We start from the raw sequence: 55111 nt of genomic DNA, 5'->3' as shown, positions 1-55111 counted from the left end.
GCACAAGGCCTTGTGGTACCTTAAGACCGAAGGGCACATGGCCCGCTTCGCCGTCGGCCATACCGCCGAGATCGCGGCACGGCACTACGCCGATATTCCGGCACTCAGACCGCTGCACGAGCAGGCCGTGGCGGATGCCCTCGAAGAAGCGCTGACCGGTCCAAGGATACTTCCTCCCTCGGACGAGGAGCGGCTGCGCAGGGAGTTGGCGAGCCCCGCTCCGGATGTTGAAGGCGTCTCGCGCGCACTTCTCGACGGCGAACAGGACGTCTGGCTTGCCAACTGCGGTAACTTCTATTCCAGTCCCTTTGCATCTGCCGGTACCGCGTGCCCCACGCCGTTCTGGGGTTGCCTCGATTGTCGCAACGCGGTCATCACCGCGCGCAAGCTGCCCGCCATCCTCGCGTTCCTCACCTTCGTCGATGATCAGCGAGCCGGTTTGAGCGCGGCCGAGTGGGCAGCCAAGTTCGGCCATGCCCGTGACCGCATTGTTCAGCAGATCCTGCCCGCCTTCGGCGACGACGTCGTGGCAAAGGCCCGGGCGCAGGTCGCGGTCGAACCTCCCACGGTCTATCTGCCACCCGAGGCCCGCGCATGACCCCTCTCCAGCTGCTCGCCGACAGCTGCAATGAACGTGACGCCCTCCCGGTGCTCATCTCCGCACCGCTCCGCCCTGGGGTCGATCGCGCGCATATCTCGCGATACGGCGATCCGGTCTGGGATCTGGCTCCCGGCGTGTTTCGCGACAACGCCCGGCGCTGCCATATCACGGTACATTTCGATGGTATCGACGACCCATCCATCGCCGATGCCCTGCGCCAGATTCTTCATGCGCGTCTCAATGTCGATCTACCCGGGCACCGTTCACGGCTTGAGCCGGCGGGGGTGCGCGGTGAGGCCAACCGGACCTTGCGCTTTTTCGACTTCGTGAAGGCTCAGCTGGGTCGTTTCGATCTCGGCCGGGTCGATCAGTCGTTGGCTGATCGCTACGCCCGCTCTTTGCGCCTTGCCGGACTGCGTCCGGTTGCGGCGGCAGCGCTGCTGCGGATAATCTTCGACCTGCATGAGTTGCGGCACCATCTGCCGACTGCGCGCCTGTCCTTTGAACCGTGGCCGGGGCGCAGCCCTTTCTCGGTTGCGGGAGCAAAGTACGTCGCCGGAGAGAACCGGACGCCGCGCATTCCGGAAGCGATCATCACCCCGCTGCTCGCCTGGTCGCTGCGCTACGTGACCTGCTATGCAGATGACATCCTCGCCGCGCGGGCGGAACTCGACCGCCTCGAAGCAACGCGCAACTGTCTGATCACCGCTGAGGAAGGGCTTGATCCCGCTGCTCGCCGTTTTCGGCAACGCCAACGCCTCATCGCCTATGTGGCAGCTTTGCAGCGACAAGGTCGCGGGATTCCGATCTGGACCACCCCACACAACGGCACAACGCGGACAGATCCGCACACCGGGGAAGTCACGCCGCCCATCAACTACCACCTGATCCACCTCCATGCCGGCATCGACGCGCAGGCCGAACCGGCCATGCACCTTGGCCTGACCACCGGCGCGCCGGACCTCATCGCCGCCGCCGTAGCAGAACTCGGCACCGAGATTGGCGGGATGGATACGGCCATTTCGGCCGATCCCGATACCGGCCTGCTCTGGCGTACCCGCTTCGATGCCAAGGTCCTGGCTCTCGAAGAGGTCATGCTGCAGTCGGCAGCCTACGTCGTCTGCGCCTACCTCTCAGGCATGCGGGACAGCGAGATCCAGGCGATGAAGCAGGGATGCCTGTCCATCACCAGATCAGAAGACGGTGCGATCTTGCGGCATGGCATCAAGTCCACCGCTTACAAGGGCAAGCGCGGCGGCGGCGAGGAGACCGAGTGGGTCACGATCGCGCCGGTCGCCGAAGCCATCGCTGTCCTCGAACGCCTGTCCGCGCGGGCGGGGCAAGCGCGCGGGACAACGACTTTGTGGCCGGTCCTCGCGCTTCGGGCCAACACCAAGACGCACATTTCTGCCGAGATCGTCCGGCAACTCAACCGGTTTCGCGATCATCTCAACGACCGGTTCGGAACGGCTGAGGCACCGATCATTCCTGCCGGACCCAATGGCGCGCCCTGGCGGCTGACCACACGCCAGTTTCGCCGGACCATTGCCTGGCACATCGCCAACCGGCCCTTTGGGACGATTGCCGGCATGATCCAGTACAAGCACGCCAGCGTTGCGGCGTTTGAAGGCTATGCCGGCAGCAGCCGGTCCGGATTTCGCGGAGAGATCGAAGCCCAGCGCGCGCTTGGCCAGATCGACGATATCCTCGTCTACTTCGACGAGCGGCAAGGTGGTGCGCGCCTTGGCGGACCTGCCGCGAACAGGATCGGAGCCGCACTCGATACTGTTGGCCACGAGTTGGCGCCGCTACCTGCCATGATTGCCGACCGGCCCCGCCTGCGCACGATGCTCGGCAGTCTCGCGCGGACATTGCATGTCGGCCCGCTGGCCGATTGCTTCTTTGATCCGGCAACTGCCCTGTGCCTCAACCGCATTTCGGAACCGGGTGCCACCGGACCAATGATCGCCATGTGCGAGCCGGTCCGCTGCCCCAATGCCTGTATTGTCGAACGGCATCGCCCGGCCTGGCAGTGCGGAGCTGACGAGGCGCGGCTGTTGCTGCGCGAGAAGCGGCTTCCAGAACCGCAACGGGTGACGCTTCAGGCCGAGGTGGCAAGGATCGAGAGGATCCTGTCGCAGATCGGTCCCGAAGCGAAGTAAGGCTGATAATCCCCCGCAAGCGTCCAGGGGAAGCCGTCCTGGTCTTGCGGCGTCGACATTCCAGCTGGCGGCCGCAGCCAGCGTGAAGGCTACAGATTGGCGGACATGGTGGCCAGAAGTCGCTTGAACACGGCAACTTCATCGCCCGATATGCCGGCGAGCAACCGTTCATAGACCACATCGGCTTCCGCTCTGAGCGCGGGCAGGATGCCGATCGCCTTAGGACGCAGGTGCAAGGTCCACACCCGCCGATTGCCTTCCACAGCCCGGCGCTCGACGTAATCCGCCTTTTCGAGTTGGTCGATGACGTGACCGACGCTGGCGCGTTCCAGTTCGAGGCATTTGGCCAGCTCGGTCTGGGTCAGACCGGGCGTGCGGAAGATATAGGCGAGAGCGCGCCATTGGGTTCGGGTCAGCCCGAACTTCGCGGTCGAGGAATCGAACACGCGGCGCAGCTTGCGCGGAACCTCCTCAACCAGGAACACCAGCCCATCGGCCTCGGTGAGGTAGCTCTGCTGGTCGGACGTGTTCGCCATGCCACAGCTCATAGCTTCCGATTGACCAAAAGGACAGCCTTTACTGTAAGGCATCATACAGTAAGATAAAAGCATGTCGAATCCGCCCGTCACGCTCTCCGGCCATTCCGGCCATGCTATCGCCGCCCTGATCGAAGGCCCTGAGCAGGGTATGCCGGTGCTGCTCGCCCACGGCGGCGGGCAGACCAAGCGGGCGTGGAAGCGGGTGACGGCGATGCTGGCCGACTGCGGCTTTCGCGCTATCGCGCTCGATTTGCGCGGTCATGGCGACAGCGCTTGGGCCGATGACGGAGCCTATGACATTGTCGATTTCGCGGGCGACCTGATCGCGATTGCCGGGTCGCTCGACCGCAAGCCCGCACTGATCGGGGCGTCGTTAGGCGGACTTGCCGGGATCATGGCCGAAGGCGAGGTCGCTCCCGGCAGCTTCGCCTCGCTGACCTTGGTGGACATCACACCGCAAATGGAGGCGGGCGGTGTTACGCGCGTAGTCGGGTTCATGGCTGCCCATGCCCGCGAAGGCTTTGCCTCGCCCGAGGAAGCGGCGCGCGTGATCTCCGAGTATCTCCCCCATCGTCCAAGCCGCAAGGCGTCGTCCGGCCTCGCCCACTATCTGCGGCAGAAGGGCGACGGGCGCTATTACTGGCATTGGGACCCGGCATTCATCGACGGCATCATGCGGCGCCATGCCGAGCGCGGCGACAGCAGCGACTTTGGGCGCACAGAATTGGGCGAAGCCGCATCGCGGCTTGCGCTTCCGGTCCACCTGATCAGGGGCGGATCGAGCGATCTGGTGTCACCGGAAGCCGTGGCGCATTTCCGCGCGCTCGTGCCGCATGCCGCTTACAGTGACATCGCCGATGCGACGCATATGGTGGTCGGCGACCAGAACGATGCCTTTGGCGACGCGATCCTCGATTTCCTTGTCCGCACGCACGGAAAGGCGGTCGCGGCATGAACGATCCGGCAGCAAGCATGGACCTCGACCAGCTCCGTTCGATGTTGCTCATTGCGCCGTTCCACCAATGGCTGGGGCTGGATATCGCCGAACTGACAGACGACGCGCTGATCCTTGAAATGCCGTGGCGCGACGAGATCGTCTCCAACCCGATGATCGGATCGGCGCATGGCGGCATCCTCTCGGCGCTGATCGACCTGACCGGGCTTTACACGATCAACGCGCTCGGCGGATCGGCGCGCGCCACCGCCGATATGCGGGTCGATTTCCATCGCCCTGCGACCTCAGGTCCGCTGCGCGCGATTGGGCGGGTGGTCAAGCTGGGCAAGCAGATCAGTGTCGCGGAGACCCGCATCGAGGATGCCGAAGGGCGATTGCTGGCCAGCGGGCGGGGTGCCTATGTCGGCTAGGTTCCGAATCTACGGCGGCGCAGCGTTGGTGCTGGCTCTGGCCGCGTGCGTCCCGGTTTCCCATCCCGGAGCACGGCCCGCGTTGCGCACTGCCGAGACGACCGAGGCGGGGCAGACCCTCGCCGCGCGCGGCAACACGGCCTGGCCGCCGGACCAATGGTGGCGCTTGGCGGGCGATCCGCAACTGACCGCGCTGATCGAGGAAGGCCTCGCCAATTCACCGCAGGTCGCGGTGGCGGTGGCGCGGGTCAGGCGCGCGGAAGCCGAGGCGCAGCGGGTCGGGGCCGCACGGCTCCCCTCGATTGGGGCCGAGGCCGAAGGCGGCCTGCGCCGCCAGAGCGGCAACAACGGCATTCCCGCGCAGTTTCTGCCCGATGGCTGGAAGGATTACGGGCAAACTTCGCTGAGCTTCGGCTTCGACCTCGACCTGTGGGGGCGCAACCGGGCGGCCCTTGCGGCAGCGACTTCGGATGCCCGAGCGGCGGCGGTCGATGCGGCGCAGGCCCGCCTGGTGCTGTCGGTTGCGATAACCGCCGCTTATGCCGAACTCGGTCGCCATTATCGCGAGCGCGACAACGCCGCAGCCATGCTCGCCAACCGCCAGGCGATGCGCGACATTGTCGCCCAGCGCCAGCGCAACGGGCTCGACAACCTCGCCAGTCTGCGCCGCGCCGATGCCGAGGTCGCCGGAGCAGAGCAGGATCTAGCCGCAGTTGACGAGAACATCGGCATCCGGCGCAATCAGCTGGCCGCGCTCCTGGGTGCTGGCCCCGATCGGGGGCAGTCGATCACCCGTCCGCCACTGGCGCCTTCAACGCCCGGCGGGGTTCCCGCTGGTGTCACCACCGACCTGCTCGGCCGGCGTCCCGATATCGTCGCCGCGCGCGAGCGGGTCGAAGCGGCGGCAAGCCGGGTCAAGGTCGCGCGGGCCGGGTTCTTTCCCTCGATCAACCTCAGGGCGCTGATTGGCCTGCAGGCCCTGGGTCTCGGCAATCTTGTCGATTCCGGCTCGCTGTTTGGAAGCGTCGGCCCGGCAATCAGTCTGCCGATCTTTCAGGGCGGCGCGCTCAAGGCGCAATATGGCAGCGCCGAGGCAGCCTATGACGAGGCCGTCGCAAACTACAACCAGACTGTGGTCACCGCCTACCAGCAAGTTGCCGACGCGGTGACCCAACGCGACGCGGCGGACAAGCGGCTTCGCGCGGCCCGCACCGCACTGGCCGCCAACGAAGATGCACTCGGTCTGGTGCGCACACGCTACGAGGCCGGGCTTGCCAGCTATCTCGACGTGCTCGCGAGCGAACGCGGCGTGCAGGACCTTCGCCTCGCCGTTATCGGCCTTGAGACATATCAGCGCGGCGCGACGCTGGCGTTGATCCGCGCGCTGGGCGGCGGGTTCGACGCGGCCACTACCCAACCATCAGGACAGACCGACCAATGAGCGATACCGCGACACAAGCTGCCGAAGTCGATCCGGAACTGTCCGCCTTTCGCAAGACCCGCCGGACGATGTGGCTCAAGCGCCTGGCCATCGCGCTGGCAATCGCGGCGCTTGCCTGGGGTGCGTGGTATGTGCTGGTCGCTCGCAACTATGTCAGCACCGACAACGCCTATGTGAACGCGCGTATGGCGCAGGTCACCCCGCTGATTGCAGGATCGGCCATCGAGGTGCTCGTCGAAGATACGCAGCAGGTGAAGGCCGGGGACGTCCTGGTCAGGCTCGATCACGCCAACGCCAGGATCGCCGTCGCGCAGGCCGAGGCCGATCTTGCCGCTGCTCGCCGCAAATTCGGCCAGACCGTTGCGACCAACAGCGCGCTATCGGCCCAGATCGATACCTCAAGCGCCGGTCTCGTCCAGGCCCAGGCGCGGCTTCGCACCGCGCAGGCGGAATTCGAAAAGGCAAGGATCGATTTGCAGCGCCGGGAGGCAGTCATTGCCAGCGGCGCGATCTCGGGCGAGGAACTGACACAGGCGCGCAAAGCCTATTCCGCGGCAAGTTCTGCGCTCGAAGCAGCACGTGGCGGCATCTCGGAAGTCGCTTCAGCCCGCCGGGTTGCGCAAGGGCAACTCGCGGCCAACGATGCCCTGGTGCGCGGCTCCAGCGTGGACACCGATCCAGCGGTTCAGGCGGCCAGGGCCCGGCTTGACGCGGCCTTGCTCGATCTCCAGCGTACCGAGATCCGAGCACCGGTCTCCGGGGTGGTGAGCCGCCTGCAAATCCAGGTCGGCCAGCGCCTGAGCCCCGGCCAGACGATCATGACCATCGTTCCGATCGACAAGCTCTACGTCGATGCTAACTTCAAAGAAGTTCAACTGGGGCGCGTTCGCCCCGGCATGGCTGTGACCCTCAAGTCCGATCTCTACGGCGGCGATGTCGTCTATCACGGCAAGGTCACCGGCCTCGCCGGCGGGACCGGCTCGTCGATGGCGATCATTCCCGCGCAGAACGCGACCGGGAACTGGATCAAGACCGTTCAGCGCCTGCCGGTGCGGATCGAACTCGATCCTGCCGAACTGCGTCAGCACCCTTTGCGCGTCGGGCTGTCGGTGGAAGTCGAGATCGATGTCTCGGGCCAGTGACCTGCAATGAGCGAACCCTCACCCCCAAGCGCGGGGATCTCCCCGTCGCGGCAAATGGTCGCAGGCCTGGTGCTGGCTTTGGCCAATTTCATGGTCATCCTCGACCTGACCATCGCCAACGTCTCGATTCCGCACGTCGCGGGCAATCTCGGTATCACGCTCGAACAAGGCGCCTGGATCATCACCTCCTATGCGGTCGCCGAGGCGATCTGCGTCCCCTTGACCGGATGGATCGCCGGTCGCTTCGGGTCGGTGCGCACCTTCCTGTTCAGCATGGTCGGGTTTGGCATCTGCTCCTTTCTCTGCGGCATTTCGGTGACCTTGGGCATGCTCGTGGCAAGCCGGATCGGTCAGGGAATCTTCGGCGCTTTCTTGATGCCGATGTCGCAAACCCTGCTGCTCAGCGTGTTCCCGCCCGAGAAGCGCAATATGGCGATGGGACTATGGGCTGTTACACTGCTGATGGGACCTGCTCTTGGCCCGATGATCGGCGGCTATCTCACCGAAAATTATTCCTGGCATTGGATATTCCTGATCAACATCCCTGTTGCAATTTTGTGCATCGTCGTAGGATTTTCTCTGCTCAGGCCGATCGAGACCGAGCGGCAGATACTACCCATCGACTTTGTCGGCCTCGCCTTGCTGATACTCTGGGTCGGCTGCCTGCAACTGGTGCTCGACCTTGGTCGCAACCACGACTGGTTTGCCGACCCGATGATCGTGGCGCTGTCGATTGCATCATGTGTCGGCTTCGTTGTGTTCGTGATCTGGGAGTTGGGCGAGGATCACCCGATCGTCGATCTTCGAGTCCTCAGGCACCGGGGGTTCAGCGTTGCCCTAACGGTGCTGTCGCTCGCCTTCGCAGGATACTTTGCGGGATTTGTCATTGTTCCCCAATGGCAGCAGGCCTGGCTCGGATTTCCGGCGACCGCCGCCGGTCTGTCCTCATCGTTTTCGGCCATGGGCGGACTGATCACCGCGCCGCTTGTGGCCTATCTGATGAGCCGTCACGACCCGCGCCTCCTCGTTTCAGGCGGCGTTGCCTGGATCGCAGCGATGGCCCTTCTGCGCACGACCTGGACGACGGATTCGGACTTCTGGACCCTCAGTCTGCCGCAGTTCGTTCAGGGACTCGGCGTCACCTTCATGATGCTCCCGCTCATGACCTTGACGCTCAACACGGTTGATGAGAACGAGGTGGCATCGGCTGCCGGCCTTCAAAGCTTCATGCGCACGATTGCGACCGCCGTGGCGACCTCGATCACACTTTCCTACTGGGGTGATACCCAGCGCCTCGCGCGTAGCGACGCGGTCGCAGTCCTGCAGCCGGAAGCGGCGCAGGCAAGCCTTGCGGGACTCGGCTTCCCGCCTGACCAGGTGCGGCAGGTGCTCAGCAATATGGTTGACCTGGAAGCGACAACCATGGCGCTCATCCACACTTTTTGGGCGACCACCGCAATCCTTATCTTTGCCGCGTGTCTTATCTGGCTTGCCCCGCGGCCCGCGAAGACTGGCGGGATGCCGATCGGGCATTGACGCGCCGCCATTCATGAGCGCTGGTTCATCCAAGCAGCATTCGCCCCGCCTCAGGCGGGGCGGGAGAGGTAGAGGAGGCGTGTAGCGGGTGACGGGCTGAAGGAGCGGAAGAGAGTTTCCCTCCGCCCGCCATGGAGACCCGCCATGTCCCGATCCCACCCTGCGACGCCGCGAGCCGACGTCTATTCGCGCATCACCACCGAGATTGTCTCTGCCATCGAAGCCGGTGCCGGCGACTGGCGCATGCCTTGGCACCATGATGGCGCTGCCACGACGAGGCCGCAGAACGTCACCTCCCGCCGTCGCTATCGCGGTGTCAATGTGCTGGCGCTCTGGATTGCCGCTGAAGCCAGCAGCTATTCCAGTGGTCTTTGGGGGACCTATCGCCAGTGGGCAGCTCTTGGCGGACAGGTCCGCAAGGGTGAGCGCGGAACCACCGTCGTGTTCTGGAAGCAGGCCGCATCGCGCGCCGATGACGATCATGACGACGGCGAAGCCGGCCCCGGCCGCATGTTCGCCCGGGCCTTCACCGTGTTCAACCTCGCACAGGTCGAGGGCTATGAGCCCGCTCCTGTCGCGGTATTGCCCGAGAGCGAGCGGTTCGAACATGCCGAGGCATTCGTCGCGGCTCTGAAGATTCCGATCACCGAAGGCGCCTACGATGCGCACTACCGGATCGATCTTGATCACATCTTCATGCCGATCTTTGCCTCGTTTCGGGATCCATCGGCGCAGATGGGCACCCTTCTGCACGAAGCCGGCCACGCTACGGGCGCAAAGCACAGGCTCGACCGCAATTTTGCCGAGAGGTTCAAGCGCGACAGTCTGGCGATCGAGGAGATCTGCGCCGAACTGACAGCTTCGTTCGTGCTCGCCGACCTCGGGATCGCCCACCATCCGCGCGCCGATCATGCCGCATACGTGGCATCGTGGTTGCGCGTGCTGAAGGACGACCCTCGCGCCATCTTCACCGCCGCCAGCAAGGCACAGGCCGCAGCCGACTGGATGCACGCCCAGCAACCCCAGCCCGAGGAGCTGGCGGCATGACGCGCGTCCGGAAAATTGGCGTCGGAAGTCAGATTGGGGCTGGACTGTCAGGATATGTAGCCTCGCTCTGCCAGGCCACTCTCTGCGCCGAATACGGCCTCCCCAACGAACTCCACGACAGCCACGCCTCCTACATCCACCACTGGATGAAGATCCTGCGCGGCGACAAGACCGCCATCCTTCACGCGGCGGCCAAGGCCGAGCAGGCGGTCAAGTGGCTGCGCCAGTTCGACCCGGCGCTCGGTTCGACCTTGCCGGATGAGCTCAAGGAGGCAGCCTGACGGCGGCCGGGAAGCCGAAGCACTGCGATAGCTCGCAGGGCGAGCGGGAAGGGGAGGGGGTGGGAGCCCGATGCGCCAGGGGGCGCAAAGGGAGACTTCACCGATGAACTACGATCTCGACTTCCGCTACCGCCGTGCCCTGCAGCCCGACGCGCTCGCGACCATTGCCACCGCCACCCAGGCCGTGGTCGATGCGATGCAAGACGCGCGCAATGCCGGGATCGACCCGGCCCGCGATCCTGCGACCATCCTGCTCGCGCGTCATGTTGGCCGCATCGCGCTCGGCCACGCGCCGGATGAGACCTTCGCAGAAGACCTGCCGCTGCGCCGGCAGTGCCTCGCCAAGATCGACGAGCTGAAGTCGAAGCCCGCGCTTGTCGCGCTCGCTCGCCGCGGCATCGGCTACGATCCCGAAGCCAAACGCGCCTTCCACCGCGAAGCACGCTCGGCGCTGCGGGTGGCGGCGCGCCACCTTGGGCTGGAGCCCGACCAATACGATCTGCGCAGCAACTTTGCGGGGCCTGCGGTTTCGGGCGAGATTACGCTCCATGGCGATGAGATCTACGTCCAGGTCTCGATCCCCTGCATCCGTCCGGGCCGCGAGGTCATGTTCCGCCGGTGCAAGGGCCGACAGCTCTATCTGGGCGAGCGCAACCACTTTTGCGACATCGCCGTCCTGGCCGCGCCCCAGAGCTTCCGCGTGCTCGTCGTTCGCGAGACCGGCCTTTCCATCAATCCGCGCCAACAGGCGCTCGTCTAGGAGAACCGCCATGGGTTGGCTGTTCATGTCCCGCGGCGGCATGGCCCCGTTCGACACGCCGAAGGCCTATCTCGACAACCAGTGCACCTATCCGCCCGACCCTGAGAAGGGCCGGGCGACGGGCCTGCGTGTCCTCAAATCGACTGTGCGTTCGGGCGCCTACTACGCCGCCTGCCAGAGCTACGATGTCGAAGGCCCGCGCGAGACCTTCGCGCTCATCTGCCTTGTCAAATGGAACCCGGGTGCGCGCAGCGGCGAAGAGTTCGGTTACAAGGACATGAGCGAAACGATGGGGCCGTACAATTACGATTGTCCCGCCTCGATCCTCGACCTGCTCGGGCCACCCGGCAATGAATACGCCGCGCAGTGGCGCGAGCACTGCCGCCAGCGCCTTGCCCTGACCACGCGCCGCAAGCCGGCACCGGGCGACATGCTGGTGCTGGCCGAGCCGCTAACCTTCACCGACGGGCAGAGCGAGCGCAGCTTCCGCGTGGTCCAGTCGGGCCGCAAGACCATCCTGCGCCGAGTAAGCGACGGGGTAGGGGTGAAGATCAGCAAGCTGATGAGCCGGGCCTGGACGATCGTGCCGCCGCCTGCAGCTCCGTCAACCTCGTGACCCGGCACCCAAGCGAGTAGCGCCATGACTGACCCCGCACCGCCTCAGCGCTCGTCAAAACGGGCGCGCCTGTGCAGCATCGAGAACGCCAACCGGATCGCCACCCGGGTCGCCGAACACGTCCAGGGCGACACCGCCGTGGTCAAGACCGGCAATCCGCTGCAGCCCTTCCGCGTGGTCCTGGCGAGCAAGGCGGCGCCGGGGCGAACCGTCTCGCGGGTCGTCACCTGCAACGACGACGAGCCCGATGATCAGTAAGGCCCGGGACCGCGCTCGACGAACCACGATTGCCCGAGCTCGAAATCGGCGCTGGCCGATACGACCGGTCCGTCGGGCGCTTCGCTGACATAGGGCGAAACGAGGTCCTTTCGTCGCACCCGCAGTCGGCTGAGCCAGGCCGCGGTGCGACCGCGCGCCTTGAGGATCGTCAGCAACCAATCCATCGCCTCGGCCATCTCGACCACGCCGCGCCCGGCCAGGCAGTAATAGATCGCCCGCTGGAAATCGTCGCACTGGGTGCTGAGGATGCCGGCGAGCTTCGCCCGTCCGCCGGGGGCGTTCTCATGGACGAGGGACACTGCCTCTCGCAGTTCCCGGACCGACAGGTAGGCGTCATCCACGCCAACCCCGATGCACAGCGCCGCGATCGCCCGGCGCACCGGCGGCAGATTCTCGTCGCACGACGCATCGCGCAGGCCGATGTCGAGATCGAAATGGTCGAGGTGGCTGGGAGCGGGCATGGCGAGATCCTTTCCGAAAGAACGTAGCGTGAACGCTCAAACCCCGTCAACCGGACAGCGGAGGGGGAGGGGGCACTCGGCGGGGGATCAGTCTTGAAAGGAAGAACCCATGACCCAGCTTGCTCAATCTACGCCAGGCACCGTCGACCATACTGCCGAGATCGCCCGGCTCAACGACGCGGCCCGCGCTGGTTCGCTGGCAACCTCACGCACCGTTTTCACGCGGGCGCTGGCCGACATCCTTGCTGGCGACGCCGAAGACCCCGGTGCCCGTCAAGCCAGTCTGATGCTGGGTCAGGCCGCGCTGCGCAGGCTCATCAACGAGACCCCGATCGAGCCGGGGAACGATCCTCACGGCGAGCGTGACTTCGGTGCGGTCGAGTTCCAGGGACACAGGATCTTCTGGAAGGTCGACATCTACGCCAACGACGGGACGTTCTCCTGGGGGTCGGAGACGCCGTGGGACGCGCAGCAAAGCTTCCGCGTCGTCACGATCATGTTGGCGAGCGACTGGTGAGACGATGAGCCGGTATTCGTTGAAGCCGCTGCCTCATCGTTCCGACGTCTTCGAGGTTGCGGTTGGCTGGGACCCGGGGCTGGATACGTTCTTTGTGATGGTGTTCGGCGTTGTCGAGGCAGACCATGATCCGGAGGTGCTGCATTGGCTTGGTGGCCAGCCCAGGCAAATTGCTACGGTCGAAGAACTCGAGGCTGAAATTTCGCCGTACGCGAAGCTTCCCATGGAGCTGGGGCGGCACCTCAGGAACGATCAGCGCGACGGTGATGCGGGCCCTTCGCAGCGATTGAGCCGGTTTATTTCTAAGCTGCTGATCGCTGCTGCAAGATAGTACTTGGGCATTGCGAGGTTTGATAAGCTGGCTTCGTTACCGTTGAACCCATATACCATGCCCCATGGGGGCTGGCCGGTGAGCGACGACGTAATTGCGACCTATGATGAGCAAGCTGCCGAGCTTGCGCATCGGTACGATCAGCAGGCGCTCCTGGCGGCCTACCGGCCCATCGAAGATGTTCTTGAGCCCAACACACCAGACGCACTCGCACTGGATATCGGTGCGGGCTCAGGCCGCGATGCGGCGTGGCTGGTTTCTAAGGGTTACGAAGTGGTGGCGGTCGAGCCTTCCACCGGGATGCGGTGTGAAGGCGTCCGGCGGCATTCGGATGAGAAGATCCGCTGGCTCGACGATCGGCTTCCGGCCTTATCTCGCGTTCACCAGCTTGGGCTAGCCTTCGACCTGATCTTGCTGTCCGCAGTATGGCAACACATCGCGCCCAACGACCGGCAGAGGGCCTTCCGGAAGATGACGGCCCTGCTTAAGCCGGGTGGACTGATGGTCATGACTCTGCGTCAGGGCCCCGCGCCCCAAGACCGGCCCATGCATCCCGTTACACTGACCGAAGTGGAAGCGTTTGCCCGCGGCTTTGGGCTTGAGGTGTTCAAGGTCGCCGATCAGGAAGATGAGCTATCGCGCGCCGATGTGCGCTGGACGACTGTTCTGCTGCGTATGCCAGACGAGGGTTCTGGCGCACTGCCGTTGATCAGGGGGATCATCCTCGCTGACGACAAGTCATCCACCTACAAACTGGCTCTTCTGCGTTCACTCTCCCGGATCGCCGAGCATGCACCGGCGGCAACCAGGATCGCTGACGGCGAACTCGATGCGATCGATGTTCCGTTAGGCCTCGTCGCGCTGTTCTGGCTGCGGATGTACCTGCCTCTGGTCCGCGCCGGTCTGCCTCAAGCACCCCGTAACTCCGGCCCCGAGGGACTAGGCTTTGCCCGTGACGGGTTCAAAGCCCTGCTTGATCTGCAATTTTACCCGTCGGATCTGCGTGTAGGCTCATCTTTCACGGCAGAACGAGCGAAGGCTGCGCATTCAGCGATCACTGACGCGGCTCGGACAATCGTCACGATGCCCGCCAATTTCATCCGCTATCCAGGGTCAGACCAACAGGTTTTTCGGGCGTTCAAGGCAACGGCTCCTCGCGCACCTTCTGCAATCGCCTTTGACGTCCAGACCCTCTGGGCTTGGGGCGCAATACGTGTCCCAGGCCAAATCTGGAGGACCATGTCACGGCTCGGGTCTTGGATTGAACCAGTCCTTACCGCCGAATGGTCCCGTTTGATGAAGGGCTACGCTGAGCGCATGGGCATGGTTCTGCAAGTTGGCCAGGCGGAAGCTGCCCTCGCATGGGAGGAGCCCCTGCGAGACACGACGGCTGGGCGAGCAGCCGCGCGGCGCATTCTTGATAGTGGGGGTGCCATCCAATGCTGTTGGTCCGGGAAGGCACTTGGCGAGACCCAGCTCGACATCGACCATTGCCTTCCATGGGCAGCTTGGCCGTGCGGGGATTTATGGAACCTTCTGCCTGCGGATCGCCGGGTTAATCAGCACCAGAAGCGGGACCGATTGCCTTCCGCCGAGAGACTAACGTCTGCCTATCCCGGTATCGCAGCGTGGTGGCAGTCGGCATGGCTTGAGGATGATGCATTTAGGATCCGTTTCAGACGAGAGGTCGTGGCAGCCCTACCTGTTCGAGACGCATCCAACTTGCCCGAGGTATTTGACGGCTTGGCATGGAGGAGACTTCGCCTGAGGCAAGATCAGCAAGTCCCTGAATGGGGTACGTAGTGCGCGTATACATGATGACTCGGGGATCAGTTGGGTTGGCTCAGACGGACAGATCTCTGCGAGCCTGCTGCTGACGTCGGAGCCGCAACACACGACCGTGCGGCCCCGACATCGTTCCGGCGTCAGTGCAGGCTACGCCGTCCCGGCATTGTTCTGGCGACGGCTGCCGACAATCGGGCCTCCTCCCGATCCCGGTATCGAGCAGTCATCTTCACCGCCGTATCGATCCGGCCGGTCAGCCTTCGTAGCGGCGCGCAGTCTGGATAGGCCTCGGTGAGCATAGCCCGCAGCTTGGAGAGCATGGCGATAACGCCGTCGCTGCTATCTGCTTCCACGACCATCGGATCCCCCTTGTCAAATGCGCCGTAGTAGGCGTCGAGGAACTCGCGCCGGGACATGTCCTCCTCGCGGGCTTCCATGGCCAGCCAACTCTCGAGCGTGCAGCGCAGCGTCTCGAAGCGGGCGTTGACCGCATAGGGCTTCGACGCCGAGTAGAGCACCGCCTTGATCATCCGCCCCGCTTCGACATGCGTATCGAGGCCAAAAGCGCCGACGGGCTTGCGCAACGCATTCCAGCGCGCGCTCGAGGGGACCGTCGTTTTCGAAGACACCTGGTATACGGTACCTTTGGCACGCGAACGCCGCTTATCCTGCGGCGTGATCGCCATCGGGCTCAGGAAGGTTTCGTGGCCTGGCACCGAGATACCAGGCCAGGCGTCGGCGGTGACTGGCGGGGCCAGACCATCGATCCTCGCCATCAGCGCGGCGAAGTCGAGATCGCCATCGGCCTTTGCTGCGACGAAGAGCGCGCAAGCAAACGGGCTGTAGATGCCGGGCCACGACGACGCCTGCAGATGCCACCCGTTGCGCGCCGCCCAGGCTGCGCGCTCGGGGCTGACGACTGCGGGGCTGTAGGGCTCGTCGAGCAGGATGACATGGCCGGTGCGCGGATCGTGCCACTCGGTACCGTGATCCTTGCCGGGCAGCTCGTCCTCCCGGTCCGACATGGCCTCCCGCGCGCGCCGCCACGAACACGGCTGCAGGCCCGTCGCCTCCATGAAGCGCAGACTGCGAACGAGCTTGCACAGTTCGCCGCGGGCGTAGTCCTGCGACTCGGCTAGGAAGTCGTGGACGAGGTGGTCGGGCGTGACGAGCCGCATCCCGGCGGTGACGCGGCCGTCACGAAGGCCGTCCCTGTCGCAGATTTCGGATAGCGGTCGCGAGAGCCGGATCTCGATGGTCTCGCGACCTGCGCGATAGGGCTTCCGGTCGCACCAGTAGTAGGTCAGGAACAGGCTATGACCGTCGCCGGTGACGTTGTCGTTGCTCCCGAGCATACGGCGCGCATGATCGAAGCTCTGATAGCCCGCTTTGCGCGCGGCGAAGTCGAGTGCCTCGCGATGCGATATGCCAGCGGTCTTCTTGTGCTGCGTAGCCAGTCGCTTGATGCCTACGATCGTGGTCGGACGAATTGCTTCCTTCAACATGGTCGTTCTCCTGGCCTGCTGGGAAGTGTCACCCGCCGAACACCTCGCAAGCCCGGACAACGTGGTTGAACGAACAGCGAAAGGACAAGGTAGTGCTGTCAAACAGCTTGGGGGTGGCGGGTGCCGAGCTCCTACCGAGAGCTGCAGTGAAGCTACGGCCAACCGCATCCAAGTGCAAGACCCCTACTCCACCTGGTTGCCGCCGCTCTTCGACGCAGCGTCAGGCTGGCAGCAGGATATAGCCGCTGGCGGCCGCAACCACCAAGGCGATCACCAAGCGCGCCGCCCATTTGCCGATCTCCTCGACGAACGCGCCGGTGAAGCGGTCGATCAGGCGGGGCTCGCTCGCCATCAATCGTACTCGGCGAAATAGTCGGCGAGCATCTGCCGCTCATCGACCTTGGCGTCTGCCCACAGTGTCGGGATCGTCCCCGCGGCTGGATTCGAGCGGCGCGAGCGCACCGCCAAAAGCGCGATCCAGATCGGCTCACCGCCGTGGCTCGGTTCGGCCTCGTAGGTGCCGGTGAGAATTGTTGCGGCATGCGTGCGCTCGATCCGCTCGGCACAATCAAGGACATCGCGCCACAGCGGCCGGACGCGGAAGTTGCGCTCGGGCTTACGCCCAATTAGCCCGAGGCGTTCGGTCTGGACGAAGGACGCGAGATCGAGCCATTCGCGCAGTTCGGCGAGGTCGGCGGCGGCGTCAGGCCCGAGATCGGATTGAAAAAGCAGGCTATGTGTGGCGAGCATCGCCTTGAGTTGCGGCTCGCTTCGGAATGGCGCCACGGCCACCGGAACGCGGCCCTCGGTCCAGGCGAACATCTCGACGGAATTGGCGGCGGCCTCTTCGGCTGTCGGGCGCACGCGCGAGCGAAGGAATTCATCCTCGGGCTGGCGCAGCGCGACGGCGATTTTGCGGAGCTGCGCTGGGCGCACCCGGACGCCGCGCTCGACGCGCTGCACCGTCGCGAGCGAGACACGGGCTTCACTTGCCAGCGTCTGCTGCTTCCAGCGGAAAAACAGCCGCTGCAATTTCACGAAATTGGCGATGGCGGCACCGTCGAGGACAAAAGTCGCTGAGGGATCGATCGTGGTCATGGCCGTCAGTATGGTGCAGTTTGCCGGTAAATTAGAGAGCGATATGCACGTCAGTTTGGTCACCCAGCCCCCGTCCGAAAAGCCATGCGGGAGCCGCCCCGCGCCGGCGAACGGATCGATAAGGACGTCACGGTGGCAGTGAAGCGTCACGTCATCGATACCAACTAGCTCGGCCATGATGACTTGGCCGCGTTTCTTTGCCGCTCGACCGAAAATCACGCGGTGATCGCGGAGATGACATTGGTCGAGGTGCACAAGAAAGCGGCGGCGTTCCAGGCGCGCCAGCTTCTCAAAATCCTATGTCGGCACCCGCGCCAGGTCATCATCCTACGCAGCACGTTCGATCTCTATCGAGATCGGGGTGACAGCAAGGGGCTGGTCAACCGCCTCATCGAGCCGAAACAGACCGGATCATTCGGTGACTATTGCCGCAGCGTGATTGACGTTCCCGATGACGAGCACGCCGATGCACACTTCTCGCTGATGGAGGAGCAATCGCGCGCGCAGGTCGCCGACCTGCGCGCGTCGGTCGGCAACATCCTCAATCTATTCGAGCACTGCGCGAGGATCTTCGAGCGCGGCGAGCTCGACAGATTGCGCAAGCGGATTCCCTATTCGGAAGCGTTGCAGCGCAAGCTCATCCACCTCAGCATGGACATCCACAAAGTGTTGCTGCGGTCGCTCAACATCGAGGAGCGCTTCTATCCCAAGACGATGCCATGCGCGCTCAACACCTTTGTGTTCCGCTACGCGCTTTGCGTCGTGATCTTCCTGACACGCTGGATCCGTCACGGCGAGGCCAAAGAGATTCGGCAAGAGCGGCTCGTCAACCACGTGATGGATTTGAAGACGGCGGCGGTCGCGACCTTCTTCGACGGGCTCAAGACGCATGACGAAATGCCCAAGGACGTCCATCTCGAGGCGAAATATGTGCTATCGGCGATCGGCGCCTATACTAATTGCGGCAAAGGCGGATGGCGATGAAGTACGGCGCGTCGATCGCTAATGCGGCCCTCACGCGCTGACGGGCTAAGGCGAGCCCGCCTATTCTGAACTGGGATGGACCGAGGCCCGAGCATTGGGGGCATTTGCGCGCCGACATTGCGCGCTTGGCGGCATCGGCAAACTAAACGCTCAACCATCTCCATCAAGATCATCTAGGTCGGTGAAGCTGGCGACGAGATCGGCATGTCGGATTCGCTCCAGTGTGTCGTCGAAGCCCTCGTTGGAATTGCCCGGCTGAATATGCTGGCGGATGGCGTCATAATGTTTGCGGGCGGCAACGCGCGAGACTGAGCGTGTCAAATGGATGCGCACCGCCAGACTGTCAGGGCTGTCGCAGCCTTCGCGGACGATACCGCTCAGTGTCGCCAAAACCGAAGGGACGGGCGTCTCGTCTTCCGCGGCGCGCAGCCGCGCCGCGAGCAGGCGTCCGGGAAGGCCTGCCAGGAACGCGAGATCGGGCACGAGCCGCGACGCAAAATGGCGGGCATTTTTGCACTGCTTGAGATTGCTCGTGCGCCCGAGAAAGACCTTCTCGAGTTCGCACAGTGGCACCCCAGACATCCATATCGGCCATAGCTTACGCAGCCACGACAACGCATGCTTTCCGCGCGCTTCATCATCGGTCAGCTTTTTATAAGGCGTGCCGAACATCTCCTCCAGGCTTTCCGGTCGAACCAGGGTGAGCAAGTGGCTCGGATGCGCGTCAAGCCAGTCGAGCAGCACCGTCACGACCTCAAGAGCTGTACCTGAAAAGGCACCAGCATCGAGCCGTTCAACGATCTGCTGCAGCAAAGCGACGGAGAGTCCGGTAGCGCCCGCGACCTGCTCGATCCAGCGATCGGGTTCGGGGAGATCAAGGGCAGCTCGCGCGGCGAGCGCCGAGGCGACCCTCGTGCTCAACCAATCGGCGTCGGCGGCGACAAGCGCACGATAGGCGCTGAAGCTCCTGTTGAGCAACGCCGCGGCTGGATCGGGTTCGGTGCCCGCGACGGCCAACGGCAGCTTGCTCAGGAGATAGGCCGAAGCGCCGGTTTGAGTGATGCCGTCGTGAATGCGGTCGAGGACTACTTTTAGCGGGTCCTTGATGACGAGGCATTGGTCGGCCTGCTCGAAGATCGCCTGCAGGTCCATCCAATGGCCGTTGATCTGGTTGTTCTGATTGTCGAAATCGATGACCTTGCTCGGCACAAGCAGGACGAAGCCTTGTGCGCCTTCGCCGGCGCGTCCTGCTCGCCCTGCGGCGTTCAGCAGTTCGTGCGCCTCGAGCTTCTGCATCTTATCGGCCTGAGGGTCGAAACGGCTATCGCCGGAGATAATGACGACTTCGCTGGGCAGGTTCATACCTTGGGCAAGCGTCGAGGTTGCGAATAGCGTTTTGATCCCGTCCGGACGGCGAAACAGGCTTTCGTGCAGTTCGCGTTCCTCGCGCAACAGCAGCGCATGATGGCTGGCGGTCCCCATCCGCAGTGTCCCGTCCGCAGCGAGTTTCATATAGCAATAGCCGGCGCCGCCCATTTCCTCCTCGGCGAGGATCCGCCATTTCTGCTCGTCCTCGTTGAGCGCGATCTGGCTGGCGGCGACGCGCGCGGGGTAGCCTTTGACGCAGCTTTCGCAAAAGACAGTGGTTTGTACGAACACCAATGTCTTCATGCCGGCGCTGGCCGCGGCGGCAGCGATTGCGCCGCTGGTTTCGTTGCCATTGGGGGTTAGATACCAATTTCCTCCCCAAGCCCGGCCGCTCGACAGCAGCCTGCTATCAGCGTGCAATTGGAGCAGCGCATAGTCGCTGCGGTCGGTGGTCGACCACGTCTGAAGCAGGCTGAACAGGCCAAAGGGCTGTGCGAGCAGCGCGTTCTTCACCCCGACCGGCGGCTTGTCGTGATCCGGATAGTCGATGCGCGCTTGGGCAAGGACAGCTTTGAGTGCAGTGATTTGCTCAGCGGGGTAGACGACGCAGCCACGCACCTGCCGTGTCGGTTTCCAGCTCAGGTCAAGCGTGAGGCATTGGCGCCCGGTCAGGAAGGCAACCCATCCGGCGATCTCCTGCGTGTTCTTCATCATGGCCGAGAGGAGCAGCAGATCAGCCGCAGGCGCGACACGGGTCAGGTTGAGGATGGTGAGCATGGCATCGAGGCCGCGTCGGCTGCGGTCGTCCTCACGCGGGTGAAGCAGATGACATTCGTCGAAGACGATAAGGCCCAGATCGGCGAAGGCGTCTGGATCGACCGACAATAACATCAGGCAACGCTCGGGCGTCATGACCGTGACTTCGCCGAGCATGACGACATCGCCGATACCGATATCCTCGTCGACATCGGCGAGAATGCTGTAGTCTTGGAAAGTGCCCTTGAGCGCACGCTGCGTCTGTCCGACAAGGGCATGGGTGGGTGCCAGAAAGATGACGCGTTCGCCGCGAAGCAGCGCGGTTGCGATCTTGAGCTCGGCGAGCGTCGATTTGCCGCCGCCGGTCGGAAAGCTTATCGCAGACGATACGCCTTGCTCGAGATAGCCCTTTTCGATCGCTTCCCGGTGATTGCGCCAGAGATAAGGGCGCTGCCGGGCCATGCGGCGGAGCGTTTGCCACCAGCCGTTTTCGTCAACCCCGCTCGGCGTCGGAATGCGGCTGAGCGCCGTGCCGAGAAGGTCGCCCTCGAGCCCGAGCAGCAGATTGGCGAGGTGCAATGGACCGGGATAGAGGCTTAGCAGCGTCTCCCCTGCCACGCCGGCACCATCGATAGGTTCGCTCGCCAAGCCTCGCACTTGCGCGAAAAGCTGGCTCGCAGGAACAACACCGCCGGCCTCGGGCGCGAGGTCGACGCGCAGACGTAACTGCCGGGCGAGGTTGGTTACCCCGCGCAGAAGCAGCAATCGGAGCGCATCGAGCGCCCGCAAGCCAAGATCATCGCCGTCGATATCGATCTCCGGCTCATCGTCGGCGACGATCTCGCCGAGCCGCCCTTGCGCCAGGCTGCGGATCGCGAGCAGCAGCGCTCGCTCGATCGGCACGGCATCGGCTGCAGGCACGATCCGCTTGGCGGCCTCGGAGGCATCTGCATGGGCTTCCGCCAGGAGAAACAGCAAGGTTGCGCAGACGTCGGAACTTACCGCTGCCATGTCCACATGACTGGTCGCTTGCGCGTTGCGGAGCGCCAGCGAGATAGCCTGATGTGCGGAAGCTGCGACGAAGGCGGCTGAGGCGCGGTTTTCGCGGTCGGGCAGCAAGGCGGCATAGGTTTCGTGCGCCGCGGCGATGCGGCGCAGCTCGGTCACGGTTGCGACCAGCGCTTCGTCTTCGGCGTCCGCCGGCGCGCCGCGCAGCCGAATGCGCGCTGAGACGATATCGGCAAAGGCTTCGGTCAGCCGCTTGGGAAGATTGTCGAGGTCGAGCCCTTCGAGCGGCGGCGCCGCGCGGATCAACGCTGCGGTGGTCGGATCAAACATCGGCGATCGCCTTGATTTTGATGATCACGCGGGCTGAGAAGCCGGCCATCCAGTTGCGCAGCGCCGGCAGATAGATGGTGTCGGCGCGACGGCGCGCGGCTGCACCCGGCGCGCTGTCATCAAATCCCTTGAACAGCTTGGCACGCGCCGAAGCATCATTGTGCGTGTCGCCGATCGTAATGCTGACGCGGTAGCGCCGGGCATCGTGCCAGAGCGTGTTGGCGATGGCGGAATCGAGATCGAATTCGGGGTCGACGGCGGAGCGCGCGTCGAGCATGCCGCTCACCTCCTGGCTGAGCTCGTTCAGCCGCTCGCCTTTTTCCAAGGCGACGATGCCTGGCCAGACATCGTCGCGGATCGTGTCACGTGCGTTGTCGGTGGCCTTGTCCTCAAAAACAACGACCGCAGTGATCGCGGTACCGGTTTCGTTGAGTTCCAGTTGCAAGCCGTCAAACCCTTTATCGGCCTTGCGGATGTGCGGCATGCGCGTGAGCGAGGCCGACGGCTGCTGATGGGCTGCGATCCATGAGATCGCCTGGAAGAGCCAACCGTCACGGTGCCAGGGATCGCTCCCCTCCGCGAGCGTCAGCTGCTTGATGGCAGCGTTTGCCTGCTCGGCATTGGCGGCCGGTCCAGGTACGCCCACGCCGCTCAAGATCTTTGCGACATGACGATATTGGCCCAGGACGATGCGGGCGACGCGATCTGCGAGCACATCCTCATCGTCAACAGTCCATGCCCAGCCGTGGCAGAGTTCGCCGTGATCAATCGGGACAAGCGTCAGGGTCATGAGCGAGGTCGCAACAATCGAAAAACCTTCAGGATTTCAGGCGAGCCCGTAGTAGCGCGTACGCGATACTCTAGAAATGCAGTATCGAAACGGAAGGCACATTTTTCTATCGCCTTAAATCGAGCAAGAAAGAGCCTGCTTCGTTGCAGCTACGCCGTTACCGATCGGTCCTCCTGATCGATCAACGGTATCGCGGAAGCAAGAAAGAAGCGACAATCGATGCGGGTAGGGGCGAAAATTTGACTCACTGGTTCGCTGCCCAGAGCGACCGCTTTTCAGATATGCACTCTTCAATGATGACGTTCGGGAGTGTCTCCAATCCTCGTCATTGGCTGTTCGTCGAACTCGTGCTTTGAAATCACTGCTTCGGTGGTCTGAGTACCCTGCGGGCAAAGCCCGCAGCTTCGGCCTGACGGCCGGGAGGGAAGGGGGGTGGGAAGTGAGTGATCGAACAAGGGGTTCGGTCGCAATCGATCCACCCAGGAGAACGTCCATGAACATCGGTGAAATCCGCAAGAACGCCAACGGCCAGCTGATCGGCTCTGTCGAAACGCTCACCATCACCCGCACCATCGGCCTGCGGCCGGTGACCTCCAGCAACCCGCGCGCGCCCCGCTACGAGATCGTCGCGCTCAACGACCAGCGCCGCTGGGTGATCGTCGGGGCGCTCTTCGAACTCTCCTCGAACGCGACCGGCGAGAGCTTCTACCAGGGCAAGATCGACGACCCCTCGATGGCGCAGCCGCTCTACATCGCCGCTTTTCCGCGCGAGGATGGCACCATGGCGATCGCCTGGCAGCGTCCGCGCCGCCGGAACACCCAGCTCGGTGCGTCCGAATACGGCGAGAGCGACATGTTCCCGGCCGACGATGCCGGCGGCGACCGCGGCGCGGAGCAGGCCGGCGACGGTCTGGGCGACAGCACCGCGACCCCGCCTGCCAAGCGCGGCCGGGTGGGTGCTAAGGACGGCGCCGAACACGATGGCGCGCTGCCGCCCCTCGTCGACGCTTGATCGGCAAGTCCAACTCCAACCGGCGGGGACCCCAAGCGGGTCCCCGTCAACGTGCAAAGGCCGCGGATAAGCCCCCCGCGCGGCCTGAGGCGGAACGCCGGCACTGCCCCCCGCCCGGCGTTCCGCCTCTTCATTTGCATGGGGATACCCGGAGACCAGACATGCTGACCGACAGTGAACGCTTCGCCTTCATCACCCGGCGCCACCACGCCTTTGCCAGCACCGGTAATGCCTATGACGCGGTCCAGTGCGACGTGGCCATCAGTACCGGAGACACGCTGGTCGTGCTTGCCGAGGAGGTGGTCGGTGTCGCCATGACCTGGCCGTTTGCGGTGACGCAGGCGCACGGGAATCTCCATGCCCTGTCCGTTCCGCGCGAGGGCGAGACGCTCGCGGACCTCGCCCGCTCGCTCCACGTCAGCGCGGCCGACTTCGAACACGCCGCCGAGATCGCCGGGCGTTTCGGATTTCCGCTCGATCCGCAGATCGAGGCGCTACTGGCTAGTCTGGCGGGCTGAACTGGCGTCCTTCAGAGCGGTAGGGTCGACTGTTCTGGGGGAGGTGCGCTGACCGGCGCATCGACTGCATCGGCGATCACGCGCGCAAGCTCGAGCGCGGCATCCTCGCGCAGGCAGGAGCTTGGGGCTGTGATCCCGACCCGCGCCCAGCCCGGGGCGTCCAGGATCGCATGAGCGACAGCAGACGTATCGATTCGTTCCATGCCGGCAATGGAACATAAGAAGAACATATTTGCAAGGTGGCTGGTGCCGCCGCTCGTCCCGATTGACAGGGCAGCGCGGTCCGCCGAGCATCGGTGCATGTGCAATTTGTACCGCATGACCAAGGCCTCTGCGGAAATCGCCCGATTGTTCGGCGCGCGCAGCGGCGCGGGCGCGAACTTCGCCGCCGAGGTCTACCCGGGCTATCCCGGCCTGGTTGTCGCCGAGGGCGAGACGCGGGTGATGACCTGGGGCTTCCCGCTCGCGCTCAAAGGCAAGAACGGGCAGACACTCAAGCCCAAGCCCGTCAACAACGCGCGCGAGGACAAGCTCAGCACTGCATTCTGGCGCCCAAGTTTTGAGCGCCGCCGCTGCCTGATTCCGGTCACCGCCTGGGCCGAGGCCGAGGGCATCAAGGGCCAGATGACCCGGACCTGGTACTCGCTGGCGGGCGAAGAGGTCTTTGCCGTTGCCGGGCTGTGGCGCCCGACCGAGGAGTGGGGCGCAGCCTATTCGATGGTCATGGTGGATGGCTGCCCGCAGATGGCCGACGTACACGACCGTATGCCCGTCGTCCTCGCCCGAGAAAACTGGGAGCAGTGGCTCGCGGGCACGCCCGCTGAAGCCTTCTCGCTATGCCAGACCTGTTCCAGTGAACTCGCCGTCGATCGCACAACCGAACGCTGGGTGGCAGGTAGGTCCGCGGCGACGTCAAGCTGAGGGGAGGGGGGCTTCGCCGGTCGGATCAGACCCAAGCGAAAGGACCTAAGCCCATGGGCGACCGAGCCCCCGTTCACATCACCATCGGCGGCGCACTGCCGCGCGAACATCTCGAAGCTTTCGCTGCGCACGCGGCCGACTATGACCTTCGCACCGAGTGGGACGGCGAACCCTTCGATCCCGCAACATTGCCCGAAGGCGAGCCGCTCGAGCTCTACGGCACCGAGCTAAATGGCGGGCATATCCCCGACATCGACGCCTTCTGCGCCGAGCACGGCCTGCCGTTCCGCCGCTGGTCGGGTGGCTGTCTCGGCGCCTATCTCCCCGAGATCATCGTGTTCGACGGGCAAGGCCCGATGCGCGACTACACGGCGAGCGAAGACGAGTACGTCCTCTTCCCCCCGTCGTGGATCAACAGCTTCACGCGGCTGCGCGATCTCAAGCGCGAGATGGCCCGCGCCGAACTGACTATTCCGGCCTTCGTGGTGACCGGAGGGGCGAGCGATGACCGTAGCTGATGGGGCCCTGTTGGCCGCCTCGCGCGAGGCAGTGCTCGCCCGCTTCCCGCTATCGCGGGTGACCGAAGCCTTCTTCGACGACATGCTCGGCGTCCTGCCGCCGGCGCACATCGCGGGCGTGCCGGGCTTCTTCATCACCGAGGCAGTGTGTGACGACGTCCATGCCCAGTTCGTCCATGCCGGTGGCCGCTTCTACGGCGGCTATGTCGGGCTCGCGGATCGTGCGGGCCTTATTACCCATGCGCGCATCGCCGAGTTCGATGCCGCCCATCCGGACGCGGTGGAACTCGCGTGGTACCCGGATGGCCCAGAGGAGGCCGCGCGATGAGCCGGCACCGGATCTTCGAACTCGGCGCCGGTCCCGCCGATGAGCCCTGCGCACAGCTTGGGTCATGCTCCGACTTCGCCGCGGCCAAGACCCTCGAACTGCTCGCCTACAAGGCCGCGATCATTGCCCTCAACGGCGAGCCGCCGCTGCCGCTCGGCTTTGCGCTGGTCGCCAATGTCCATGATTTCGGGACATACCGGACCTTGTGGTTGGTCTCGGGGGAGCTGCCCTTGCCGGAAGACGCGCAGGCCTGGTTCGACGATCTTGTCGAACCCGCTACCTGGATCGCGGCGGGATTTCCGCAGCCGGTGACCTACGAGGGCTCGCGCGCTGTCATGCGCCCCTTCCGCAACGTGGTCGCCGCCTACGGCCCCGCCACTGTAGCTGCCGCCGACAGCGGGTAAGGGGAGGGGGCTGGAGCTGGGCGTTCCTAAAGGGAGTCCAAGTCCATGCCTCGCTTCTATGCCGGTATCGGTGCGCGCGCCACGCCGCCCGAAGTGCTCAGCCTGATGACCCGCGCCGCCTTCGCGCTCACCAAGCGCGGCTATGTCCTGCGCTCGGGCCACGCGATGGGCGCCGACAGCGCGTTCGAACGCGGGGCGGGCCGCGACGCGCAGATCTTCCTGCCGGCGGTAGGCTGGCGCGGTTCGCCAAGCGAGTTCCATCCCGATGTGCTCGGCGCCGAGCTCTGGTGCAGGGCGCGCATCATCGCCGCCGCGCACCATCCGGCCTTCGCCGGGCTCTCGGCGTTCGTCCAGGCGCTCCACACCCGCAACGTGTTCCAGGTGCTGGGGGTGAGCCTCGATAGCCCTGCTGAATTCGTGCTGTGCTGGACCGCCGACGGCGAGGCTTCGGGCGGCACTGGCCAGGCGCTGCGCATCGCCACCAGCCACGCCGTCCCCGTCTTTAACCTCCAGAGGCCGCGCGAGCGCTCGCACGTCGAGCGCCACCTCGTCCTCTGACCCGTTCAATTCTGCGCTTGCCGGCCGTTCTAACCCTTGCCCTGGCAGCGGGACGCGGCGCGCGCGCGGCAACACGAAAGCCCCAGCCATGTCCTCGATCACGCTCACCCTCGAACTTGCCTGCACCCGTGAGGAAGCCGCGCGCTTCGCCGCGGTCGAACTGTTCCTCGCCGAAATGGCTGAGAATACAGAAGCCGAACCCCCGGCCGAACTCGACGCGGTCTTCGGCGCTCGGCCACGCGTAACGATCCTCGGCCTTGCCGGCCACCCGCAGCCGCTCGGGATCACCTGCCGGTATGACTGCGACCGGGGCGTGATGACGCTCGCTGCGACGGGCGGCAAACCGAACCTCGCCGCGCTGCCCGTGCTGCTGCTCTGGCTCTATCCCGACAAGCTGCCCATCGCCTACTCGGTCCACGTGACCGAGCGGCCCGAGCGGGCGGTCTGGACCATCGTCGGTCTCAATCGCATCGAGATCACCCAGCACGAGGACGACGTCACCGCCCGGCTCGAAGCCCTGCGCGCGCCACGCGACACGCCCCGGCGCCTCGACCTCCTGCCGACAAGACCGTTGCCCCGATCGGACGGCTGAGCCCGCTCAGGCGGCCTGCCGCGCGACCCATCTTCGCCGCGGCGGCCGGCTGACGCGGGCCGGGAGCGGCTCACCCTCCTTCCACAGCAGGTGCGCGACGCCTTGCCCGGCGAGCAGCGCCTCGAGCGGCTCCGCCACCTCGTTGTCGCGGTCGTGGATGTGGACGGCGCTGGCTTCCTCGCCGGTGTCCTTGAGTACCAGGCTGGCGATCGGCGTGTCGGTGTCGAGATTGACGCGCAAGCCCTTCACGAACCGCCGCTTCTCCGCGACCGCCTTGCCGACGAGATAGCGCTCGTCGCTGCTCTCGTAGGGCAGCCATTCTGCCGTTACCGGCATCAGCGCGACCTCGATGAGGTCGAAAGTGCCCTCGCGCCGCCGCGCGAACGAGCCGGCGAGAACCAGGTGCCCGCTCTTGCCGTTCGGTCCATCCTGCGCCTGCCACAGTGCGAGTTCGCCGGCGAACCGCTTGTGAAAGCGCCGGGCCATGTCCTGGTCCATCACGAAGGGCATGTCGCCGACATGGCGCAGGACGATTCTTTCTGCGCCGTGCGCGGGAACGATCTCCTTGATCTCGCCCACGACCACCATCATCTGGTCGCGCGAGGCATAGACCCGGGCAAGCGCCGCGCGGCGGCGGGCCCGGATTTCCTCCTTTTCTTCGACCTTGAAGCTCTCGGGCACGAACAGCACGTGGGGCAGGGCTTCCTTGTTGGCTCGGCAACTTGCCGCCGCCTCGAGCAGTGCGCGGCGCACCACGAACCACGTCCGCTTGCCCGCCATTTTCGGATGCCAGTGGGTGAGCTCCGCCCGGTCCCACAGCACATGGAGCAACCCGCGCATCGACAGCTTCTGACCCGACGACTTCACCGTCGGCTTGTCATTGGTAAGCGCTGCGGGCGCGAGCCGGGCCGCCCCGCGCGACAGCGGGAAGCCGAGCTTCAGGCTGGTCTCGCCGCTCGCCTCATCGTCGAGCACGGCTGACCCACGCACTTGGCCCAAGCCGGTGAGGTAATCAGGGGCGTCGTAGTGATCGCAGGCGGTCGCATGGCGCGCGCCTGAGCCCGGCCAGCGTGCAAGCACGTAGCCATTCTGCCGGTGCGAGATGTAGAGGGGGAGCTCGGTTCCCTTGCGGCATTCGCAAAGGACCGGACTTTTGCGCTCGTAGGCCTCGCGCAGCACGTGCTGAAGTTCATCGCCTTCGGCCACGCTGCGGCCGAGCACACGGTATCGCTGGATCATTGGGGTCTGCTCCAATTTCTCGCGATCGACGCTGCCCGTTCGACCTCTCGCGCATCTCCTTCGTCTGACGCGGCCCCGGATGGGCACGCCGGGCCAGTCTATGCCGGCCTTGCGGGTGCGGCAAGGTTTGCTGTGCCCGGGGGTGGTGTGTGGAAAACCCCGCTTCGGCTTGGCTTGCAGGTGCCGCGCTGGCATCACGGCGCGATGACGGCTTCCGACCAGCAATTTTCCTTGTTCGATCTGGATCTCGACCCGGTGGTCGAGGACCGCAAGAGCGCGACCACGCCCACGGGGCGCTTCAGCAACTTCATCGTCTACGTCGATGAGAGCGGGGATCACGGCATGCAGACCGTCGATCCCAATTACCCGCTGTTCGTCCTCGCATTCTGCGTCTTCTACAAGAAGCACTACAGCGAGAAGGTTGTCCCGGCGCTCGAGAAGTTCAAGTTCAACCACTTCGGCCACGACATCGTGATCCTGCATGAGCGGGAAATCCACAAGGAAACGGGTCCCTTCAAGTTCGCCAACGAGGCCGAGAAGCTGGGGTTCATCGATGGTCTCAGCGGCATCGTCGACAAGTCCAACTTCATCCTGATCAGCTGCGTGATCGACAAGCACCGGCTCGGCGCGCGCGATGTCGAGCGAGACAACCCCTACCATCTTGCGCTCGGGTTCTGCCTTGAGACACTCTACGAGTTTCTCATCGAGAAGAACCAGGACGCCAAGAAGACCCACGTGGTCTTCGAGTGCCGCGGCAAGAAGGAAGACAAGGACCTCGAACTGGAATTCCGCAGGATCCGCGACGGCGAGAACAAGCTTGGGGCACCGCTGCCGTTCGAGATTGTCTTTGCCGACAAGAAGGCGAACTCATCCGGGCTGCAACTGGCCGATCTGGTGGCGCGGCCGATCGGCATGAGCGTGCTGCGGCCGAGCCAGGACAATCGCGCGTTCGATGTCCTGACCCGCAAGTTCTATTGCGACGGCGGGCGCGAAAATGTCGGCAGCGGTTATGAGAACTGGGGGCTCAAGGTTTTCCCGCCCCAAATAAGCGAAAAGCCCCGATGAAACTCACCGAGGCTATGACGCCGACCGGGAACTCCCAGTCCACTTGTGCCCCCTATATGCGCACTCCCGGCCAATTGACAAACGGAACATTGTGCCAATCCGGCCGAGCCGAAGCCAGGCGATGGGCCGCGAAAGAGTTGGGCGCGTGATGGACGACCTGTTTGCCCCCGCGTGGCCTCGTCGGAAGAACACTGGTTCGTGCCGATCTCGTCCCGCTCTGCGGCGGTCCGGCTCAGGTGGTCGTCGACTGCGATCTCGAGGAAGCGACCTTTCCGGGCTCGATCTCACCCGCTCGCGCTTTGAACGCTGCAACCTGCGGCACAGCGATCTTGCGGGGGCAAAAAGCTTGAAGGTACGGTCTGGCAAGGTTGCCGGGGACCGTTCGCCAATTTCTCGGGCTCGAACCTCAGCGAGGCCAAATTCATTGGCGGCGACTGGAACAATTGCGCGATGCGCCGGGCCAGCCTGACCTCGACCCGCTTCACCGGCTCCAAGCTCACCGGCGCCGATTTTACCGAAGCGCGCGCCATGCACGTCCATTTCGAGGAAGTGCTGCTGGGCTCTGCCAAGCTGCCGGGCTTCTCGATTCGCAAGGAAACTCTGCGCCGGGTCGATCTGTCGGGTGCGGATGTGCGCAAGGGCGATTTTCGCATGACGGTGTTCGAGGACTGCTCGCTGCGCGAGGCGCTGGTCGCCGGATGGCGCTTCGAGGGCTCAGACCTGCGCGGTGCCGACCTCGGCGGGCTACGCCTGGTCGATGCGGGGCTGTTTCGCGGGGCGACCATCTCGCGCGAGCAGGCCGGGCAATTGCTGGGCGAATTGGGGCTCAATGTCCGGTAGGTCGCAGGGCCGGGCGGCTCACCGGTCCTGAAGTGCGTCCTGTCCCAGGCTTTCGGTCACGCCTTCGGCAAGACCGAGGCAAAGCGCGGCTTCCTCGCGGGAGAGCGTGACCTCTTCAGCCGCTAAGACACTCAGCTTCGCGCGCAGCACCTCAGTCATCGCGCGCGCCACCTGCAGGGCGCTTGGCATCATCTGAGGATCAGCCATGGTCCGGGATCCTTTCCCTTAGATGGCTCTGCCTGCGGCAGCGGGGCCAGTGCGGCCGGGTTGAAGTGCGTTCATACCGGTTTTGCGGGAGTCTGGCGAGGCGGGGAGGGAAGGGGGCACCCCGGGGCCCGCGTCCCACGCGGGCGCCGCGGCGACCCGCTCTACTCGCTAGGGCGGAGCGTCGGCGCTTTCGCACCGCCGCCCACCCAAGCTCGCCGGCATGGATGCCGGCCCTTCGGGTGACGATCGGGGCCAGTGGAGGAAGCGGCGAGGCTGGTTGGTGCGGGCGGGCGAGGGCGCTAGGCTCTACCCATGCCGATCGCTCTTGCTGCCGCCGCCCTTTGCATGTCGCCTTCTGTTCACGACGGCGACACGATCCGCTGCGGCCGCGAGCGTGTCCGCATCGCCAATATCGATGCACCCGAACTGCCCGATAGTCCCAAGTGCCAGGACCGGAGACGGTCCTACGCCTGGTGTGACTTTGCCGCAGGCGAAGCCTCGCGGGTTGCCCTGACGCGGCTGCTGTCGCGCGGACAGGTGACGATCACGCGACTTGGCACCGCCCCCTATGGACGGACGCTCGCCTCGGTCTCGGTGAACGGCGTGGATGCCGGCGACTATCTGGTCGCGCAAGGCCTCGCGAGGCCTTGGCGCTGAGCGTCCCCATCGAGGGCAGGCGATCCATGCTCGCCTGCGGCCGCCTTCTTGCGCATCTGACGAATAGCCTTGCCGTAGCGCATGGCACTGGACGGGAGGGGCTGGGCCCGGCCCCGTGTGACCGTGCGTCACTGACCAGTATGGAGCGGGGGCCGAGGAAGGCAATGCCCGCTGCGCGGGCGCTGGCGGGTGGGAGCAGGTCCTGCCGAAATGGCCGAGGCTGACGGATCTGATCTTTGCGGGGATCCGCTGAGCCTGACTTGACGAAACCGCCCTTCGTTTGCCGATGAACCCTGCAGGGCCAGTCCCTGGCTGCAACCCAAAAGCAGCGGACCGTGAAGCCCTTCGGGCTTGCCGCACCACTCCTCGCTTTTGGGTTTCCCTCACATGCGTTCGGTGCGGGCCCGGGCCTTTGGCCCTGCCTGTGATGTTCATCGGCGGGCGGTTCCGCCGAGTTCAAGCCACGGAGAATACCCCATGAAGAACCTCGTTATCCTGATCGGCCGCATCGCCGCCGCTCCCGAAACCCGCCACGCCGGCGAGACCGCGATCACTTCGTTCACCCTCGTCACCGATCGCCCCAAGCTGGTCGATGGCAAGACGGTCAAGAACGAGGCCGGCTACACCGAAACCCTCGCCGAATTCCACCGCGTCACCGCTTTCAACGGCCTCGGCACCTCGGTCGCCAAGCACAAGAAGAAGGGCGACCTGGTCGAGGTGCAGGGCCGCCTCCACTACTCCAAGTGGACCGACCGGGAGGGCGTCGAACGCTACGCGGTCGAGATTGTCGCCGAGGAAGTCCTCTTCCTCTAAACCCGAGCCCGGGAGGCGGCGCTGCCGCCTCCCATTGGGCCAAGGCCAGCCCCCCATCGTTCATGTAGTCGCTGCGACGGGCGAAACACCGATTGCGAAAAAGGCAATGCGCGGCGTCTATTTCGCACTTGCAGCATGGAGGGCGCGAACCCATATGAGGGATGCCTTTCAGGCATCCTCTCCCAAAACTTCCCAAGGGGCCGGCGCAAGCTGGCCCTATTTTTTTGCCTGCCGGGTCTGCGCTTGTGCCCCTCCGGGCATGCCATTTGTGACACTTTGCCCTTAGGCGGAGTGTCATGTTGCGCTGCGCCCGTGACATGCGCGGAGGGCGGGTCATCGAGCATGGCTGCACGATCACTAACGTGGTCGCGGGGGAAGGCAGCACGCTCGGCCGCGCAAGTCAGATGGCGCCTCCGGGCGAAGTGTCACGGGCGACAAACGACAGGGCAAGGCACAAAGGGGATTCACAGGATTCACCTTTTGTGCTCAATACTGTTCGATGGAACGAGCCCAAGAAATCACTGGTGTCGGTGGGATCTACGCGGTCCTGGTCGAAGCCTCGAACCGCCCCCGCTACGCGTTTCTTGTCCTCCAGCTGGTCGCCGAGATTGCCGACGGGCGAGGGCAAGCCGGACCCTTCGTGGCGCTAGGCGGTGTGCCGGTGCTTCTGCGCGAATGGCTCTGCTCCCAGCTCTTGCCGATGAGCGAACAGCCCGCACGGCGGGCGGCGCTGCGCGCGCGCGTGGCCGCTGCGCTGAAGCACGAACTGACCGGTGACGCTGTTCGTGATGCGGTGCGCATCGAGGCCGCGGTCGAGGAGCAGGTCCAGGCGGTTGGCCGCGCCAATGTCAGCCGCGCGATTTCCGATCTGGTCCGCGCCGGGCTGATGAGCCGGCACTATGCGGGCTACGCCACCAACCACAAGAACCGCGGCGGCGGACGCCATGCGGTCTATGTGATCAAGCCGGCTGTGCTTGCGCTGCTGCGCAAGCCCGCGCCGCTGCGGCGTCAGGGCCCGGGCGCTGCCAATCCCCAGGGCGAACTCTTCGCGGCCTGAACCTTCGCACTTCGAGCATCAGGTCAGGCCTGGCGCACCCCGGCGATGCTCCTATGGCGTGGTGGCGAACTATCGCCTAGGAACCCACGATCCGTGGATTGGAAAGGTCTCGCCCGCATGGAAAACGAAGCACTGCTGGATCATGTCGCCGATATCGTGTCTGCCCATGTCAGCAACAATTCGATCGCGGCCGCGGACCTGCCGGGCCTGATCCAGGCGGTCTACGCTTCGCTTGCCGCGCTTGGACGGGCGCCGGAACCGGCTCAAGAGGAGCTGAAACCCGCCGTCTCGGTGCGTGCCTCGGTCAAGCCCGACGCAGTCACCTGCCTCGAATGCGGTGAGAAGATGAAGATGCTCAAGCGCCATCTTGGGACCGAGCATGGCCTGACGCCCGCCGAGTACCGGGCGCGCTGGAGCCTGCCTGCCGATTACCCGATGGTCGCGCCCGACTATGCCGCCAAACGCAAGGAGCTTGCGGTCAGGATCGGCCTTGGCCGCAGGCCCGGCCAGAGCCCGAAGGCTGTGGCCAAAGTTGCACCGGAAGCTGCGGCCGAGGCAGCACCCAAGGCGAAGCCCACGGCCGCAGCGGCCCCGGCAAAGCGCAAGAAGCTCGGCGTCGCCTTCGGCTAGCGCCTTGCCGCGACCCGGGGGCCGACCTTGACATTTACCGCTTTATGCCGCATATTATGCCCCATAATTCGGCAAATGGTGAGGCAAATGGCAAGCGCGGCATTCCTGAGCGAAGTCACCGGCGAGAAGGGCGTCTCGCCTGACCGGCTGTCGGCGGCCTTGCACATCACCAAGTCGGAACTGGCTCTCGCGGCCGGACTGTCGCGCGATGCGGTCTCCAAGGCTGCCCGCAGCCAGAGCGTGGTAACGCAGGCGCGGCTGCGCGAGGTGAGCGAAATCATCAACCGCGTCATCCCATGGGCGGGCAGTGAGCTCGCTGCCTATGCGTGGTATCGCTCGCAGCCGCTGCCTTCGTTCGGCGACGCCACGGCTGAAGAGCTCGTCCGCCAGGGTCTCGGCGAGAAGGTCCGCGCCTATCTCGGCCGGATCGCCGCTGGCGGCTTTGCCTGATCGTCAGACACCCTCAAGGTGGCACTTGCCTTCAGCAGGTTCGACGGTCTCGTCTACCGCGCGCATCATCCGGCCTGGGCCTACGATCCCGAATCCGGCGAAGGCGCGAAACTCCATGGCGGACGGTTCAACCGCATCGGCACGGCCTGCTTCTACGCGGCGCTGAGCCTCGAGACGGCCTGGCTCGAAGCCCAGCAGGGTTTCGCCTTCAAGGCGCAGCCGCTGACCATCTGCAGCTACCGCGCCGAGATTGCCGATGTGCTCGACCTCACCGATCCCACGGTGCGCGATCACGCCGACGTCACCCTCACGCAGCTGGGCTGCGCGTGGGAGCGGCTTGCCGGTGACCGCAAGTCTGTTCCGACCTGGGAGCTTGCCGACCGGCTGATCGCGGCAGGTTGCGCGGGCGTCATCGTTCCGAGCTTTGCCTCGCGTGCGACGCCTGACGATCGCAATCTCGTGCTGTGGTCGTGGAGCCGCGAAGCGCCGCATCGCCTGGTCGTGATCGATGACGAGCAGCGCTTGCCGCGTGATCAATCATCGTGGCAGGATCACCCAAAGTCGACCTAAGCCATTGATAACATTTAACATAAGCTATATTATCAATCTGAACGATCTCTCCAAAATGGAGATGTCACCCTGCGGCCTATCGGCCTGTCCGGCTCAGCTTCGGCCGCCGTCTGGACCATCTTCGGGCGGCGCATCCTTCAGCAGCAAGCCGCCCGGAACCAGTTCGGCGACGAGGCGCGATCCAGGTCGCCAACCCTGCCGGGCCATGACGTCATCAGGAAGCTGGAACTCACCGTTGGCGTCAATCGGGACGATCTTGTCTTGTCGCATTGTCAAATCCCTCAGCGCAGCTTCGAGCCTTTCAGACGCGACCATGCGTACCGCCCCACCAAGAGGCAAGATTTACCCCGCATTTTGCTAAAGTGGCTTTCTTGCAGGGTAACGCTGGTCGCGGGCGCCGCTGGCGCGACCCACCGGAGGCGCCCCGTAGGCATTGCTTGAAATCTTTACGACTTGGGTCTATCTGGATGCCGTAAACGTCGTATGTTGGTTGAACGATGCCGAGCCTTGCGAACCAGATTCTGGCCTCCATCCCGGAGAATGTGACCGTCGATCGCGGCGCACTCGTGCTGTCGGCTGACTACGATTCGATCGGACGCGCGCTCAAGCAGCTCGTTGCGAACGGCAAGCTCGTCCGCGTCGGCCGCGGCCGTTACCGCAAGTTTGGCGGTCAGGCGACCTGTTCGGCATCGTCGATTGCTGATCTCATCGGGCAGCGGGTCCGGCGGTCGCGGCGCAACGTCTTCTTGCGTGCCGATTTCGATGAATTCGGAAGCTATGATGCCGTCGGGCGCGCGCTGCGCCAACAGGTGCAGTCAGGCCGCCTGGTCCAGATCGGCTATGGTCTTTACGCCAAGGCCGAGCTGTCGCCGCTGACCGGCAAGCCCGCGCCCATTGTCGGCATTCGCACACTGGCGAGCGAAGCGATTGCCAGGCTCGGCAAATCGGTCGAGCCCTCGCGCTTCGACAAGGCCTATAACAGCGGACTCTCGACCCAGGTCCCTACGGGGCGCACCTTGACGGTCAATGCCCGGATCCGTCGCCGGATCGGCTACGATGGCAACTATGTCGTTCTCCAACCCGCCTGACCGCAGGACGCTGGGACGGGTAGCGGGCGCCCTCGCCGTCGACGAAGCCTTCGTCGAAAAGGACTGGTATGTCGTCCAGGCGATCCGAGCCCTGCTGGCGCTCGACGACGCTGACCTCACGCCTGTGTTTTCCGGAGGAACCTCGCTGCTCAAGGGCCACGGCCTGATCAAGCGCTTTTCCGAAGACATCGACTTCAAGCTGAGCCTGTCGGCAGAATTCGCCGACTTGTCGAACCATCAGCAGCGCCGCCGGCTCGGCGACTATCGCGACCGGCTGACGGCGCTGTGGTCCGACCTCGGCTTCACCGGTCTGGAAGTCGAAGCCCGCAGCGGCAATTCCTTCCTGCAATTCGAAATGAATTACCCGACCAAGCTCGGCGGACATGCGGCGCTGCGCCCGCACATCCTTGCCGAACTGTCTGCAAGGCCGCCTTCCCTGCAGCCGGTCTCACGTTCGATTGCCTCGTTTGTCGCACAGTTCCGCACGGCCGAGCCCGAGGTGCCTGCCATCCTTTGTATCGATCCGGTCGAGACCGCAGCAGACAAGCTGAGCGCCTTTGCCTGGCGCTCGATTGCGCGCGATCGCAGCCACCCCGATGACGATCCGACCATCGTGCGCCACCTTCACGATCTTGCGGCCCTCGAGGCCGTCGCTGGCGCCAGCGACGAATTTCCGGCCATGCTTCTTGAAGCGCTGCGCGCCGATACAGCGCGCGGGCAAGGCGCGGTGCAAGACTTGCCGCCGCGAGAACGGCTCATGGCGATGCTCGATCGCGTGAAGCGCGATCCGGATTATCCCGCCGAGTACCGGCAATTCGTCGAGAGCATGGCCTTTGCAGGTGCGGCCGACGTTCCCGCTTTCGAGCAGGCCGTAATAGCGCTCGAGCGACTTTGCGGACTACTTCCATGCGAGACCAAATGAGCGCGGCCGGCACAGCGTGAACTGATGGATCTGATTTACTCTGGCGTGCCATCGTCCGGCGTTTGGCAGAGCGCAACGACAATCCTGAAAGGCATCTCGTTGGTTCTGACCTGGGCACCTGTCATGAACAAAAACCTCATGACTTTCAGCCAACGATCTTCATCGAGGTCGAGAGAAGCGCGCTCCATCGTGGCCAACTCCAGCAGACGCCGCTTCAGTGCTCCGCCCTGCAACCAGGACTGCGCACGGTAATGACATGAATCTATCGGGCTAAGGAGCAGTTCGTCCAAGCTCAGATCGGCCAAACGTGCGGCCTTGCATAGGATGCGGACAGGTGGCTCGCGTTGCGTCTTTTCATATGTGACCAACGCAGACTGAGACGTTCCAATTGCTTCGGCGAACTGCTTCTGGTTCATTCGGAGTCGCTTGCGAATGGCCAGAAGCTTTGGCCCCAAGGGATCCGCCTCGGGGCTTTCATCAGTCGCTGGGGGTGCCTCGCAATGCGGCACGTTTCCATGCGCAGAGCGTCGCGACTTGCCGTTCTTGCGAACCGCAGGAGCCCGAACTTCTTGTTTCATAGCCAAACCCTCCGAAAAGGGCCTGGTGGAAATGGCGCAAGGCCAGGTTAGGCAACTGGCCGACGCTTGGCAAGCGATTGGCCGGGAGCCTGCTCACCGCAGTCGACCGCGCGTGCCACCAGAACTGTATCAGGTGGAGTTTTGCGGTTAACCCCGAACGCCCCAATGGGGATCGGGGGCAAAACCGTAATCTTTCTCTCATCTCGGTGGCTGAGCGAAATCAGCATCGCCAAAGCATGACGCCTGGGAGATTGGCGGCCGTCAAGGATCGCGGGTGCCCCCCGATTTTGGCCTGCTGCGGCTAGCGCCTTGCGAGCAAAATCGGCTCCCCCCACGCCCGCGAAACGCGGCGGCAGCGCGTGCGCGCCGCCGTCCCTGACTGCCTGACTCCGGCGTCCTTCCGATGGCATCTTTCATCAGCGTGATGAGAGAAAATTCCATTTGGAGGTTATCATGACGGACCGTTTCTCGAACTTCGCCGACCTTGCCGAACACTATGCGCGCGAAATCGCGACGCCCGACTATGCCCGGGCATTCATGGAGCAGACCGAACTGGCGAAGCTCTCGATCGAGCACGAGCCGAGCGCTGCCGAAATGCCCGACCCAGAAGTGGCGCAGGCAGCGATCGAGATGATGCTGGCAACCGTGTTCGATCTGTTCCGTGACACCCGGATGGAGGACTTCGCGAGCGAAGTCGCATGGGGCGTGGCCAACAGCTTCCATGTCGTCGCCAAGCGCCTCGATGACCGCGAGGACGCGATGGCGAATCGGCTCCAGGAGAAGCTGCGCGAATACGATCCAAGCGAGGTCTATGCGACCGATCTTGAGGACCTCACCATGCAGGCCCGCAGCCTCGCCGAATGCCGCGATGCGATGGAGTGCATGCGTGACCATGCCGCGCGGATCTACCTCGTCGAAACCGGCCGTCCGTTCTCGCCGGTCCGGGGCTCGCGGGTCTCGTCCAAGACCAATGCCTCGATGATCGAAGCGCGCGACTATCTTGCGGCACAGAAGGCGCAGCGGCGCGAGCAGTTCGCCCCATCGGGTCCGGTCGTGGTCTTCTCGGGCGGACAGCAGTTCACGGATATTGCCCTCGTGGAAGACTATCTCGACGCGATCCATGCCCGGGTCCCGTCGATGGCTCTGGCAACGACCGCCCAGAACAAGGGCGCGGACGTGATCGCGGCAGCCTGGGCATCGCGCCACAATGTGCCGGTGATCCTGTGCAAGCCCGATACCTCGCGGGGACCTTCGGCACCCTATCAGCGCAACGCCCGCATGCTCGCCTTCAAGCCGGTCGAGGCGGTGGTGTGCAGCGGCGGCGGCATCCAGGCGAACCTTGCCGACCGTCTGCGCGAAGCCCGCATTCCCCTCCACATCGTGCGCGACGCATCGGTCCAGAACGAGGTTCCGGCGGCGCGGACCAAAGTAGCAGCGCAAGCCGAGCGGCCTGCGATGAAGCGCACGGCATGTGGCGCCGTCAATGCCGATGAACTCCCGCCGTTCTGACCGGGACCTGCTCCGATTGCATCAAGCATGAAGGGTGTCCGGCCTCACCGCCGGATGCCCTTCTTTTTTGTCGATCGGGACGCACACGTTCATGGCCCGGCTCGCTCGCTTCTTGCCCCCGCCAGCAATGGCCTGACGGCCTGCTGGTAGGGGGCGCGAAGGCTTCGCATCGGCCGGGCGGCAAGACCCGTGCCTGGGACCACACGAGGAGCTGCCCAACAGGGTTTAACATTCTCGCAGACTTCCAAGTATGATGGCCGCCATTGGCCCGCGTCAAGAAGGGCGGTTCCCCCAATTTTTACGCCTGAAGAAGGCGAAAAAATCGGCTCCCCCACCCCCGCTAGCGCGGCGGGCCGCGAGCGGCCCGTTCCTGACCCGGGCCAAGCTCGGCCATCCCGGAGGTGACCTCTTCAATTCCTTTGACAGGAGGCTCACATGAACGCTCTTACCAAGACCCTCGACATCCCGGCTTTCGACCCCATCAGCTACGACGCAGCCGTGCGCGCCGCGACGATCCGGGCCCAGCACAGCTTCTTCGACCAGCACGTCATCGAGGACGAGTTCGGCTGCTTTCTCGCCATCGACGAGGGCGACTACAACGCCCTGCCCCAGGACCTGATCGACCGGATCGTCCATTCCGTCCCGGGCATGATGGCGGACGACTTTGATGAACCGAACATCGCCCGCGCCGCAAGCTTCATAAGTGTGGTGATGGATCCCGAATGGGACGCGGACTGCCCGTTCTGAAATGATCATCGACCGCTGCGCCGGAGGGCTCTTGAGGGGCTCTCCGGCCCCCTTTTTTGCGTGTCCAGATAAAGCACAGCCGGGGCATCGAGCCCCGGCTGTGCTGGCCTCTGCCGAGGCCGGTTTCAGCTTGCCCGCAGGCGCTTCTCCGCTTCGTCCAGACCGAGCTTTCCGAGAGCGGCGAAGAATGCTTCGACCCTCTCGAACGGCGCCTTGCCGAGAACCGATTTGTGCATCAGCTCGACACTCGCCGCCCGCTCGCTTTCGCGCAGTTTCGTCTCGCGCGCTTCCAGCGCCTGACGCTCCCTTGCGATCGCCTGTCGCTCCGCTTCAAGGCTTCCTTTCCTGGCCATGATGATACCTCGTGGGTTGGTGCTGAAACCTCCCGGCCTGAGGATTCCAAGCAGCGAGCGCAGTGGCAAGGCTTTTGCCATCGGTCCTGCAAATAAATCGGGCCGCCCGTCCTGTAATCAGTGTCGCTCAATGTCTCCAGGACAGGCGGTCAAGGCTCGAATCCATGCGCATCAAAGACCAGAAACCGCCCACCAGGCACAAGCTATCGGATTAAGGGGAAGGATTGCACACCCTACACGGCAGGGCCGTAGGTAGAATGGCGGAAATGCGTGTGTATACAGAGTAGGCGTTTGGTAATACATCGTATTACAGCGTTGAAACCCGTCGTTGCAGTCTTGGAATTCCGCGAGTTTCACGGTATTACATTGTAATACGCCATTCGATCCCTAACGGCTTTCTTGCCAAGGACCTGCCGATGGCCTAAAACCTGTCGCGCGCAATCTCCACCAGGCCCTCTCGAAGGGCGTGGTGATGACTGAAACAGTTCTGATTACCCTCCGGCTTCCACAGCCACTGGCCGATGCGGCGCAGGCCGCCGCAACCACGCAAAACATCTCACGATCGAACCTCCTGCGAATCGCGCTCGAGCAATTCCTGGGCGTCATGTCGGGCACCAGCGAGGCGGACCGCCGCCGGCAGTTCTCGGCCGAGTATCTGTTCCTGGTCGCCGACCTCATCGTGCAGCGCCAGTACCCCGATGCCCATAGCGCGCTGATCACCGAAGCCGAACGCCGGATGGAGGCGCTCTGTGCCGCGTCCTGACACCTGGTCCGACCGGGCGCGGCCGGGCAAGCTGCAGCACCATTCCGCGCGCGGGAACATGCCGCGCAACGCCGGCGATTTTACCCGGGGGTCGCAGCTCATCACCCACGAATTCATGATGTGGTTCGCCTCCGCAAAGATGCCTCTCTTGGTGTGGTTCTTCACCTTCTGCATCGCGCTTTCGATCGTCCTCGCGCTGCTGCTTCATGAGCACGAGATCCAGATGATCCTGATGCGGATCTATGCCGCTGGATGGACCTTCATGGAGTTCTCGCACGCCAAGATTCTCAACCTCACCCTTCCCTCCGGCGAAGTCGTCCGGGCCCCTGTCGGCATGGTCGCCTCGCACCCCGATGTGGTCATCGCCTGGAACAAGTTGATGCGGGCTTGTCTTGGCTCGCTGTTCATCTCGCTGTTCGTCGCGGTGCCGATCGCGGTGTGGTTCGTCGACTTCTCCAAGCGGCGCGGCAAGTCGATCCTCGAGGAGCGACATCAGCGCGGCGCCATGCTGGTCGACGCTGCCGAGCTTGCCAATGTCATCAATGCCCACAACCGCGATATGCTCGGCGCAGAGATCGCCGAGCGCCTTCCCGGCAAGAGCTTCGACGAGGTCATGAAAATGAGCCTCGCGACGCGCAAGGAGGCGGGCATCCATCACGTCTATTCGATCGCGGGGGTGCCCTTCCCCTGGCGCACCGAACAGGCCCACACGATCATGATCGGCTCGACCGGCACGGGGAAGACGACCCAGATGCGCGCGCTCATTGCGCAGATGCGCGCGCGGCGCGACCGGGCCGTCGTGTTCGACCTCACCGGCGCTTACGTCGAGGCGTTCTACAATCCCGCAACCGACACCATCCTCAACCCCATGGACGAGCGCTGTCCGTCCTGGTCGGTGTTCGCCGAAGCGAAGAACCACGCCGATTTCACCGGCATCGCCGCCGCCCTGCTTCCGGCAGATGGCGGCGGCGCAGAACCCTTCTGGATGCTGGCTGCGCGCACGCTGTTCGTCGAGACCTGCATCAAGCTGATCAAGCTTGGCGAGGCGACCAACCAGGCGCTCGCCAGCAAGCTGATGATGGCCGACCTCAAGGAGGTCCACAAACTCCTCGAGCATACCGTTGCCGATCCGTTGACCGCGCCCGAGGCGGCGAAGATGGCGGAATCGATCCGCGCCGTCTTCAACACCAATGCCCAGGCCCTGCGCTTCCTGCCTGAGGGCAAGGAGGCGTTCTCGATCTCCGACTGGATTCGTGCGGAGAACAAGCCTGGCTCGATCCTCTTCATCACTTCCTCGCACAACGAACTGGTGCTCAACCGGGCGCTGCTGTCGCTCTGGATGAACCTTGCGGTTCACACCCTGATGCGTCTGCCGCGCACCCGCGATCTTCGCACCTGGTTCTTCTTCGACGAGGTCCACGCGCTGCACCGCCTGCCGGCGATCGAGGACGGGCTGCAGACCGCGCGCGGCTTTGGCGGTGCCTTCGTGCTCGGCATCCATTCCTTCGCCAAGCTCGCCGAGACCTACGGCAAGGAAGGCGCGCAGAACCTTGCCTCGCTCGCGCGGACCAAGCTCGTTCTCGCCGCAGCCGACCGCGACACCGCCGAGCACTGCTCGGACTACATCGGGCACCGCGAAGTCAGGATGATGGATGAGGCCTACAGCTACGGCTATTCCAACATCCGCGACGCGGCGACGATCACCCCGCGCTCCGAAGTGCAGCCGCTGGTGCTGCCCGATGACATCATGAAACTGCCCTCGCTGCGCGGCTTCCTGGTGTTCCCGGAAGGCTTCGATGCCGCTCGGATCAAGCTCACCTACAAGGACTATCCCAAGGTTGCCGAAGGCTATGTCCTGCGCACCCATGTCGAGCCGATCGAGTTTGCACGCGATGCCGATGATGACGCCGAAACCGAAGGCGGCGGGCGCGAGACCAAGGACGAACTTGAAATCGCCCCGGCACCCGCGATCAACGACGAACCGGCAAAGCCGCAGCCCGCTCCCCGACAGGAAGAGTTGAACTTTGCCGTCACGCAGACCGAGGCCGCGGCAGCGCCGCAATCCAGCCTTGGACGTTCGATGATCGCCAGTGCCGAGATTGTGAAGAGCGCGGCAACCACGCGCGCCCGCGAGACAGAAACCGCGTCCAAGACGCCCCGCAGCGCCGGGCCGAAGGTCCCTGCCCAGCGGTCCACCCAAGCCGCCCGCGAACTTACCGAAGCAATCGACCGCGAAGCCGCAGCGGGACGCGAGAAGGAACCGACGCGAGAGCCCGAGATCGATGTCCCCAGCCACGATGACGGACCGGAGCTGTAACCCATGCACTCCATCGCATCCGTCAGGTCGTCGAGCGGCGCAGCCGACTATTTCGCGAACGACAACTACTACACGGCCGATGAACACGCGGAAGCCGGGGTCTGGGGCGGAGAGGGTGCGCGCGCACTCGGACTTGAGGGTCAGGTCGAGCGCGATCAGTTTGAAGCAATCTTGAATGGGCGCTTGCCCGATGGCGAGATGGTGGGTCAGGTCGAAGGGCGGCGCCTGGGTCTCGACCTCACCTTCTCGATGCCCAAGTCCGCCTCGATCCTGGCGCTGGTGAGCGGCGACAAGCGGATCCTCGATGCGCACCTCGCCGCCGTCAAATCGACCATGTCGCAGCTCGTCGAAAAGCAGTTTGCCGAGAGCCGCAATTACGATCGTTCGCGCAGCGGCGAGCCGCAAAAGACCGGCAACCTCGTCTATGCGCTGTTCGCCCATGACGCGAGCCGCGCGCTCGATCCACAGGGCCATATCCATGCCGTCGTCGCCAACCTGACCCGCGATCCAAAGGGTACCTGGAAGGCGCTGTGGAATGGCGAAATCTGGAAAAACAACACGACGATTGGACAGTTCTACCATGCCGCCTTCCGCGCCCAGTTGCAGAAGCTCGGCTACGAAACCGAGGCGGCGGGAAAGCACGGCTCGTTCGAGATCAAGGGCGTGCCAAGCTCGGTCATCAAGGAGTTCAGCCAGCGCCGCGAAGACATCCTGACCAAGGTCGAGGAACTCGGCATTGCATCGCCGCAGGGACAGGACCGGGTGACGGTCAACACCCGCGATCCCAAACTTGCCGTCGAGGACCGGGCGGCCCTTGTCCAGGCATGGCAGGATCGCTCCACGGCACTGGGATTCGACGGCAAGGCGCTTATCGCCGAAGCAAGGGCCAGAGCCGAGCTGCACACACGCCCGACCTTCCGCGAAACGGCAACCGCAGCGCTCGGTGAAGTCTCGACCCGGATCGGCGCTGCTCTGCGCACGCCAAGCCCGCTGGCGGTGAGCGGCGCGGCCGCTCTGTTCCTTCCCGCGGGCACGATCAAGGCGCAGCACGCGACGGCGTCGGCCATCCGCCACTTGTCCGAGCGCGAGGCGGCGTTCTCGCCGCAGGCGATCCTCAGTGCTGCTTTGGGTTTCCAGATCAAGGGTCTCGAAGGCGGTGCCGTCGTGGAGCGGATCGGCGAACTCATTCGCGACGGCCACCTGATCCCGGGCAAGACTGACCGGCTCGATGGCCACTTCGATCTGGTGACGACCCCGGCCGCGCTCGCCATGGAACAACAGTTTCTGGACCGCATTGATGCCGGGGCCGGAAAGGGCCGCACGTTCATGCCGCCCGAGCAGGCCATGGCGCGGCTGCAGGACGCGGCGCGCGAACTTGGGCAGGCCCGCGCCGGGGTCGATACCTGGCAGCTCAACGAGGGACAACTCGCAGCCGGCGTCGCGATCCTCTCCGGCACCGATCGCTTTCTCAATGTCCAGGGCGTGGCGGGCGCGGGCAAGTCGACGCTGCTCGGCGCGCTCGACAAGGTCCTGAGTGATGAAGGCGTCAAGCTCGTCGGGCTTGCCTTCCAGAACAAGATGGTTGCCGACCTGCGCGGCGGGGGCGGCCAGGGCATGTCGGCCGAGCAGATGCGCGAGGCGGGGATCGAGGCTTACACGATCGCCAAGTTCCTCAGCACCTATGGCGGGGCTGCGGCCGCGGGATCGGGCGAGCGCTTCGAGGCTGCCAAGGCAGCGCTCGCCAATACGGTCATCATCACCGACGAAAGCTCGATGGTCTCCTCGCGCGACATGCTGCGGTTGACTGCGCTGGCCGAGCAGCTCGATCTCGCCAAGGCGCCGTTAATGGGCGATCGCCAGCAATTGTCGGCGATCGAACAGGGCAAGATGTTCGCCGTCAGCCAGGCTGCGGGGCAAGCCACCGTGCGGATGGACGAAAACATCCGCCAGAAGAACTCGCCCCTGCTGCTTGCCGTCGCCGGGCTCTCGAACGAGGGTCATGCGAGCCTCGCACTCGATCTTCTTGCCGCGCACGGCCGGGTGATTGAGGCGGGGCCCGATCACGTCTCCCGCGCCGCCGACCTCTGGCTGTCACTCAGCCCCGACAAGCGCGAGGCGACCGCTATCTTCACCGCCGGGCGCGATGACCGCGCCGAGATCAATGCGCGCGTCCAGGCAGGATTGCTCAAGGAAGGTACGCTCACCGGGCCAGGCCTCACCCTCACCACCCTGCAGAGCGCCAACACCACGCGCGAGGAGCTTCGCTTCGCCTCGACCTACCGGGTGGGCCAGGTGCTCGACGCGCGGATGGACGTGCGCGAATTGGGGCTGAAGCGCGGGGAGTATGAGGTCCGCGAGATCCGCAAGGACGGCAAGGTCGTGCTCGAGGCCGGGGGACGGCGCAAGGTCATAGACCCGGACCGCATCGATCCCGATCACCGCTTCGACCGGATCGGACTCTACGAACAGAAGCTGCTGAAGATCCATGACGGCGAGACCGTGTTCTGGCGCGACAAGGATGGGTCCCGCGACATTGCCAAGTCGACCTACGCGACGGTGCTCGAGGCCCGGCCCGAAGGCGTGCGGGTCGAGCTTGCCGACAGGCGGCAACTGGTGCTCGCGCCGGGCGATCCGATGCTGCGCCGGCTCGACCTCGGCTATGCGCTCAATGCCCACATGGCGCAGGGCATGACCAAGCCTGAAGCGATCGAGGTTATCTCCTCGTCGCAGCGCAATCTCGCGACCCAGCGCACACAGAATGTGCTCAATACCCGTGCGACCGACGACATGATGGTCGTCACCAACAATCTTGAAGGCCTGAAGCAGCAGCTCGACCACACCCCGGGCAACAAGACCTCCGCGCTCGAGGTGACCGGCAAAGTCGAGGTCGAACCCCGCCACCATAACCCGGTCGACGCGCGGCAGTTGCCGGAACTGAGGATGAGCCCCGAGCTCAAGGCCAAGCTCGACGCAGTGCTGGGCAAGGTACCCGAACCACCCATACGGCAACTCCCCGTGCCCGAGAAATCGCTGGGGCTGGACCTTTGAAACCCATGCCCGCCCTCGCCCCTGCCGCGGCCACCCGGGTGCTCGACCGCGCGCACTCCACGCTCGTCTGGCTGGCTGTCCTCGCGTTCGTGCTGCCCGAACCTGCGGCGCGCGCCCTTGTCATCCTCGCGATGGTCGCAGTCGCCCTTGCCGCGGCAGCGGTCGCGTTCCTCGCGCCATCGGCGCCCCAATCAGAGCCTGAACCCAATCCCGAACCGATGGAGAGCGACAATGGCCTTTGACCACGAGGAAGTCGGCGACTTCGCAAGCGAGCGCGACGCCCAGGAATGGGCGGAGCGCAATAACATCGATCCCCAGGATCTCCACTTTCGCGCTCGCGGAAGGCGGGGCGTCACCCTGAGCGTGCGCCGGTCGGCGCTCGGGGATTCGTCGCGCGGCGACCTCTCATACGGTCGCCGGAACGGCTTTTTCTGAACAAGGAGACTAGCCATGAAACGATATGCCTATCTGCTCGCCCCGCTGCTTGCGGCGGCCGCCACCCCTGCCCTCGCCGCCGAACCCGCTCCCAGAGCGTCCGCGCCGGCAACCTTGATCCAGGGCCAGCTCGAGAGCCGGGCCAGCCCCGAACAGACTAGGGTAACCTTCGCCCGCCTGCGCGAAGCGCTCGAGGCGCGCAAGCAGGCGCTCAAGGATGCCGCTGCCCGTGCCCATCAGGACGCCGATGGCCTCTGTTCGGATTGCCCGGACAAGGCGGCTACCACCCATCCCCATTCCGCCAGCGAAGAGCGCAAGGCCGACTGCATCCACTGCGTCGAGCAGGCCATCTACGCCTGACCGGAACGTCGGCGCGGTCCGGGCCACCTCCCACCGGACCGCGTCGGCCCGATAACCTTTCTGCAATTGCGAATGAGACGAGCGGAGTTCTTATCGCAGTTGCGGCATAGGCCTTTAAGGGCACTTACCTAACTCGCTCCAAAATAGAGACATCTCGGCAAATTTAACGTGCCGAAATATTGACAGAATGTCTTTATTCAACAATCGTTTGCTCTTTTAGCTTCGGGGGCGGCTTTGATGCGCATGCAGCGACTTCTGATCGATCGAAGTACGCTCGACCTGATTGTCTCCGACGGCAACGATTTCCTCAATGTTCTGAATGCCGCCGGGCTCCTCCAAGCCGCCAATCTGATGACGGCAGTGCTGCAGCAACTCGAAACCGACCAGTCGCGGTTGTCCGACGAGGAACCACCTGCTGCGCCGATAACCTAGCCCTGTCCCAAGCTCCGCGCGGGAACGCCGAACGGAATGAGCCGGCCATCCGCACCTGCTTCGCGCGTTCCTTGCCCGTAGAGACGCCCGTCGATCTCCAGGGTAGGCGCAAAGTGGACTATGGCGGCAACCTCGCCTTCATGTGATCCCATCGCCGCGATCGCGGCCAGGACCGCCTCGCGCGCCGAGTAGATGTCTTCGCGCATCAACAGGCGCGCCATCGAGGCCGAACGCTCGGTGATGGCGGCCGCGATCTTCTGGTGCATCCGGAACGACTGCTCGGCATCCTCGGCGCGCTGCGACCAGGCGATCCGGCGGTGAAGCGCGTTGGGCAGCGCCATGCGCGCCATCTCGGCGATCTGCGGGATGCGCGACATGCGCATGACCTCGATGTGGAAGCGCAGGTTCTCGTGGATGACGCGCTCGAGGTCTTCGTGGCTGTCGGGCGCCGCCTCGCAGACCTCGGCAGCGAGCGCCCCCAACAGCGAAATCTCGGCCGCACTGGCGCGTGTCGCCGCCCGCGAGGCGGCATGTCCCTCAAGGTTGGCGCGCATCTCGAAGAGATCCTCGACCTCTTCGGCTCGCCAGGTGCGCACCGTGAACTCACTGCGTGACTGGCGCATCAGGTAGCCTTCGAAGGCGAGTGCATTGAGGACCTCGGCGACGGCGGCAGGGCGGCATTTGTAGAGTTCGCCAAGCTCGCCCTTGGGGATGATCTGGCCCGGCAAATAGCGCGCCGAAAGGACCCCGAACCTGATTTCGAGGAACATGCGTTCGGCAAGTGAATGCGCCTTGGCCAAGTGACGAGCCCCCATGGGCGAGTTCTGGCCCGCCGCATATTTCCCTCTCCATAGCACAGGACCGATTTGATTTCCGAATCCTGCCGCTTCCGATTATCCCGTTTTTGCGATGAGGGAGTAGTTCGCCGCCTTGGGAACGCAGACGAAATTGGAAGGTGTACGAACAATTGCGTGTCCGGCGCGGCACGTCTTTTCCCTGCTTCGCGAGCCTCACAAACGTCGCCGTTTCGACAGTCCCTCCGATATCCCGGGCCTCAGCACGCTCACGGCGGACTGCGCCGACCATTTTGCCCAGGAACTCGTCGATCTCGCCCTCCTCACTCGCGATCACGGCCGCTACTCGATCAACGACTGGACCATCGTGCGGATCGTCGAGCACCTCGACCTTGCCGGCGCTATCCAGGCCATGGCCGCGGCGCAGGTGGCAGGCGCCGCGGGCAACGCAGACTTTTCCCATCTCGAACGGCTGAACGGCGTGCTGCGCGGCATGGACGACCGTGATCCTGCCAACCTCCTCGCTGGCGCCTATATCGATTACCAGTGGCACCTTGAATTGGTGCGGATCAGCGGCAATCGCGCGGCACTGGGTGCCTATTCCAGGGCGATCCCGCCGGCGGTGTGGATTGCGGGAGCGAACTTCTTCCAGCTTGAGGAAGCGCGCAGTTCATTGACCGAGCACGAGCGGCTCGTTGCCTACATGAAGGTCGGCGACACGCTCAGGGCGCGCGATGCCGTGGCACTCCATTTTGAAGAGGCCGCATCCCAGATCCGGCGGGCCGGGCAAGCGCGGATTGAGAGCTATCCATGATAGGAGACTAAACGGCTCAGGCGATGGCGAAAACTTTGTGATGATGTGTTTCGTAACGCCGTCCCCGCAATCGAACGCCCTGCATTCGGCGGATGTTCACCCTTCAACTACTGCAATCAGAATTTGCATTGCCGAGAGTGCAGCGGGAAACCCTGCATATACCGCAGAATGAATTACAATCTCGCGCAATTCATCCGAGCTCAAACCGTTATTGATACCGCCGCGCAGGTGGACCTTCAGCTCTTCAGGCTTGTTCAACGCTATGAGCATTCCGATGGTGATGATGGAACGATCCCGTCGGCTTAAGCCGTCTCGTGTCCAAATCTCGCCCCAAGCGAAGTCAGTTGCGAGCTCCTGCAACGGCCGAGCGATTTCTGGCGCTTCCTGGAAAGATGACCTTACACGCTCCTTGCCCACAACTTGCTCGCGAACGGCAAGGCCTGCAGCTCTCCGTGTTTCCCGGTCTGACAAAGGCGTGCTCCAGATTAGCTTGACCGTTCGATGCACATGGCGATGCCCATGCCGCCACCGATGCAAAGGGTGACAAGGCCTTTGCGTGCATCGCGCTTTTCCATTTCGTGGAGCAACGTCGTGAGCACCCGCGCGCCCGATGCGCCAATCGGATGGCCGATAGCAATCGCCCCGCCGTTCACGTTTACGATCTGCTCGTCAAAGCCCAATTCTCGCCCAACTGCCAGCGCCTGGGCGGCGAACGCCTCGTTTGCCTCGATCAGGTCGAGGTCGGCGACCGTCCAGCCCGCTTTATCGAGCGCCTTGCGCACCGCCGGCACCGGGCCGATGCCGAAGCGCGAGGGTTCGACCCCCGAGGTCGCCCAGCTGCGGATATGGCCCATCACCTTCGCCCCGCGCGCGGTGGCCTCCTCGGCCGACATCAGCACCACGGCAGCCGCACCGTCGTTGATGCCCGATGCATTGGCGGCGGTAATCGTGCCTTGTTTGTCAAAGGCGGGCTTCAGTCCGTTCAGCGCATCGATCGTCACGCCGTCGCGGATATATTCATCTGCATCGACCACCACGTTGCCCTTGCGCCCCTTGATCGTGACCGGGACGATCTCGTCACGGAATCGCCCGGCCTCGCGCGCGGCCTCCGCCCGATTTTGCGACTGGCAAGCGAAGCGGTCCTGATCTTCGCGGGTAACCTGCAATTCGGTCGCGAGCCGGTCCATGTGCAGGCCCATGTGCTCGCCATCGAACGCATCGGTGAGCCCGTCCTTGAGCATGGTGTCGACAAGCTGGACATTGCCCATCTTCGATCCATTTCGCAGCCGCTGCGCATGGGGCGAATTGGACATGCTTTCCTGCCCGCCGGCGACCACGATGCGGGCATCGCCGGCCTGGATCGCTTGCGCCCCGAGCGCAACCGCGCGCAGGCCCGATCCGCAGATCTGGTTGATGGTGAGCGCGGTCGCATCCGCCGGAATTCCGGCTGCAATTGCCGCCTGCCGGGCTGGGCCCTGACCGAGCGCGCCGGTCAGCACATTGCCCATGATGACCTCGTCGACCTCGGTCGGTGCGACCTCTGCCGCCTCAAGCGCCGCCACGATCGCGGCCTTGCCCAGCTCATGGGCCTGCAACGGAGCCAGCGCCCCCATGAAGCTGCCTACAGCGGTTCGTTTGGCAGCAATAATTACGACGTTGGTCATTGGTTCTGTTCCAGTTTTTCAGGTTTTTTTGCCAAGCAACTTCGCCCAAGCAAGTCCTAGGCGAAAGCCAACAGCAGATCTTTCGCATCAACAGATTGCCCTGCCTTGACCGCTAGTTCGGCAATAGTGCCGTCGCGGGGGGCTGTGATGGCGGTTTCCATCTTCATGGCCTCCAGCGTGAGGAGGAGGTCTCCCGCCTTGACCGCCTGACCCTGGCTGACGGATAGCACGCTCACCAAACCTGGCATTGGCGCGGCGAGCTGGCGCTCATCGGTCGGATCAGCCATGCGTCGTGTTTGTTTCGCAGCACCACTTTTCCGGTCGGCGACGGTGATGATGCGCGGCTGACCGTTCAGCTCGAAAAACAGCCGGACCGAGCCGTCCTCCTCGGTCTCGCCCATGGCGGTGAGGTGGATGACGAGAGTCTTGCCGCGCTCGATCTCGACATTGATCTCCTGCCCCGGCTGCATGCCGTAGAAGAAGATCGGCGTGGGGAGCGCTGACACCGGACCGAAGCGGCGCTGCGCATCGGCAAAGCCCTTGAAGACCTTTGGATACATCAAGTAGCTCGCGAACTCCTCCTCGGTGAGCGCGCGCCCGCATTGCACCTCGGCCCGCTCTCGCGTGGCGGCGAGGTCCTCGTCGCCCAGCAGGCTGCCGGGGCGCACGGTGATCGGTTGTTCGTCGCCCAGCACGCGCCTTTGCAGCGCCTCGGGCCATCCCCCCGGCGGCTGGCCGAGGTCGCCGCGCAGCATCTCTGCCACCGAGGCGGGGAAAGCGATGTCCTTGGCCGGGTCGAGGACGTCTTCGGACGTGAGGTCTTGGGCTACCATCATCAGCGCCATGTCGCCCACCACCTTGGAGGACGGCGTCACCTTGACGATGTCGCCGAACAGCAAATTGGCATCGTGATAGGCCTTGGCGACCTCGTGCCAGCGGGTATCGAGCCCGAGGCTGCGCGCCTGTTCCTTGAGGTTGGTGAACTGCCCGCCGGGCATCTCGTGGAAGTAGACCTCGGACGCACCCGACCGCAGATCGCTTTCGAAGGCGGCGTACTGGCTGCGCACCGCTTCCCAGTAGAAGCTGATCTGGCGGAAGGCATGAGCCCCGATGCCCGTATCGCGCTCAGTATGCTTCACCCCTTCAACTAGCGCGCCAAGGCAGGGCTGCGAGGTCGTGCCCGACATCGCATCCATCGCCGCATCGACGCTGTCCGCGCCGGCCTCGATCGCCGCCAGAAGCGTCGCTGCCCCCATGCCCGAAGTGTCGTGGGTGTGAAGGGCGATGGGCAGGTCGGTGACGTCGCGCAGCGCCTTGAACAGGGCGGTTGCGGCGGCAGGCTTCAAGAGTCCCGCCATGTCCTTCACCGCCAGCATCTGGCAGCCGGCGGCCTCCAGTTGCCGCGCAAGATCGACATAATAGGAAAGGCTGTATTTGGGTCGGCCCGGATCGATGATGTTGCCGGTATAGCACAGCGCGCCTTGCGCGATCTTGCCGCTTTCCAGCACCGCATCGATCGCGACGCGCATGTTCTCGACCCAGTTCAGGCAGTCGAACACCCTGAAGATGTCGATGCCCTTCGCCGCCTCGGCGATGAAGTGGCGCACCACATTGTCGGGGTAGTTGGTGTAGCCCACGCCATTGGCGCCGCGCAGCAGCATCTGGGTGAGCAGGTTGGGCGCCGCCTCACGGATAGCGTAAAGGCGCTCCCATGGGTCTTCGGACAGGAAACGCATGGCAACGTCGAAGGTCGCGCCGCCCCAGCATTCAAGGCTCAGCAATTGCGGGACGAGCCGCGCATAAGCTGGCGCGATCGCGACCATGTCCGCAGTGCGCATCCGCGTGGCGAGCAGGGACTGATGCGCGTCACGCATGGTCGTGTCAGTGAGCAGCGGGCGGTTCTGCGCGCGCACCCAGCGAGCCAGCCCCGCAGCGCCTTCCCGTTCCAGGATTTGCCTCGTCCCGTCGATCACGATGGGCGCGAGCATCGGCACTTGCGGCGGCTTGGCGTGGGCGGGCGGCCTGTTGCGTCCCTTCACATCAGGATGGCCGTTCACGGTGACATCCGCGATATAGGTCAGGAGGCGCGTCGCCCGGTCGCGCCGCTTGCCCACCTTGAGCAGGCCCGGCGTGTCGTCGATGAACCGCGTGGTGTAGCGGTTGGCGACGAAGTCGGGATGGGTGAGCACCGTCTCGAGGAAGCCGAGATTGGTGGCGACGCCCCTTATGCGGTATTCGCGCAAGGCCCGCGTCATGCGCGCGACGACCTCTTGCGGGGTCGGCGCCCAGGCGGTGACCTTTTCCAGCAGCGGATCGTAATGGCGGGTGACCACCGCGCCCGAATATGCGGTGCCGCCGTCCACCCGCACGCCATAGCCGAAGGCGCCGCGATAGGCGGTGATGCGGCCATAATCGGGGATGAAGTTGTTGGCCGGATCCTCGGTCGTGATGCGGCATTGCAGCGCATGGCCCGACAGCGCGATGTCCGCCTGCGCGGGAACGCCCGTCTCGCCCGCATCGCCCAGATGCCCGCCCTCGGCGATGCGGATCTGCGCCTTCACGATGTCTATCCCAGTCACCATCTCGGTGACGGTATGCTCCACCTGGATACGCGGGTTGACCTCGATGAAGTAGAATGCGCCGTCGCTCTCATCCATCAGGAACTCGACCGTGCCGGCTCCGACATAGGAAGTCGCCCGCCCGATCTTCAGCGCAGCCTCGCACAGCGCCTCGCGCGTCGCATCGTCGAGATAGGGCGCGGGCGCGCGTTCGATCACCTTCTGGTTGCGGCGCTGGATCGAGCAGTCGCGCTCGTAAAGGTGGAACAGGTTGCCATGCGTGTCGCCGAGCAGTTGCACTTCGACATGGCGCGCGCGGCGGACCAGCTTTTCGAGATAGACCTCGTCGCGCCCGAAGGCGGCCTTGGCCTCGCGCTTGCCCGAACGCACCGCCTCGATCAGCCCTGCCTGATCCTCGATCGGACGCATCCCGCGCCCGCCGCCGCCCCAGCTCGCCTTGAGCATCAGCGGATAGCCGATCCCCGCCGCGATCTGGCGGATCGCGTCCTCGTCCTCGGGCAGCGGATCGCTGGCCGGGACCACCGGCACGCCCGCGTTGATAGCGATACGCCGCGCCGAGACCTTGTCGCCCAGTTGACGCATCGTCTCGGGCGCGGGGCCGATGAAGGTGATCCCCGCCTTCGCGCAGGCATCCGCAAAGTCGGGGTTCTCCGACAGGAAGCCGTAGCCCGGATGGATCGCATCCACGCCGGCCTTCAGCGCAATGTCGATGATGCGCGCGCCATCGAGATAAGCCGCAATCGGCCCAGCGCCGTCACCCAGATGGTAAGCCTCATCCGCCTTGAAGCGGTGGAGCGACAGTTTGTCCTCTTCCGCATAGACCGCAACCGTCTGAATGCCCAGTTCGGTCGCGGCCCGGAATACGCGGATCGCGATCTCCGAACGATTGGCTACAAGGATGCGTTTGATTTTGCTGACCCGCACCGCGCCATCCTCAGCTGACGAATGCTGCGCTGGTCTTGGCTCGGATTTCATCTTCGCCAACGCCAGGTGCGCATTCAATTAAGCGGAAAGGTGAAGCATGGTCCGGCCGCTGGAAAACAGCGAGGTCAGTTACGATCATGTCGACCACGTTCTTGCCTGTCAGCGGCAGGGTGCAGGCCGGGATGAACTTGGGAGTGCCGTCCTTGGCACAATGTTCCATCACCACGATGATCTTCTTGACACCGGCGACCAGGTCCATTGCTCCGCCCATGCCCTTGATCATTTTGCCCGGGATCATCCAGTTGGCGATATTGCCGTTTTGCGCCACTTCCATCGCGCCGAGCACGGTGAGGTCGATATGGCCGCCGCGGATCATCGCGAAGCTCTGGGCGCTGTCGAAGTAGGCCGAATGCGGCAGTTCGCTGATGGTTTGCTTGCCAGCGTTGATCAGGTCGGCGTCAACTTCGTCCTCATACGGGAACGGACCGATCCCCAGCATGCCGTTCTCGCTCTGCAGCGTCACAGTCATGCCCTGAGGCACATGGTTTGCCACCAGCGTCGGGATACCGATGCCCAGGTTGACATAATAGCCATCCTGCAATTCACGCGCCGCCCGGGCGGCCATTTCATCGCGGGTCCAAGGCATCAGACGGCCTCCCTTTCGCGTGTAGTGCGAAATTCGATTTTCTTGTCGTAAGGCGCG

Annotated in this window: 61 protein-coding genes and 1 pseudogene (1 of these 62 cut by a window edge); 44 read left to right on the top strand and 18 right to left on the bottom strand. The window is 64.3% G+C overall.

Translation table 11 applies throughout. The annotated features are described in order from the left end of the window. Together B5483_RS18105 and B5483_RS18100 are read left to right on the top strand one after the other, a co-directional pair. Nucleotides 1-598 carry the 3' end of a hypothetical protein gene (locus B5483_RS18105; RefSeq protein WP_073974080.1) on the top strand. The gene continues 1190 nt to the left of window position 1, outside the view, so only the last 598 of its 1788 coding nucleotides appear in the window; its start codon lies beyond the left edge, outside the window; it ends in the stop codon at nt 596-598. Then, complete coding sequence (locus B5483_RS18100) at nt 595-2763, top strand: site-specific integrase (protein WP_073974079.1); 2169 nt, start codon at nt 595-597, stop codon at nt 2761-2763. Before B5483_RS18105 ends, B5483_RS18100 begins: the two co-directional genes overlap by 4 nt. A gap of 89 nt (nt 2764-2852) precedes the next feature. Here the strand turns inward: B5483_RS18100 and B5483_RS18095 are convergent, their stop codons facing one another. Then, complete coding sequence (locus B5483_RS18095) at nt 2853-3299, bottom strand: MarR family winged helix-turn-helix transcriptional regulator (protein WP_073974078.1); 447 nt, start codon at nt 3297-3299, stop codon at nt 2853-2855. A 73-nt stretch (nt 3300-3372) separates the two neighbouring features. Here B5483_RS18095 and B5483_RS18090 point away from each other — a divergent pair, with 73 nt between their 5' ends. The 10 genes from B5483_RS18090 to B5483_RS18040 all read left to right on the top strand — a co-directional run bounded on the left by B5483_RS18090 (nt 3373) and on the right by B5483_RS18040 (nt 11748). Next, entirely contained in the window at nt 3373-4257 is an 885-nt protein-coding gene (locus B5483_RS18090; RefSeq protein WP_073974077.1) for an alpha/beta fold hydrolase, read from the top strand. Further along, nucleotides 4254-4667: a hotdog fold thioesterase gene (locus tag B5483_RS18085; protein WP_073974076.1), complete on the top strand. Its 414-nt coding sequence runs from the start codon at nt 4254-4256 to the stop codon at nt 4665-4667. Before B5483_RS18090 ends, B5483_RS18085 begins: the two co-directional genes overlap by 4 nt. Beyond that, nucleotides 4657-6108 (top strand): efflux transporter outer membrane subunit, encoded by a 1452-nt coding sequence (locus B5483_RS18080; RefSeq protein ID WP_073974075.1) that lies wholly within the window; start codon nt 4657-4659, stop codon nt 6106-6108. The genes B5483_RS18085 and B5483_RS18080 overlap by 11 nt, the downstream gene beginning before the upstream one ends. Then, nucleotides 6105-7250: an EmrA/EmrK family multidrug efflux transporter periplasmic adaptor subunit gene (locus B5483_RS18075; protein ID WP_073974074.1), complete on the top strand. Its 1146-nt coding sequence runs from the start codon at nt 6105-6107 to the stop codon at nt 7248-7250. Before B5483_RS18080 ends, B5483_RS18075 begins: the two co-directional genes overlap by 4 nt. Before the next feature lie 6 nt (nt 7251-7256). After that, nucleotides 7257-8786, top strand: coding sequence for a DHA2 family efflux MFS transporter permease subunit (locus B5483_RS18070; RefSeq protein WP_073974073.1), 1530 nt, complete (start codon nt 7257-7259; stop codon nt 8784-8786). A 144-nt stretch (nt 8787-8930) separates the two neighbouring features. After that, entirely contained in the window at nt 8931-9833 is a 903-nt protein-coding gene (locus B5483_RS18065; RefSeq protein ID WP_079731419.1) for an ArdC family protein, read from the top strand. Further along, on the top strand, nt 9830-10114 hold the full coding sequence (locus B5483_RS18060; protein ID WP_079731418.1) for a zincin-like metallopeptidase domain-containing protein: 285 nt from the start codon (nt 9830-9832) through the stop codon (nt 10112-10114). The genes B5483_RS18065 and B5483_RS18060 overlap by 4 nt, the downstream gene beginning before the upstream one ends. Nucleotides 10115-10217: 103 nt before the next feature. Further along, on the top strand, nt 10218-10874 hold the full coding sequence (locus tag B5483_RS18055) for a hypothetical protein (protein WP_079731417.1): 657 nt from the start codon (nt 10218-10220) through the stop codon (nt 10872-10874). Nucleotides 10875-10884: 10 nt separating this feature from the next. Further along, a complete protein-coding gene (locus tag B5483_RS23545) occupies nt 10885-11490 on the top strand; it encodes a DUF6927 domain-containing protein (protein WP_245829357.1) in 606 nt (201 codons plus the stop codon). A 24-nt stretch (nt 11491-11514) separates the two neighbouring features. Continuing rightward, a complete protein-coding gene (locus tag B5483_RS18040; RefSeq protein WP_079731416.1) occupies nt 11515-11748 on the top strand; it encodes a hypothetical protein in 234 nt (77 codons plus the stop codon). Here the strand turns inward: B5483_RS18040 and B5483_RS18035 are convergent. After that, on the bottom strand, nt 11742-12230 hold the full coding sequence (locus B5483_RS18035) for a hypothetical protein (protein WP_079731415.1): 489 nt from the start codon (nt 12228-12230) through the stop codon (nt 11742-11744). The two genes, B5483_RS18040 and B5483_RS18035, sit on opposite strands and share 7 nt — an antisense overlap. A gap of 109 nt (nt 12231-12339) precedes the next feature. Here B5483_RS18035 and B5483_RS18030 point away from each other — a divergent pair, with 109 nt between their 5' ends. The 3 genes from B5483_RS18030 to B5483_RS18020 all read left to right on the top strand — a co-directional run bounded on the left by B5483_RS18030 (nt 12340) and on the right by B5483_RS18020 (nt 14881). Further along, entirely contained in the window at nt 12340-12747 is a 408-nt protein-coding gene (locus tag B5483_RS18030) for a DUF3768 domain-containing protein (RefSeq protein ID WP_079731414.1), read from the top strand. A 4-nt stretch (nt 12748-12751) separates the two neighbouring features. Next, on the top strand, nt 12752-13078 hold the full coding sequence (locus B5483_RS18025; RefSeq protein WP_079731413.1) for a hypothetical protein: 327 nt from the start codon (nt 12752-12754) through the stop codon (nt 13076-13078). A gap of 78 nt (nt 13079-13156) precedes the next feature. Then, a complete protein-coding gene (locus tag B5483_RS18020; RefSeq protein ID WP_176168101.1) occupies nt 13157-14881 on the top strand; it encodes a class I SAM-dependent methyltransferase in 1725 nt (574 codons plus the stop codon). A gap of 122 nt (nt 14882-15003) precedes the next feature. On the opposite strand, the gene B5483_RS18015 is transcribed toward B5483_RS18020, so the two are convergent. The 3 genes from B5483_RS18015 to B5483_RS18010 form a co-directional block, all read right to left on the bottom strand. Continuing rightward, nucleotides 15004-16368, bottom strand: coding sequence for a DUF5623 domain-containing protein (locus B5483_RS18015; protein ID WP_079731411.1), 1365 nt, complete (start codon nt 16366-16368; stop codon nt 15004-15006). Nucleotides 16369-16588: 220 nt separating this feature from the next. Next, a complete protein-coding gene (locus B5483_RS23705; protein WP_281251251.1) occupies nt 16589-16720 on the bottom strand; it encodes a hypothetical protein in 132 nt (43 codons plus the stop codon). Then, nucleotides 16720-17643 carry a helix-turn-helix domain-containing protein gene (locus B5483_RS18010; RefSeq protein ID WP_245829355.1) on the bottom strand — a complete coding sequence of 308 codons (924 nt, stop codon included), beginning with the start codon at nt 17641-17643 and terminating at the stop codon, nt 16720-16722. Before B5483_RS18010 ends, B5483_RS23705 begins: the two co-directional genes overlap by 1 nt. A 6-nt stretch (nt 17644-17649) precedes the next feature. Between B5483_RS18010 and B5483_RS18005 the strand changes: the two genes are divergently transcribed. After that, the gene (locus B5483_RS18005) at nt 17650-18450 is read left to right on the top strand and encodes a hypothetical protein (protein WP_079731409.1); all 801 of its coding nucleotides are present in this window, start codon (nt 17650-17652) and stop codon (nt 18448-18450) included. Between the two features lie 150 nt (nt 18451-18600). Here B5483_RS18005 and B5483_RS18000 read toward each other — a convergent pair whose 3' ends face one another. Both B5483_RS18000 and B5483_RS17995 read right to left on the bottom strand, forming a co-directional pair. Next, nucleotides 18601-21912, bottom strand: coding sequence for a DEAD/DEAH box helicase (locus B5483_RS18000; protein ID WP_079731408.1), 3312 nt, complete (start codon nt 21910-21912; stop codon nt 18601-18603). After that, nucleotides 21905-22702, bottom strand: a complete 798-nt coding sequence (locus tag B5483_RS17995) for a hypothetical protein (RefSeq protein ID WP_079731407.1) — start codon at nt 22700-22702, stop codon at nt 21905-21907. The genes B5483_RS18000 and B5483_RS17995 overlap by 8 nt, the downstream gene beginning before the upstream one ends. A gap of 493 nt (nt 22703-23195) precedes the next feature. Between B5483_RS17995 and B5483_RS17990 the strand changes: the two genes are divergently transcribed. Continuing rightward, nucleotides 23196-23714 carry a DUF736 domain-containing protein gene (locus B5483_RS17990; protein ID WP_079731406.1) on the top strand — a complete coding sequence of 173 codons (519 nt, stop codon included), beginning with the start codon at nt 23196-23198 and terminating at the stop codon, nt 23712-23714. Nucleotides 23715-23875: 161 nt separating this feature from the next. Beyond that, on the top strand, nt 23876-24232 hold the full coding sequence (locus B5483_RS17985; RefSeq protein WP_079731405.1) for a hypothetical protein: 357 nt from the start codon (nt 23876-23878) through the stop codon (nt 24230-24232). 11 nt (nt 24233-24243) lie between these two features. On the opposite strand, the gene B5483_RS17980 is transcribed toward B5483_RS17985, so the two are convergent. Next, nucleotides 24244-24435 carry a DUF6771 family protein gene (locus tag B5483_RS17980; protein ID WP_079731499.1) on the bottom strand — a complete coding sequence of 64 codons (192 nt, stop codon included), beginning with the start codon at nt 24433-24435 and terminating at the stop codon, nt 24244-24246. Between the two features lie 97 nt (nt 24436-24532). On the opposite strand from B5483_RS17980, the gene B5483_RS17975 reads away from it, so the two are divergent. The 6 genes from B5483_RS17975 to B5483_RS17950 all read left to right on the top strand — a co-directional run bounded on the left by B5483_RS17975 (nt 24533) and on the right by B5483_RS17950 (nt 27553). After that, nucleotides 24533-25153 (top strand): SOS response-associated peptidase, encoded by a 621-nt coding sequence (locus B5483_RS17975; protein ID WP_079731404.1) that lies wholly within the window; start codon nt 24533-24535, stop codon nt 25151-25153. Nucleotides 25154-25206: 53 nt separating this feature from the next. Further along, nucleotides 25207-25671 carry a hypothetical protein gene (locus B5483_RS17970; protein WP_079731403.1) on the top strand — a complete coding sequence of 155 codons (465 nt, stop codon included), beginning with the start codon at nt 25207-25209 and terminating at the stop codon, nt 25669-25671. Next, the gene (locus B5483_RS17965) at nt 25658-25999 is read left to right on the top strand and encodes a hypothetical protein (protein WP_079731402.1); all 342 of its coding nucleotides are present in this window, start codon (nt 25658-25660) and stop codon (nt 25997-25999) included. The genes B5483_RS17970 and B5483_RS17965 overlap by 14 nt, the downstream gene beginning before the upstream one ends. Further along, nucleotides 25996-26403, top strand: coding sequence for a hypothetical protein (locus B5483_RS17960; protein ID WP_079731401.1), 408 nt, complete (start codon nt 25996-25998; stop codon nt 26401-26403). The genes B5483_RS17965 and B5483_RS17960 overlap by 4 nt, the downstream gene beginning before the upstream one ends. A 45-nt stretch (nt 26404-26448) precedes the next feature. Next, on the top strand, nt 26449-26961 hold the full coding sequence (locus B5483_RS17955; protein WP_079731400.1) for a hypothetical protein: 513 nt from the start codon (nt 26449-26451) through the stop codon (nt 26959-26961). A gap of 88 nt (nt 26962-27049) precedes the next feature. Continuing rightward, nucleotides 27050-27553: a hypothetical protein gene (locus B5483_RS17950; protein ID WP_079731399.1), complete on the top strand. Its 504-nt coding sequence runs from the start codon at nt 27050-27052 to the stop codon at nt 27551-27553. Between the two features lie 6 nt (nt 27554-27559). On the opposite strand, the gene B5483_RS17945 is transcribed toward B5483_RS17950, so the two are convergent. Continuing rightward, entirely contained in the window at nt 27560-28792 is a 1233-nt protein-coding gene (locus B5483_RS17945) for a DUF1173 domain-containing protein (protein WP_079731398.1), read from the bottom strand. Nucleotides 28793-28996: 204 nt separating this feature from the next. Here B5483_RS17945 and B5483_RS17940 point away from each other — a divergent pair, with 204 nt between their 5' ends. Both B5483_RS17940 and B5483_RS17935 read left to right on the top strand, forming a co-directional pair. Next, the gene (locus tag B5483_RS17940; protein ID WP_079731498.1) at nt 28997-29857 is read left to right on the top strand and encodes a DUF3800 domain-containing protein; all 861 of its coding nucleotides are present in this window, start codon (nt 28997-28999) and stop codon (nt 29855-29857) included. Between the two features lie 148 nt (nt 29858-30005). Beyond that, nucleotides 30006-30697, top strand: a pseudogene (locus B5483_RS17935) (pentapeptide repeat-containing protein). An 18-nt stretch (nt 30698-30715) separates the two neighbouring features. Here B5483_RS17935 and B5483_RS22950 read toward each other — a convergent pair. Then, a complete protein-coding gene (locus B5483_RS22950; protein ID WP_139384056.1) occupies nt 30716-30904 on the bottom strand; it encodes a hypothetical protein in 189 nt (62 codons plus the stop codon). 312 nt (nt 30905-31216) lie between these two features. Here B5483_RS22950 and B5483_RS17930 point away from each other — a divergent pair, with 312 nt between their 5' ends. From B5483_RS17930 to B5483_RS17905, 6 genes are all read left to right on the top strand, one after another. Continuing rightward, complete coding sequence (locus tag B5483_RS17930; RefSeq protein ID WP_039336869.1) at nt 31217-31561, top strand: thermonuclease family protein; 345 nt, start codon at nt 31217-31219, stop codon at nt 31559-31561. Between the two features lie 477 nt (nt 31562-32038). Next, nucleotides 32039-32374 (top strand): single-stranded DNA-binding protein, encoded by a 336-nt coding sequence (locus tag B5483_RS17925; RefSeq protein WP_006949404.1) that lies wholly within the window; start codon nt 32039-32041, stop codon nt 32372-32374. Nucleotides 32375-32873: 499 nt separating this feature from the next. Beyond that, nucleotides 32874-33431, top strand: coding sequence for a hypothetical protein (locus B5483_RS17920; RefSeq protein ID WP_079731397.1), 558 nt, complete (start codon nt 32874-32876; stop codon nt 33429-33431). A gap of 117 nt (nt 33432-33548) precedes the next feature. Next, nucleotides 33549-34061, top strand: a complete 513-nt coding sequence (locus tag B5483_RS17915) for a Ros/MucR family transcriptional regulator (protein ID WP_079731396.1) — start codon at nt 33549-33551, stop codon at nt 34059-34061. Nucleotides 34062-34148: 87 nt separating this feature from the next. Next, complete coding sequence (locus B5483_RS17910) at nt 34149-34511, top strand: antitoxin Xre/MbcA/ParS toxin-binding domain-containing protein (RefSeq protein ID WP_006949410.1); 363 nt, start codon at nt 34149-34151, stop codon at nt 34509-34511. An 18-nt stretch (nt 34512-34529) separates the two neighbouring features. Then, the gene (locus B5483_RS17905) at nt 34530-35081 is read left to right on the top strand and encodes an RES family NAD+ phosphorylase (RefSeq protein ID WP_079731395.1); all 552 of its coding nucleotides are present in this window, start codon (nt 34530-34532) and stop codon (nt 35079-35081) included. 93 nt (nt 35082-35174) lie between these two features. Here B5483_RS17905 and B5483_RS23255 read toward each other — a convergent pair whose 3' ends face one another. After that, nucleotides 35175-35351, bottom strand: coding sequence for a hypothetical protein (locus tag B5483_RS23255; protein WP_176168100.1), 177 nt, complete (start codon nt 35349-35351; stop codon nt 35175-35177). Between the two features lie 272 nt (nt 35352-35623). Here B5483_RS23255 and B5483_RS17895 point away from each other — a divergent pair, with 272 nt between their 5' ends. Beyond that, entirely contained in the window at nt 35624-36169 is a 546-nt protein-coding gene (locus B5483_RS17895) for a DUF6088 family protein (RefSeq protein WP_245829353.1), read from the top strand. Then, nucleotides 36138-37091 carry a nucleotidyl transferase AbiEii/AbiGii toxin family protein gene (locus B5483_RS17890; RefSeq protein WP_245829351.1) on the top strand — a complete coding sequence of 318 codons (954 nt, stop codon included), beginning with the start codon at nt 36138-36140 and terminating at the stop codon, nt 37089-37091. Before B5483_RS17895 ends, B5483_RS17890 begins: the two co-directional genes overlap by 32 nt. 35 nt (nt 37092-37126) lie before the next feature. On the opposite strand, the gene B5483_RS17885 is transcribed toward B5483_RS17890, so the two are convergent. Continuing rightward, nucleotides 37127-37669 carry a helix-turn-helix domain-containing protein gene (locus B5483_RS17885; protein ID WP_079731391.1) on the bottom strand — a complete coding sequence of 181 codons (543 nt, stop codon included), beginning with the start codon at nt 37667-37669 and terminating at the stop codon, nt 37127-37129. Nucleotides 37670-38122: 453 nt separating this feature from the next. On the opposite strand from B5483_RS17885, the gene B5483_RS17875 reads away from it, so the two are divergent. Then, the gene (locus tag B5483_RS17875) at nt 38123-39178 is read left to right on the top strand and encodes a DUF2493 domain-containing protein (RefSeq protein ID WP_079731390.1); all 1056 of its coding nucleotides are present in this window, start codon (nt 38123-38125) and stop codon (nt 39176-39178) included. Nucleotides 39179-39613: 435 nt separating this feature from the next. Next, entirely contained in the window at nt 39614-39925 is a 312-nt protein-coding gene (locus B5483_RS17865) for a hypothetical protein (protein ID WP_079731388.1), read from the top strand. Nucleotides 39926-40050: 125 nt separating this feature from the next. Here B5483_RS17865 and B5483_RS17860 read toward each other — a convergent pair whose 3' ends face one another. Then, nucleotides 40051-40278 carry a hypothetical protein gene (locus tag B5483_RS17860; RefSeq protein ID WP_079731497.1) on the bottom strand — a complete coding sequence of 76 codons (228 nt, stop codon included), beginning with the start codon at nt 40276-40278 and terminating at the stop codon, nt 40051-40053. Nucleotides 40279-40750: 472 nt separating this feature from the next. Here B5483_RS17860 and B5483_RS17855 point away from each other — a divergent pair, with 472 nt between their 5' ends. The 7 genes from B5483_RS17855 (at nt 40751) to B5483_RS17825 (ending at nt 47633) form a co-directional block, all read left to right on the top strand. Further along, a complete protein-coding gene (locus B5483_RS17855; RefSeq protein WP_079731387.1) occupies nt 40751-41041 on the top strand; it encodes a CopG family transcriptional regulator in 291 nt (96 codons plus the stop codon). Further along, nucleotides 41028-43358 (top strand): type IV secretion system DNA-binding domain-containing protein, encoded by a 2331-nt coding sequence (locus B5483_RS17850; RefSeq protein ID WP_079731386.1) that lies wholly within the window; start codon nt 41028-41030, stop codon nt 43356-43358. The genes B5483_RS17855 and B5483_RS17850 overlap by 14 nt, the downstream gene beginning before the upstream one ends. Nucleotides 43359-43361: 3 nt before the next feature. Then, complete coding sequence (gene mobF / locus B5483_RS17845) at nt 43362-46406, top strand: MobF family relaxase (RefSeq protein ID WP_079731385.1); 3045 nt, start codon at nt 43362-43364, stop codon at nt 46404-46406. Nucleotides 46407-46411: 5 nt separating this feature from the next. Continuing rightward, entirely contained in the window at nt 46412-46648 is a 237-nt protein-coding gene (locus B5483_RS17840) for a hypothetical protein (protein WP_079731384.1), read from the top strand. Next, nucleotides 46638-46841, top strand: a complete 204-nt coding sequence (locus B5483_RS17835; protein WP_079731383.1) for a hypothetical protein — start codon at nt 46638-46640, stop codon at nt 46839-46841. The genes B5483_RS17840 and B5483_RS17835 overlap by 11 nt, the downstream gene beginning before the upstream one ends. Before the next feature lie 15 nt (nt 46842-46856). Then, nucleotides 46857-47201, top strand: coding sequence for a hypothetical protein (locus tag B5483_RS17830; protein WP_079731382.1), 345 nt, complete (start codon nt 46857-46859; stop codon nt 47199-47201). Between the two features lie 243 nt (nt 47202-47444). Beyond that, a complete protein-coding gene (locus B5483_RS17825) occupies nt 47445-47633 on the top strand; it encodes a hypothetical protein (protein ID WP_079731496.1) in 189 nt (62 codons plus the stop codon). Here the strand turns inward: B5483_RS17825 and B5483_RS17820 are convergent. Continuing rightward, complete coding sequence (locus tag B5483_RS17820) at nt 47630-48403, bottom strand: GntR family transcriptional regulator (RefSeq protein ID WP_079731495.1); 774 nt, start codon at nt 48401-48403, stop codon at nt 47630-47632. The genes B5483_RS17825 and B5483_RS17820 overlap by 4 nt on opposite strands. 178 nt (nt 48404-48581) lie before the next feature. Here B5483_RS17820 and B5483_RS17815 point away from each other — a divergent pair, with 178 nt between their 5' ends. After that, a complete protein-coding gene (locus B5483_RS17815) occupies nt 48582-49241 on the top strand; it encodes an FCD domain-containing protein (protein ID WP_245829349.1) in 660 nt (219 codons plus the stop codon). A 96-nt stretch (nt 49242-49337) separates the two neighbouring features. On the opposite strand, the gene B5483_RS17810 is transcribed toward B5483_RS17815, so the two are convergent. The 4 genes from B5483_RS17810 to B5483_RS17795 form a co-directional block, all read right to left on the bottom strand. Next, complete coding sequence (locus B5483_RS17810; RefSeq protein ID WP_245829347.1) at nt 49338-49658, bottom strand: carboxymuconolactone decarboxylase family protein; 321 nt, start codon at nt 49656-49658, stop codon at nt 49338-49340. A 68-nt stretch (nt 49659-49726) separates the two neighbouring features. Next, nucleotides 49727-50905, bottom strand: a complete 1179-nt coding sequence (locus B5483_RS17805) for an acetyl-CoA C-acetyltransferase (protein ID WP_079731380.1) — start codon at nt 50903-50905, stop codon at nt 49727-49729. Between the two features lie 56 nt (nt 50906-50961). Further along, nucleotides 50962-54408: a pyruvate carboxylase gene (locus B5483_RS17800; protein ID WP_217698219.1), complete on the bottom strand. Its 3447-nt coding sequence runs from the start codon at nt 54406-54408 to the stop codon at nt 50962-50964. 10 nt (nt 54409-54418) lie between these two features. Further along, on the bottom strand, nt 54419-55054 hold the full coding sequence (locus B5483_RS17795) for a CoA transferase subunit B (protein ID WP_079731378.1): 636 nt from the start codon (nt 55052-55054) through the stop codon (nt 54419-54421). Nucleotides 55055-55111 lie beyond the last annotated feature (57 nt).

The sequence above is a fragment of the Novosphingobium mathurense genome, from assembly GCF_900168325.1.
Classification (GTDB): Bacteria; Pseudomonadota; Alphaproteobacteria; order Sphingomonadales; family Sphingomonadaceae; genus Novosphingobium; species Novosphingobium mathurense.
This window is presented reverse-complemented; position numbering and strand designations above follow the sequence as displayed.

Coding starts and splice junctions, on each gene's coding strand:
- B5483_RS18100 (WP_073974079.1), top strand. CDS start 595: ATGACCCCTCTCCAGCTGCTCGCCGACAGCTGCAATGAACGTGACGCC.
- B5483_RS18095 (WP_073974078.1), bottom strand. CDS start 3,299: ATGGCGAACACGTCCGACCAGCAGAGCTACCTCACCGAGGCCGATGGG.
- B5483_RS18090 (WP_073974077.1), top strand. CDS start 3,373: ATGTCGAATCCGCCCGTCACGCTCTCCGGCCATTCCGGCCATGCTATC.
- B5483_RS18085 (WP_073974076.1), top strand. CDS start 4,254: ATGAACGATCCGGCAGCAAGCATGGACCTCGACCAGCTCCGTTCGATG.
- B5483_RS18080 (WP_073974075.1), top strand. CDS start 4,657: ATGTCGGCTAGGTTCCGAATCTACGGCGGCGCAGCGTTGGTGCTGGCT.
- B5483_RS18075 (WP_073974074.1), top strand. CDS start 6,105: ATGAGCGATACCGCGACACAAGCTGCCGAAGTCGATCCGGAACTGTCC.
- B5483_RS18070 (WP_073974073.1), top strand. CDS start 7,257: ATGAGCGAACCCTCACCCCCAAGCGCGGGGATCTCCCCGTCGCGGCAA.
- B5483_RS18065 (WP_079731419.1), top strand. CDS start 8,931: ATGTCCCGATCCCACCCTGCGACGCCGCGAGCCGACGTCTATTCGCGC.
- B5483_RS18060 (WP_079731418.1), top strand. CDS start 9,830: ATGACGCGCGTCCGGAAAATTGGCGTCGGAAGTCAGATTGGGGCTGGA.
- B5483_RS18055 (WP_079731417.1), top strand. CDS start 10,218: ATGAACTACGATCTCGACTTCCGCTACCGCCGTGCCCTGCAGCCCGAC.
- B5483_RS23545 (WP_245829357.1), top strand. CDS start 10,885: ATGGGTTGGCTGTTCATGTCCCGCGGCGGCATGGCCCCGTTCGACACG.
- B5483_RS18040 (WP_079731416.1), top strand. CDS start 11,515: ATGACTGACCCCGCACCGCCTCAGCGCTCGTCAAAACGGGCGCGCCTG.
- B5483_RS18035 (WP_079731415.1), bottom strand. CDS start 12,230: ATGCCCGCTCCCAGCCACCTCGACCATTTCGATCTCGACATCGGCCTG.
- B5483_RS18030 (WP_079731414.1), top strand. CDS start 12,340: ATGACCCAGCTTGCTCAATCTACGCCAGGCACCGTCGACCATACTGCC.
- B5483_RS18025 (WP_079731413.1), top strand. CDS start 12,752: ATGAGCCGGTATTCGTTGAAGCCGCTGCCTCATCGTTCCGACGTCTTC.
- B5483_RS18015 (WP_079731411.1), bottom strand. CDS start 16,368: ATGTTGAAGGAAGCAATTCGTCCGACCACGATCGTAGGCATCAAGCGA.
- B5483_RS23705 (WP_281251251.1), bottom strand. CDS start 16,720: ATGGCGAGCGAGCCCCGCCTGATCGACCGCTTCACCGGCGCGTTCGTC.
- B5483_RS18010 (WP_245829355.1), bottom strand. CDS start 17,643: ATGGCCGAGCTAGTTGGTATCGATGACGTGACGCTTCACTGCCACCGT.
- B5483_RS18000 (WP_079731408.1), bottom strand. CDS start 21,912: ATGTTTGATCCGACCACCGCAGCGTTGATCCGCGCGGCGCCGCCGCTC.
- B5483_RS17995 (WP_079731407.1), bottom strand. CDS start 22,702: ATGACCCTGACGCTTGTCCCGATTGATCACGGCGAACTCTGCCACGGC.
- B5483_RS17990 (WP_079731406.1), top strand. CDS start 23,196: ATGAACATCGGTGAAATCCGCAAGAACGCCAACGGCCAGCTGATCGGC.
- B5483_RS17985 (WP_079731405.1), top strand. CDS start 23,876: ATGCTGACCGACAGTGAACGCTTCGCCTTCATCACCCGGCGCCACCAC.
- B5483_RS17980 (WP_079731499.1), bottom strand. CDS start 24,435: ATGGAACGAATCGATACGTCTGCTGTCGCTCATGCGATCCTGGACGCC.
- B5483_RS17975 (WP_079731404.1), top strand. CDS start 24,533: ATGTGCAATTTGTACCGCATGACCAAGGCCTCTGCGGAAATCGCCCGA.
- B5483_RS17970 (WP_079731403.1), top strand. CDS start 25,207: ATGGGCGACCGAGCCCCCGTTCACATCACCATCGGCGGCGCACTGCCG.
- B5483_RS17965 (WP_079731402.1), top strand. CDS start 25,658: ATGACCGTAGCTGATGGGGCCCTGTTGGCCGCCTCGCGCGAGGCAGTG.
- B5483_RS17960 (WP_079731401.1), top strand. CDS start 25,996: ATGAGCCGGCACCGGATCTTCGAACTCGGCGCCGGTCCCGCCGATGAG.
- B5483_RS17955 (WP_079731400.1), top strand. CDS start 26,449: ATGCCTCGCTTCTATGCCGGTATCGGTGCGCGCGCCACGCCGCCCGAA.
- B5483_RS17950 (WP_079731399.1), top strand. CDS start 27,050: ATGTCCTCGATCACGCTCACCCTCGAACTTGCCTGCACCCGTGAGGAA.
- B5483_RS17945 (WP_079731398.1), bottom strand. CDS start 28,792: ATGATCCAGCGATACCGTGTGCTCGGCCGCAGCGTGGCCGAAGGCGAT.
- B5483_RS17940 (WP_079731498.1), top strand. CDS start 28,997: ATGACGGCTTCCGACCAGCAATTTTCCTTGTTCGATCTGGATCTCGAC.
- B5483_RS22950 (WP_139384056.1), bottom strand. CDS start 30,904: ATGGCTGATCCTCAGATGATGCCAAGCGCCCTGCAGGTGGCGCGCGCG.
- B5483_RS17930 (WP_039336869.1), top strand. CDS start 31,217: ATGCCGATCGCTCTTGCTGCCGCCGCCCTTTGCATGTCGCCTTCTGTT.
- B5483_RS17925 (WP_006949404.1), top strand. CDS start 32,039: ATGAAGAACCTCGTTATCCTGATCGGCCGCATCGCCGCCGCTCCCGAA.
- B5483_RS17920 (WP_079731397.1), top strand. CDS start 32,874: ATGGAACGAGCCCAAGAAATCACTGGTGTCGGTGGGATCTACGCGGTC.
- B5483_RS17915 (WP_079731396.1), top strand. CDS start 33,549: ATGGAAAACGAAGCACTGCTGGATCATGTCGCCGATATCGTGTCTGCC.
- B5483_RS17910 (WP_006949410.1), top strand. CDS start 34,149: ATGGCAAGCGCGGCATTCCTGAGCGAAGTCACCGGCGAGAAGGGCGTC.
- B5483_RS23255 (WP_176168100.1), bottom strand. CDS start 35,351: ATGCGACAAGACAAGATCGTCCCGATTGACGCCAACGGTGAGTTCCAG.
- B5483_RS17890 (WP_245829351.1), top strand. CDS start 36,138: ATGGCAACTATGTCGTTCTCCAACCCGCCTGACCGCAGGACGCTGGGA.
- B5483_RS17885 (WP_079731391.1), bottom strand. CDS start 37,669: ATGAAACAAGAAGTTCGGGCTCCTGCGGTTCGCAAGAACGGCAAGTCG.
- B5483_RS17875 (WP_079731390.1), top strand. CDS start 38,123: ATGACGGACCGTTTCTCGAACTTCGCCGACCTTGCCGAACACTATGCG.
- B5483_RS17865 (WP_079731388.1), top strand. CDS start 39,614: ATGAACGCTCTTACCAAGACCCTCGACATCCCGGCTTTCGACCCCATC.
- B5483_RS17860 (WP_079731497.1), bottom strand. CDS start 40,278: ATGGCCAGGAAAGGAAGCCTTGAAGCGGAGCGACAGGCGATCGCAAGG.
- B5483_RS17855 (WP_079731387.1), top strand. CDS start 40,751: ATGACTGAAACAGTTCTGATTACCCTCCGGCTTCCACAGCCACTGGCC.
- mobF (WP_079731385.1), top strand. CDS start 43,362: ATGCACTCCATCGCATCCGTCAGGTCGTCGAGCGGCGCAGCCGACTAT.
- B5483_RS17840 (WP_079731384.1), top strand. CDS start 46,412: ATGCCCGCCCTCGCCCCTGCCGCGGCCACCCGGGTGCTCGACCGCGCG.
- B5483_RS17835 (WP_079731383.1), top strand. CDS start 46,638: ATGGCCTTTGACCACGAGGAAGTCGGCGACTTCGCAAGCGAGCGCGAC.
- B5483_RS17830 (WP_079731382.1), top strand. CDS start 46,857: ATGAAACGATATGCCTATCTGCTCGCCCCGCTGCTTGCGGCGGCCGCC.
- B5483_RS17825 (WP_079731496.1), top strand. CDS start 47,445: ATGCAGCGACTTCTGATCGATCGAAGTACGCTCGACCTGATTGTCTCC.
- B5483_RS17820 (WP_079731495.1), bottom strand. CDS start 48,403: ATGTTCCTCGAAATCAGGTTCGGGGTCCTTTCGGCGCGCTATTTGCCG.
- B5483_RS17805 (WP_079731380.1), bottom strand. CDS start 50,905: ATGACCAACGTCGTAATTATTGCTGCCAAACGAACCGCTGTAGGCAGC.
- B5483_RS17795 (WP_079731378.1), bottom strand. CDS start 55,054: ATGCCTTGGACCCGCGATGAAATGGCCGCCCGGGCGGCGCGTGAATTG.